The 57,671-nt window shown below is 54.0% G+C and carries 48 protein-coding genes and 2 tRNA genes (2 of these 50 only partly in view); 27 read left to right on the top strand and 23 right to left on the bottom strand.

The features are described from left to right. From BLT38_RS11740 to BLT38_RS11755, 4 genes are all read right to left on the bottom strand, one after another. Window positions 1-520, bottom strand: partial view of an HAD family hydrolase gene (locus BLT38_RS11740; protein ID WP_083345346.1) — the 5' portion only. 482 nt of this gene lie to the left of the window's left edge; the window shows 520 of its 1,002 coding nt (coding positions 1-520); the start codon lies at window positions 518-520; its stop codon lies beyond the left edge, outside the window. 21 nt (window positions 521-541) lie between these two features. Continuing rightward, window positions 542-1,840, bottom strand: coding sequence for a formylglycine-generating enzyme family protein (locus BLT38_RS11745; protein WP_083347061.1), 1,299 nt, complete (start codon window positions 1,838-1,840; stop codon window positions 542-544). 137 nt (window positions 1,841-1,977) lie between these two features. After that, complete coding sequence (locus BLT38_RS11750) at window positions 1,978-4,509, bottom strand: fused MFS/spermidine synthase (RefSeq protein ID WP_231966442.1); 2,532 nt, start codon at window positions 4,507-4,509, stop codon at window positions 1,978-1,980. 99 nt (window positions 4,510-4,608) lie between these two features. Further along, complete coding sequence (locus BLT38_RS11755) at window positions 4,609-6,192, bottom strand: arylsulfatase (protein WP_083345347.1); 1,584 nt, start codon at window positions 6,190-6,192, stop codon at window positions 4,609-4,611. A 252-nt stretch (window positions 6,193-6,444) separates the two neighbouring features. Between BLT38_RS11755 and BLT38_RS11760 the strand changes: the two genes are divergently transcribed. From BLT38_RS11760 to BLT38_RS11800, 9 genes are all read left to right on the top strand, one after another. Next, on the top strand, window positions 6,445-7,428 hold the full coding sequence (locus BLT38_RS11760; protein ID WP_083345348.1) for an AAA family ATPase: 984 nt from the start codon (window positions 6,445-6,447) through the stop codon (window positions 7,426-7,428). Between the two features lie 9 nt (window positions 7,429-7,437). Further along, window positions 7,438-8,367 carry a DUF58 domain-containing protein gene (locus BLT38_RS11765; RefSeq protein ID WP_083345349.1) on the top strand — a complete coding sequence of 310 codons (930 nt, stop codon included), beginning with the start codon at window positions 7,438-7,440 and terminating at the stop codon, window positions 8,365-8,367. Beyond that, window positions 8,364-8,834, top strand: a complete 471-nt coding sequence (locus BLT38_RS11770) for a DUF4381 domain-containing protein (RefSeq protein WP_083345350.1) — start codon at window positions 8,364-8,366, stop codon at window positions 8,832-8,834. The genes BLT38_RS11765 and BLT38_RS11770 overlap by 4 nt, the downstream gene beginning before the upstream one ends. Beyond that, entirely contained in the window at window positions 8,821-9,870 is a 1,050-nt protein-coding gene (locus tag BLT38_RS11775) for a vWA domain-containing protein (protein ID WP_083345351.1), read from the top strand. The genes BLT38_RS11770 and BLT38_RS11775 overlap by 14 nt, the downstream gene beginning before the upstream one ends. Next, entirely contained in the window at window positions 9,867-11,498 is a 1,632-nt protein-coding gene (locus BLT38_RS11780) for a VWA domain-containing protein (RefSeq protein WP_083345352.1), read from the top strand. The genes BLT38_RS11775 and BLT38_RS11780 overlap by 4 nt, the downstream gene beginning before the upstream one ends. Then, a complete protein-coding gene (locus tag BLT38_RS11785; RefSeq protein ID WP_083345353.1) occupies window positions 11,495-12,829 on the top strand; it encodes a BatD family protein in 1,335 nt (444 codons plus the stop codon). The genes BLT38_RS11780 and BLT38_RS11785 overlap by 4 nt, the downstream gene beginning before the upstream one ends. A 153-nt stretch (window positions 12,830-12,982) precedes the next feature. Then, window positions 12,983-14,254: a DUF3300 domain-containing protein gene (locus BLT38_RS21045; protein ID WP_172838252.1), complete on the top strand. Its 1,272-nt coding sequence runs from the start codon at window positions 12,983-12,985 to the stop codon at window positions 14,252-14,254. A gap of 50 nt (window positions 14,255-14,304) precedes the next feature. After that, window positions 14,305-15,198 carry a DUF2950 domain-containing protein gene (locus BLT38_RS11795; RefSeq protein ID WP_172838253.1) on the top strand — a complete coding sequence of 298 codons (894 nt, stop codon included), beginning with the start codon at window positions 14,305-14,307 and terminating at the stop codon, window positions 15,196-15,198. A 28-nt stretch (window positions 15,199-15,226) separates the two neighbouring features. Continuing rightward, window positions 15,227-15,736 carry a DUF4136 domain-containing protein gene (locus BLT38_RS11800; protein WP_172838254.1) on the top strand — a complete coding sequence of 170 codons (510 nt, stop codon included), beginning with the start codon at window positions 15,227-15,229 and terminating at the stop codon, window positions 15,734-15,736. Window positions 15,737-15,866: 130 nt separating this feature from the next. Here the strand turns inward: BLT38_RS11800 and BLT38_RS11805 are convergent, their stop codons facing one another. The 5 genes from BLT38_RS11805 to BLT38_RS11825 form a co-directional block, all read right to left on the bottom strand. After that, entirely contained in the window at window positions 15,867-17,285 is a 1,419-nt protein-coding gene (locus BLT38_RS11805; RefSeq protein WP_172838255.1) for an ATP-binding protein, read from the bottom strand. A 483-nt stretch (window positions 17,286-17,768) separates the two neighbouring features. Continuing rightward, complete coding sequence (locus tag BLT38_RS11810; protein WP_156785110.1) at window positions 17,769-18,161, bottom strand: response regulator; 393 nt, start codon at window positions 18,159-18,161, stop codon at window positions 17,769-17,771. Between the two features lie 159 nt (window positions 18,162-18,320). Next, complete coding sequence (locus BLT38_RS11815) at window positions 18,321-19,304, bottom strand: DUF4436 family protein (protein ID WP_172838256.1); 984 nt, start codon at window positions 19,302-19,304, stop codon at window positions 18,321-18,323. 65 nt (window positions 19,305-19,369) lie between these two features. Further along, a complete protein-coding gene (locus BLT38_RS11820) occupies window positions 19,370-20,593 on the bottom strand; it encodes a BamA/TamA family outer membrane protein (protein ID WP_083345360.1) in 1,224 nt (407 codons plus the stop codon). A gap of 152 nt (window positions 20,594-20,745) precedes the next feature. After that, window positions 20,746-21,855 (bottom strand): DUF481 domain-containing protein, encoded by a 1,110-nt coding sequence (locus BLT38_RS11825; protein ID WP_231966443.1) that lies wholly within the window; start codon window positions 21,853-21,855, stop codon window positions 20,746-20,748. Window positions 21,856-22,167: 312 nt separating this feature from the next. Between BLT38_RS11825 and BLT38_RS11830 the strand changes: the two genes are divergently transcribed. The 10 genes from BLT38_RS11830 (at window position 22,168) to BLT38_RS11875 (ending at window position 31,597) form a co-directional block, all read left to right on the top strand. Further along, window positions 22,168-22,818 carry a response regulator gene (locus BLT38_RS11830; RefSeq protein ID WP_083345362.1) on the top strand — a complete coding sequence of 217 codons (651 nt, stop codon included), beginning with the start codon at window positions 22,168-22,170 and terminating at the stop codon, window positions 22,816-22,818. Between the two features lie 155 nt (window positions 22,819-22,973). Continuing rightward, window positions 22,974-23,657, top strand: a complete 684-nt coding sequence (locus BLT38_RS11835; protein ID WP_083345363.1) for a lipid-binding SYLF domain-containing protein — start codon at window positions 22,974-22,976, stop codon at window positions 23,655-23,657. Between the two features lie 209 nt (window positions 23,658-23,866). After that, window positions 23,867-23,953 (top strand) — tRNA-Leu (locus tag BLT38_RS11840). A 140-nt stretch (window positions 23,954-24,093) separates the two neighbouring features. Beyond that, window positions 24,094-24,516 (top strand): hypothetical protein, encoded by a 423-nt coding sequence (locus BLT38_RS11845; protein WP_083345364.1) that lies wholly within the window; start codon window positions 24,094-24,096, stop codon window positions 24,514-24,516. Then, entirely contained in the window at window positions 24,513-25,220 is a 708-nt protein-coding gene (locus BLT38_RS11850) for an ATP-binding domain-containing protein (RefSeq protein WP_156785111.1), read from the top strand. The genes BLT38_RS11845 and BLT38_RS11850 overlap by 4 nt, the downstream gene beginning before the upstream one ends. A 580-nt stretch (window positions 25,221-25,800) precedes the next feature. After that, window positions 25,801-26,670: an ArdC-like ssDNA-binding domain-containing protein gene (locus tag BLT38_RS11855; protein WP_083345366.1), complete on the top strand. Its 870-nt coding sequence runs from the start codon at window positions 25,801-25,803 to the stop codon at window positions 26,668-26,670. Continuing rightward, on the top strand, window positions 26,631-27,893 hold the full coding sequence (locus tag BLT38_RS11860; RefSeq protein WP_231966445.1) for a ParB/RepB/Spo0J family partition protein: 1,263 nt from the start codon (window positions 26,631-26,633) through the stop codon (window positions 27,891-27,893). Before BLT38_RS11855 ends, BLT38_RS11860 begins: the two co-directional genes overlap by 40 nt. Window positions 27,894-28,197: 304 nt before the next feature. After that, a complete protein-coding gene (locus tag BLT38_RS11865; protein ID WP_083345367.1) occupies window positions 28,198-28,962 on the top strand; it encodes a hypothetical protein in 765 nt (254 codons plus the stop codon). A 10-nt stretch (window positions 28,963-28,972) separates the two neighbouring features. Next, a complete protein-coding gene (locus BLT38_RS11870) occupies window positions 28,973-30,502 on the top strand; it encodes a DUF4831 family protein (RefSeq protein ID WP_083345368.1) in 1,530 nt (509 codons plus the stop codon). Between the two features lie 303 nt (window positions 30,503-30,805). Further along, complete coding sequence (locus BLT38_RS11875) at window positions 30,806-31,597, top strand: hypothetical protein (RefSeq protein ID WP_156785112.1); 792 nt, start codon at window positions 30,806-30,808, stop codon at window positions 31,595-31,597. A 75-nt stretch (window positions 31,598-31,672) separates the two neighbouring features. On the opposite strand, the gene BLT38_RS11880 is transcribed toward BLT38_RS11875, so the two are convergent. The 8 genes from BLT38_RS11880 to BLT38_RS11925 all read right to left on the bottom strand — a co-directional run bounded on the left by BLT38_RS11880 (window position 31,673) and on the right by BLT38_RS11925 (window position 41,041). Continuing rightward, window positions 31,673-31,894 (bottom strand): helix-turn-helix domain-containing protein, encoded by a 222-nt coding sequence (locus BLT38_RS11880; RefSeq protein WP_083345370.1) that lies wholly within the window; start codon window positions 31,892-31,894, stop codon window positions 31,673-31,675. 529 nt (window positions 31,895-32,423) lie between these two features. Further along, window positions 32,424-33,188 carry an SDR family oxidoreductase gene (locus BLT38_RS11890; protein WP_197674884.1) on the bottom strand — a complete coding sequence of 255 codons (765 nt, stop codon included), beginning with the start codon at window positions 33,186-33,188 and terminating at the stop codon, window positions 32,424-32,426. 417 nt (window positions 33,189-33,605) lie between these two features. Then, window positions 33,606-34,427, bottom strand: coding sequence for an MFS transporter (locus BLT38_RS20790; RefSeq protein WP_269456816.1), 822 nt, complete (start codon window positions 34,425-34,427; stop codon window positions 33,606-33,608). Window positions 34,428-34,475: 48 nt separating this feature from the next. After that, window positions 34,476-35,303: a helix-turn-helix domain-containing protein gene (locus BLT38_RS11900; protein WP_083345372.1), complete on the bottom strand. Its 828-nt coding sequence runs from the start codon at window positions 35,301-35,303 to the stop codon at window positions 34,476-34,478. Between the two features lie 1,303 nt (window positions 35,304-36,606). Continuing rightward, window positions 36,607-36,750, bottom strand: coding sequence for a tyrosine-type recombinase/integrase (locus tag BLT38_RS21190; RefSeq protein WP_197674886.1), 144 nt, complete (start codon window positions 36,748-36,750; stop codon window positions 36,607-36,609). A gap of 238 nt (window positions 36,751-36,988) precedes the next feature. After that, window positions 36,989-37,876, bottom strand: a complete 888-nt coding sequence (locus tag BLT38_RS11915) for a M12 family metallopeptidase (RefSeq protein ID WP_083345374.1) — start codon at window positions 37,874-37,876, stop codon at window positions 36,989-36,991. A gap of 15 nt (window positions 37,877-37,891) precedes the next feature. Continuing rightward, complete coding sequence (locus BLT38_RS11920) at window positions 37,892-39,283, bottom strand: hypothetical protein (protein ID WP_083345375.1); 1,392 nt, start codon at window positions 39,281-39,283, stop codon at window positions 37,892-37,894. 3 nt (window positions 39,284-39,286) lie between these two features. Then, entirely contained in the window at window positions 39,287-41,041 is a 1,755-nt protein-coding gene (locus BLT38_RS11925; RefSeq protein WP_083345376.1) for a hypothetical protein, read from the bottom strand. A gap of 225 nt (window positions 41,042-41,266) precedes the next feature. Here BLT38_RS11925 and BLT38_RS11930 point away from each other — a divergent pair, with 225 nt between their 5' ends. Then, window positions 41,267-42,370 carry a hypothetical protein gene (locus tag BLT38_RS11930; RefSeq protein ID WP_083345377.1) on the top strand — a complete coding sequence of 368 codons (1,104 nt, stop codon included), beginning with the start codon at window positions 41,267-41,269 and terminating at the stop codon, window positions 42,368-42,370. A 12-nt stretch (window positions 42,371-42,382) separates the two neighbouring features. On the opposite strand, the gene BLT38_RS11935 is transcribed toward BLT38_RS11930, so the two are convergent. From BLT38_RS11935 to BLT38_RS11950, 4 genes are all read right to left on the bottom strand, one after another. Then, entirely contained in the window at window positions 42,383-43,729 is a 1,347-nt protein-coding gene (locus BLT38_RS11935) for a chloride channel protein (RefSeq protein WP_231966446.1), read from the bottom strand. Beyond that, window positions 43,726-44,133 carry a MarR family transcriptional regulator gene (locus tag BLT38_RS11940; RefSeq protein WP_231966448.1) on the bottom strand — a complete coding sequence of 136 codons (408 nt, stop codon included), beginning with the start codon at window positions 44,131-44,133 and terminating at the stop codon, window positions 43,726-43,728. Before BLT38_RS11940 ends, BLT38_RS11935 begins: the two co-directional genes overlap by 4 nt. Window positions 44,134-44,216: 83 nt before the next feature. Further along, window positions 44,217-45,182, bottom strand: coding sequence for a magnesium transporter CorA family protein (locus BLT38_RS11945; RefSeq protein ID WP_083345380.1), 966 nt, complete (start codon window positions 45,180-45,182; stop codon window positions 44,217-44,219). Beyond that, window positions 45,176-45,892, bottom strand: coding sequence for a queuosine precursor transporter (locus BLT38_RS11950; protein ID WP_083345381.1), 717 nt, complete (start codon window positions 45,890-45,892; stop codon window positions 45,176-45,178). Before BLT38_RS11950 ends, BLT38_RS11945 begins: the two co-directional genes overlap by 7 nt. Window positions 45,893-46,015: 123 nt before the next feature. On the opposite strand from BLT38_RS11950, the gene BLT38_RS11955 reads away from it, so the two are divergent. Next, window positions 46,016-46,091, top strand: a tRNA-Glu gene (locus tag BLT38_RS11955). 126 nt (window positions 46,092-46,217) lie between these two features. On the opposite strand, the gene BLT38_RS11960 is transcribed toward BLT38_RS11955, so the two are convergent. Continuing rightward, entirely contained in the window at window positions 46,218-47,540 is a 1,323-nt protein-coding gene (locus BLT38_RS11960; RefSeq protein ID WP_156785114.1) for a hypothetical protein, read from the bottom strand. Between the two features lie 291 nt (window positions 47,541-47,831). Between BLT38_RS11960 and BLT38_RS11965 the strand changes: the two genes are divergently transcribed. The 4 genes from BLT38_RS11965 to BLT38_RS11980 all read left to right on the top strand — a co-directional run bounded on the left by BLT38_RS11965 (window position 47,832) and on the right by BLT38_RS11980 (window position 54,616). Beyond that, a complete protein-coding gene (locus BLT38_RS11965; RefSeq protein ID WP_083347064.1) occupies window positions 47,832-49,337 on the top strand; it encodes a sulfatase-like hydrolase/transferase in 1,506 nt (501 codons plus the stop codon). Window positions 49,338-49,396: 59 nt separating this feature from the next. Continuing rightward, window positions 49,397-52,696: a TonB-dependent receptor gene (locus BLT38_RS11970; RefSeq protein ID WP_231966449.1), complete on the top strand. Its 3,300-nt coding sequence runs from the start codon at window positions 49,397-49,399 to the stop codon at window positions 52,694-52,696. Between the two features lie 91 nt (window positions 52,697-52,787). Continuing rightward, window positions 52,788-53,660 carry a peptidylprolyl isomerase gene (locus BLT38_RS11975; protein WP_083345383.1) on the top strand — a complete coding sequence of 291 codons (873 nt, stop codon included), beginning with the start codon at window positions 52,788-52,790 and terminating at the stop codon, window positions 53,658-53,660. Next, window positions 53,657-54,616: a formylglycine-generating enzyme family protein gene (locus tag BLT38_RS11980; protein ID WP_083345384.1), complete on the top strand. Its 960-nt coding sequence runs from the start codon at window positions 53,657-53,659 to the stop codon at window positions 54,614-54,616. The genes BLT38_RS11975 and BLT38_RS11980 overlap by 4 nt, the downstream gene beginning before the upstream one ends. A 90-nt stretch (window positions 54,617-54,706) precedes the next feature. Here BLT38_RS11980 and BLT38_RS11985 read toward each other — a convergent pair whose 3' ends face one another. Continuing rightward, a complete protein-coding gene (locus BLT38_RS11985) occupies window positions 54,707-56,494 on the bottom strand; it encodes a capsule assembly Wzi family protein (RefSeq protein WP_083345385.1) in 1,788 nt (595 codons plus the stop codon). Between the two features lie 278 nt (window positions 56,495-56,772). On the opposite strand from BLT38_RS11985, the gene BLT38_RS11990 reads away from it, so the two are divergent. Beyond that, window positions 56,773-57,156 (top strand): BlaI/MecI/CopY family transcriptional regulator, encoded by a 384-nt coding sequence (locus BLT38_RS11990; RefSeq protein ID WP_083347066.1) that lies wholly within the window; start codon window positions 56,773-56,775, stop codon window positions 57,154-57,156. A gap of 14 nt (window positions 57,157-57,170) precedes the next feature. After that, window positions 57,171-57,671 carry the beginning of a M56 family metallopeptidase gene (locus tag BLT38_RS11995; RefSeq protein WP_083345386.1) on the top strand. Its footprint extends 1,512 nt past the window's final position, so only the first 501 of its 2,013 coding nucleotides appear in the window; it begins with the start codon at window positions 57,171-57,173; its stop codon lies off the right edge, out of view.

Raw genomic sequence — 57,671 nt, forward strand, 5'->3', positions numbered from 1 at the left:
GCTCCACCATGGGTTGATAGATGCATTCTGTAAACGGACGTTGGAAGCGAGGATGTTTCGCCGTCGCCATCCAACTCGTCACAATCCCATCAAACTGCTCGTCGCTCATACCAGTGTGAGTAACGGCAAGCAGTTCGGCGGTTCCCTTTTCTCCGCTGACAGCGAGCGCCTTTGCGTCATGATTCAACACGGCGGCAAACGGCTGCTTCTTTTTCCAATCCGGATGGTCTGCGGCCATCTGCTGAACGCGAGCCTCGGTGAAGATCACCTCGGTATAGATCGGTTGCTCAACCCAAAGCGTTCCATCATTGTCGAAGGTGGCAATTCTATCCTCCACCGGGACGAAGTTAGGCCCCTTGGCTGTTACCTGTCCCACGAAATCGACGATGGCCTTTTTTGCTGGCCCGTCGTTCCATGACGGCAGAGGATCAACACTTGCAGTCTTTACGTCTGGCGAATTCTGACATCCTGATAGAACCAAGCTGCACGCCAGAACGAGAGTCGAAACTCGTATCAACATGATGCTCTCACCACACCTGACTTAAGATTTGGGGGACGTTTGTTTTTCGGAGTCTTTCGCGGCCACCATGGACGAGTTCGGTCTCACGTCCTTCACGCAGCGAAATCCAAGATGATTTGTTCCGGTATCCGCATCGCCTTTGCCACGAGTGCCCAGCATGTAGCGCGAACAGTATTGGTCTGTGCATAGGTACGATCCGCCGCGATGGACCTTCTTCTCGTGTCCGGGTTCAGAGGGATCCCATGATGATTCAGGCCCTTGCGGATTGCGGGTTACCTCACCCTGCGCGCTTAGCTGCTTGTAGTAGTCGGGGCGATACCAATCCGACGTCCACTGCCAGACATTGCCCGCCATGTCGTACAACCCATAGTTGTTCGGGGCGAAGTGTTTCACTGGAGAGGTTCCAACATAACCGTCTTCACCAGTATTCGTATCGGGAAAGTGTCCTTCGTGGGTGTTCGCCATCCAGTGCTGATGAGGACGAAACTCATCACCCCACACATAGGGTTTCCCTGTAAGTCCACCGCGTGCTGCAAACTCCCACTCTGCTTCTGTTGGCAAACGCTTTCCTGCCCACTTTGCGTAGGCCTGCGCATCCTCGTAGGCAATCTGGACCACGGGATAGTCGCCTTTGCCATCAATGCTTGAGGCTGGTCCCTGTGGATGCTTCCAATCTGCACCCGGCACATAACGCCACCACTGGAAATAGTTATCAAGTGCAACTGGGTGATCAGGTGGTGTAAATACAACAGAACCCGCAACGAGATTTTCCGGCGGTGCGCCAGGATAATCCTCTGCGCGCGGCTTTCGTTCGGCGACTGTAACGTAACCCGTTGCCTTAACGAATCTGGAGAATTCCGCGTTGGTCACATCCGTCTTATCCATGTAGAAGCCATCAACGTAAACCCTATGAATGGGACGGGAATCATACGTTGCCCTCATGCCGACGTCGTTGGTTCCAGGCGGTGCCTGTGCTCCCATCGAGAACTCGCCACCGGGAATCCACGACATGCCTTCCGGGATTACACTAGATGGCTTTGCTGTATTCAACACCGTCGGCTGAAAGGATGATTCGCTCTGACTCATCGGGCCATCGTGCTTCATCGCATCGGGCTCTTGGTTGTCGGCCTTCGCGTTTTCGATGGGGCTAGCATCGTGCTTGTCATCGGAAACAGCAGGTAAGGCTATAGCTGCGTGAACTGGCTTTCGAATCACAATCGCAACTGCGACAGCAGCAATCAACAACACTCCGACAAGAATGTACGGTACCGGCGTCCTGCTGAATTGTTTTTTAGACGCCGACTTTTTTGAAGTCTTCATGGGGTACCCCATTCCGTAGACCTTGCAGAGGGAGTGCAAAGTCACTCGTGCTTCAGGTATCGCAAATCGGGAGGGAACGACCTACTGTCACAACTGACAGGTCGATATGTCGTACGAGCGTAAAGAGATGTTCCTGCTTATTCCCTTCCGATGATCCACTGATAGTAGGCGTTTTCAGGGTCAGTCGTCACGACGCTTCGAATCGCCTGCTCCCATCGATTACGATCCCCAGCATAGGCAGCGAGCCCCGCGGCGTAAAAGTCGAAGAGCGCCGCCTGCTTTCGATGAATCTCGGCGGTTAGTTCACCATCCACACCGCTTGCAGGAACTTCTGTTTTCAGGTCAAGCAAATCAGGTAACACGCGCGTGATCTCGTCCTGACGCACCCAGGGCCCGTATTCGATGCGTGGGTGATCATCCGTCACCGGGCGTGCATCGCTTGCAAAATGTTCCAGGCCAGCTCGATCTGTAATCCATGTGGCAAGTACGGCAGCAGGAGAATCGATGCCGACGCCCTTCATGCTGGCTACAACGCTTTCTGGTGCGAAACGTTCCTGCAATGTGCGGACGTCTATGCGAATTGGCTGCGGCGAACCTACGAGCAACATCTCATGCAGTTCTGTCGTCCAGAGTGTTGCATAAGGGAATGCATTCAGAAAGCTGCGCACCAGTTCACGCGTCTGTTGCTCGTTCTGTGTGGCGATGGGAAGCCACTGTGCAAGGATTCCATTCTGATTGAGCCGGGTCTTTGCTAACTCATAAAACTCAAATGAGTAGAGATTAGCCACTCCCTGTGCAGAGGGTGGCGGCGGCTCTAGCGTGATCACGTCGTAAGACTGATCGCTACGGATCAATTCCTGACGGCCGTCGCGCACGCGGATACTCAGTCTGTTATCGTCCGACGCGTTGTAGTTCTCTGGGAACATCTTTCCAGCACGCACTATGGATGGTAAAAGCTCGGCACACACGCGCGTCGTCAGGCCGGGGTAGCGCAGTGTTTCTCCTGCCGTAATGCCCGTGCCAAATCCTACGACCATGATCGACTTCGGTTCGCCACTGTGGATTAACAGTGGAATCATGGTCTGCAAACGCATGTAGCGCATAGATGGCATAGCATCGCCGGAGTTCGATACGCCCTGCACAAACAGACGTCGGAATACATTGTCTTTTGAGCGCTGTTGGGCAACTGCAACCGTAGCGCCGCGTCCCTCTTCATAGAAGATCAGGGCACCGCCGCCTCTCGTAACGAGGAGCAAATTCGCGAGGCGGTCGGCGGGCGTCATGGCGGCTGCGAACATTGTCGATAGAGCGGTAACGACGACAAACAACTTCATCCAACGATGCGTTGCAAAAACTGTTGCGGCAACACCAATTGCTCCAGCACCGATCGTAAGGAGAGCAAGGGTTCTCACAATGCCCAGTGTCGGAATCATCACGAAGCCCGTGATCATGGTTCCTACGATTCCCGCCGCGGTGTTTGCGCTCAACGCATTGCCCACGGACCGGCCCTCACCGAACCTTCCGGCGACTAGTCGTAATGCGACGGGAAACGCTGCTCCCAACAATAGAGTGGGAAGAAACACCAGTCCGATGCCTGCAGTGGCGAAGCTTGTGTACATGCGTAAGGCATCGCTTCCCGTGCCTTTCAGGACAACCTCACCAATCCACATCTGTGTAGATACTGTCCACCGGCCCATCATGGAAAACTCCAACATGGAGATCAGGCCTGCGCCACTTATGAGCAGACCGAACATTCCCCATGAATCCATCCCACGCTTCACCAAACGAGAGCCGAACCATGCACCAAGTGCAAGGCCTGAAAGATACACCGCGAGCACAATGGAAAAGGCAAATGCACGCGTACTGACGAATTGTCCAATGGCCTGTGACCAGACAACTTCATACCCGAGTGCGACCGCGCCTGCGAGTGCGTACAAGGCGAGCGGAAGGTGCGATGCGATGCCAGAGGGAACATGGCGTTTTTCCGCCACAGATGTTTTCTCGTCCTCATGCTCAATTTGCGTTCGTTGTTGCCACATCACTGCACACGCAATGAGATTGAGAAGCGCCGCGACGAGTGCAGTTCCCCGAATGCCGATCCAAGGAATAAGAACGAAACTTGCGATCAGAACGCCGACGATACCGCCTGCGGTGTTGGCGGTATAGAGGAAACCACCATCCACAGCGACACGATGAGACTGCGGTTTCAATGCACGTACAGCGACAGGGAGTGTTCCTCCCATGAGCAATGCCGGAATACTCACAACGATAAAGGGAAAAACAAGTGCCAGTAGTCCCACATGGTCCTGCAGCTTCGCATACATCACGGACATTGACGGCAATAGAAGAGTGACGGCTACTGCAGTTACAGCTATGCCAGTTTCGAGGATTGCATAAAGGCGAGCAGGAGAAACAACACGATCGACAATGCGTCCAAAGAGCGCGCTTCCACCTGCGATGCCTGCGAAGAACGCCGAAATCGCAAGTGTGATCGCATAGACTTCGACGCCAACCACCAAAGAAAGTTCCCGTGCCCACAGAATTTGAAAGATGAGTGCAGAGACGCCAGAGAACGTGAGTGCGACGATGAGCCTGGCGCGCCTCGAATGGAGTGCTGAAATCGAGTTCGTTGTTTCTTCTTGTTTAGCAATCATCGTTGCAGCCGGCATGTACTCTCCCTGTGAAAAAATTGGCCGGACAAACCGACGATTGCGATTTATCCGGCCATGAAGAGGACCACGTACTATGTAGCGTTTATTACTTGCAGACTATTTCTTCTGCGCTGCAGCCTGCCTGGCGGCCTTCACAATGATTTCGGGATCAATTGTGAAGCTGGCTGGAGGCTGGCTTGGCGGATACTCTTTGAAAGTTTCCACAAACTCGCCCGCAGCCATTTGTCCCTGAATTGCGAGATAAGCATTGTGGACTTGCCAATCGTTGTATTGGTCCGAAGACATATCCGCGCGTTCGTAAGGATCCATACGTAGGTTGTAAATTTTAGGAATGCGAAGACAGACAAGCGGGTTTGACCACACCTCATATCCGCCTGGCCTTCTCTGTTCACAGAACACGTACTTCCAGTTGTTCACGCGCACGCCTACTAGGACGCCATCGTCATCGAAATAGAAGAAGTTTTTGCGAGGCGAGTGCTCTTCTTTTCCTTCGAGGTACGGGAGGATGTTGTAACCATCCAGATGGACCTTGTGGGCCATACCGCCCGGGCCAGTTCCTTTTAGCAACTGCTGCGTGATATTGGGATTTCCTGCGGCCGCGACCAGGGTTGGGAACCAATCGAGGCCAGAGACAATCTCGTTTGACCACTGATCTGCCTTGATGTGTCCAGGCCAGCGAATAACGGCCGGAACACGGAATGCCCCTTCATAGTTGGAATCTTTCTCATTGCGGAAGGGTGTCATGGCAGCGTCGGGCCATGTAAACATATTCGGACCGTTATCGGTGGTAAACAGAACAATGGTGTTGTCTTTGATGCCAAGATCATCCACCTTCTTCAACAACTTGCCGACGTTCTGATCCATCTCCCACATACCATCGGCATATTCGTAGCCTTTCCCAAGGCCCGCTTTGCCGATATATTCCGGGCGCACATGCGTGAAGATGTGCATGCGTGTGAAGTTCATCCATGTGAAGAACGGCTTGCCCGCCTTCACTTGCTTATCCATGAAGTCCATCGCAGAGCCCGTTGTTTCATCATCGATGGTTTCCATGCGCTTAATGTTCAGCGGACCGGTGTCTTCGACTTTTCCGTCTGCGTAGCTGTGTAGAACACCGCGCGGGTTATATACCTTCAAGAAGGTCGGATCATCCGTTGGCCAATAAGGCATCTCCGGTTCCTGTTCGGCGTTCAAGTGATAGAGATTGCCGAAGAATTCGTCGAAACCGTGGTTGGTGGGAAGATACTCATCGCGATCGCCGAGGTGGTTCTTTCCGAACTGTCCTGTAGCGTAGCCAAGAGGTTTCAAGGCTTCTGCAATGGTGATGTCGCGTTTCTGGATACCTACAGGTGCGCCCGGGACACCCACCTTTGAAAGACCCGTGCGGACCGGGGATTGCCCTGTGATGAAAGAAGAACGGCCGGCGGTGCAGCTATTCTCGGCGTAGTAATCAGTGAACGTCATGCCCTGCTCACCAATACTGTCTATGTTTGGCGTCTTGTAACCCATCACACCATGCGTATAGCGACTAACGTTCGCCTGCCCTACGTCATCGCCAAAGATGACAAGGATGTTCGGCTTACTGGCTTCCGCACTGGCATCCCTAGCCCAGCCCCCGACCAGCGCCACCATCCCGAGCATGCCGCACGTCCACCGCAGCATTTTCGTCTTTGAAAGCATCGCACGTCTCCTTTTCACGAGTTCCACTCTGCACACGCGAATCGCTGGGCAGCGACCGGGAGCGCACTGTGCGGCAATCATAGGAGTGAGCACAACGCCAATCACACTGTCAGTTCGGACAGTGGGCACCACATGCTCTTACACGCACAATGAGGAACCATGAAGCGCTTCTAACAGAAAGCTTCAAGAGAGGCTTCTCTCTCATGGAAAGTAACTGCACTGGCCGAGGAATACTCGGGATTGGAGAGTATTTTGTCTCCTCATGACACCATTATTGGTCTCAGCAAGGATATCGGCCGGACCGTACTTGGCCAGGAAGCCATGATCGAACGGCTCTTGATTGGGCTGCTGGCGAACGGCAACCTTTTAGTGGAAGGCCTTCCCGGCCTCGCAAAGACACGCGCTATCAAGAAGCTCTCCACATTTCTTGATGCTGGTCTATCTCGTATCCAGTTCACACCTGATCTATTGCCTTCAGATATCACGGGGTCAGAGATCTATTACACAGCAGAAGGCAAAGGTGAATTTCGTTTTCAATCCGGCCCTGTCTTCAACAACCTTGTACTCGCAGACGAAATCAATCGAGCTCCCGCAAAGGTTCAGGCTGCGCTTCTGGAAGCGATGGAAGAGCGCCAGGTGACTGTTGCGGGAACAACGCATCCATTACCTCTCCTATTTCTCGTCATGGCGACGCAGAATCCCATCGAACAGGAGGGCACTTATCCGCTACCGGAAGCGCAACTCGATCGCTTTCTGATGCATGTGTATGTGGATTATCCGGCAGAAGCATCGGAACGGGACATAATGCGTCTGGTACGTGATGAAGAACAGATGGACAGCAGTGCCGTACATACAACTGCTGCTGAGCAGCAGAAAGTGGCTCAACAAACTATCTTCGACGCGCGGCGCGAAATTCACGCGATCCATATGGCAGACGCCGTGGAGAACTACATTGTGAGCCTTGTGCAAGCCACGCGAACGCCCGAACGTTATGACAAAGATCTGCGCAAATGGATACAGATAGGTGCCAGTCCTCGAGGAACGATCGGATTGGACAAATGTTCTCGTGCCTATGCGTGGCTTAAGGGACACGATTACGTTCGCCCCGATGACGTGCAAGCCATTGCACATGATGTTCTGCGTCATCGCATTCTTCTGAGCTATGACGCGCAAGCAGAAGGCATCACTGCCAATGTGGTCATCGACAAAGTAGTGCAACTAGTAGCGGTTGCTTAAGAGACGTGTATGGGCGCATATGCGGAACTCGACTCCCTCATCGCGTTAGAGTTTCGCGCGCGCGGCTTCTCATTGCGTCACAACCAGCCCGTTCGCAGTCTTCTTTTCGGCCGTCGCACATCGCATATTCGCGGGCGTGGCCTGGATTTTGAAGAGCTTCGTAACTACGTACCTGGCGACGATGTTCGCTCGATCGACTGGCACGTCACCGCACGTACACAGAAACCCTATGTTCGGGTGTATTCCGAAGAGCGGGATCGTCCCACACTGGTTCTGGTGGATCAACGCATCAATATGTTCTTTGGCAGTAGCCGAAGCATGAAGTCTGTTGTGGCCGCAGAAGTGGCTGCGCTGCTTGCATGGCGTGTCTTCTCACAGGGCGATCGGATCGGTGCGTATGTTTTCAACGACTCAGTAAGCGAGCAGATTCCCATGCGACGCAGTCGGGCCACAGTGCTCCGCATACTGGATCGCGTTGTCGACCTCAACCAGAAACTGCACAGTACCCAGACCCAACCAGCTGCGCCCCAGAAGCTGAATGAGATGTTGGAGAAGACGGCGCGGCTACGACCTCGTGATGCATTAATTCTCATTGCCAGCGACTTCGATGGTGCGGACGCAAAGACGCGCGAGCTCCTGCTTCACCTCTCTCAATCGAACGATGTGGTCTGCTGCCTCGTCTACGATCCGCTGTCGCTCGCTCCAACAATTCATAGCCGCTTCGTTGTTTCGAATGCAACGCTGCAAATCGAACTCCACCTGGAGAAGCAGAACGTCCGAGATGACCTGCATAGGGCACTGGAAGGCCGTTTAAATGAAGTCTTGTCCTGGCAGCATGAGTTGAATATTCCGGTTCTCCCACTATCCACGAGCGAAGATGTGTCACAACAAATCTGTCATCTGTTGGGAAATGTTGAGATACACCGGAGGCGCCTATGAGCGCACCGCTGGAACAACTGCATGACTTTTATCAACCACCGCCGCCGTCGTGGCACCCGCAAACAGCGGGTTCTTACGTAAGTCTTTCCATCATGGTGGTTCTTCTGGTCGCCCTGATTGCATTCTTCTGGCATCGCTGGACAAGAAATCGTTATCGCCGCGAAGCGCTGCGCGAACTTCCACATACAGATGTCCACCACATCTCGGAACTGCTGAAACGTACCGCGCTCTCCGCATGGCCTCGCACAGACGTTGCATCGTTGACCGGACCGGCATGGCTGGCCTTTCTGAATTCGTCTGCGAAGCAAACACTTTTCGATACTGCAGACGCAAAACAGCTTGAAACGATGGCATTCTCCGACGCTGAACCTTCTTGTGAGAATGAATCCGCCTTGAGGAGTGCCGCTTCCGTGTGGATCAAACACCACGCTGCGATGCGAAAGGAGGAAAAGCATGTACAGGCTTGAGCATCCGTGGCTGCTTGCGATCCTTCCTCTTCCTCTTGTTTTGTATTGGTTACTTCCGCCTTACCGTGAAGAGCAGGACTCGTTACGGATCACCTTCTTTGATTTCGTGACTTCTTCTCTCGGGTTGACACCGCAACATCAAGCGGTGATCTTACGGACCAACTGGCTGGAAAAGATTGTTAGCGTGCTTAGTTGGAGCTTGATCGTTGTAGCCCTTGCTCGACCACAGTACATTGAGCCGCCGATTCAAAAGATCGAACCTGGCCGCGATCTGATGCTCGCGCTTGATATCTCACAGTCGATGGAGACACGCGACTTCCGTACCGCGGACGGAAAGCGTATGCGCCGAGTGGACGCCGTGAAACAAGTGGTAGCTGACTTCATTCGCCGCAGAAAGCATGACCAGATTGGGTTAATCGTCTTCGGGCAGACGGCGTACCCAGTCGCTCCTTTCACTCTGGATCATGAAGCTTGCCAACAGATGCTGGCACAGATTGATGCAGGAATGGCGGGACCGCAAACCATGATTGGTGATGCGATTGGCCTTGCCATCAAACAGTTCAACGCAAGTGATGCGAAGCAACGCGTTTTAATTCTGCTGACCGACGGAAACGATACGGGGAGCCGCATGCCGCCGCGGCGTGCGGCCGAGATTGCTAAAGAGAATCATATTGTGATCCATGCTGTTGGCCTCGGCGATCCACATGCAACCGGCGAAGACAAGATGGATTATGCCGCGTTGGAACAGATAGCGAACTCGACCGGCGGCAAGGTATTTCATGGTGAAAACCGGACGGAGTTAGAGAGTGCTTATCGCGAACTGGATAAGATCACTCCGCAAAATTTCAAGACGCTAAGCTATCAACCGCGCCGTGAACTGGCCATGATTCCGATCGGTGCAGCTCTCCTACTCACTGTGGGATACAACCTGCTGATGCTTCTCATCGGGATGGGAATGAGTCTGTGGAATCGGCAGGCGAAGAAAGCAACGGACACGCAGACACCTGAGATCGCTATGTTGAAGGTGCGACTATGAGTCTGCGTGAATGGTGGCAGTTGCTTCATTTCTTAAGGCCGCATTGGCTGTGGATGATACTGGCCATCCCTGTCTTCTATGCTTCGCTCTTCGTTCGAGAGAACGCGCGTCGACCGTGGCAGGGGTTGATTGAGCCGGCGCTCCTGGATCATCTGATGGTTCCACGCAAGCATCGCTGGCGCTTTCGTCCGGTGCATCTGCTCTCACTGCTGATTGCTCTTGGATCGATTGCTGCCGCAGGCCCGACATGGCGACGCGAACAACCTCCTTTCGCAGAGGACAAGGCACCACTCGTAATTGCACTTGACCTATCAACGACGATGAATGCTGTTGATCTGAGCCCTACACGGCTGGAACGCGTAAAGCTGAAGCTACGCGATCTAATTCATCGGCGCGATGGAGGTCGTACTGCATTGTTCGTTTATGCGGAAAACGCATACATGGTACTTCCCTTCACCACGGATGAATCCTTGTTTGACGTTTATCTGGACACGCTCAGGACAAATCTGATGCCTCATGAAGGCAAGGATTCAGTCAAGGCGTTGCAAACGATGGAGGGCTTTCTGAAAGACGAAACCGTACCTGGCACAATTCTCTTTGTTACAGATGGGATCGAACCAAGCGCATTGCCGTCCTTTCAACGGTTCACAGCTAAACAAGACCAATCCGATGAAATCCTGGTTCTTGGCGTGGGTACATCCGAAGGTGGGCCTGTTCAGGATGGCCCTTCACATTTTCTGGAAGATCGCAGTGGGCGACGTGTGTTCTCGAAGCTGGATGTCGCTGCTCTGCGTGCGCTAAGTCACGATGGCATCGATGCAAGTACCCTGACACCTGACGACGATGACATCAAGTGGATTCAACATCACACGCAGCATCACATGGAGTTGCTGGAAAACAGAGACACGCGAACACGATGGATCGACGAAGGATATCTGGTTGCCATACCCCTTGCTGTTCTTAGTGCTTTCTGGTTTCGCAAGGGGTGGACGATCCGGTGGACCGCAGCACTGCTTGCGTTTGGTCTACTGCTGCCACCTTCTGGTTTTGCTATGGAAGGAGCCGATAGATCGTCACATTTTTCGTGGATGGATATCTGGATGACGCCCAACCAACAGGGGCGCTATTACTTCCAGAAGAAGGAATACAAGAAAGCCGCGGAGCGATTCGAAGACCCCATGTGGCGTGGCCTTGCACTCGCGCGTATGGGAGATTACGACGCAGCACTGAATGCGTTTGCGCTCAGTGATAGTGCAGAGGCCTGGTTCAACCAGGGAGACGCGCTAGCGCACAGTGGCAAATACCCAGCATCTGTTGAAGCGTTTCGCCAGGCATTGTTGCGACGTCCAGATTGGAAGGAAGCGGAAGATAATCTGATCTTTATACAGTCGCTGATTCCAAAACCCAAAGAGCAAAAGAAAGAAAAGAAGGAACAGACGGAGGAGTCTCCCAATTTACCTCCGGATCAGGTCCGCTTTGACGATAAGGGAAAAGAAGGAAAGAAGGCGCGGACCAACATCAAGCCGGTCACTACAGCAGACATATGGATGCGCAATATTCAGACGTCGCCCGCTAATTTCCTGCGTAGACGGTTTGCCATGCAGGACGCAAGGGAGCGCCGCCCATGAAACGGCTCCTCTATATCCTCTTCATGCTTTCGACATTGCATGGAGCAGCGCAATCGCCTGTGGTGCGTGCTCACTTCGAGCCTTCGCAAAATATTATGGTCGGACAGCCGGTGAAGTTAATCGTTTCTGTTTTCGTTCCGAATTACTTCACCGGATCCCCGGATTTTCCCGAATTTGAAATGGAGAATGCGGTAGTGGTCATGCCGCAGGATCGGCCAGAGAATTCAAACACACAGATCGGCGATGCAAAGTATTTTGGAATCACCCAAACGTATGTGGTCTATCCGCAACAGGCGGGCGATTTCCATCTTCCCATCATCAAGCTATCTGTGCCCTACGCGAAAACGCCGCCTCAGACCACGAAGGCACAGGTTACGGTTCCTACGCTCAGTTTTCATGCAGATGTCCCTTCTGCTGCTCGTGGCCTCGCTTACTTTCTACCTACTACGCAATTGACCATCACGGAGAAGTGGTCTCCTTCTCTGAAGAAGGTTCAGGCTGGCGACACGATTGAGCGCACCGTTACGATCACCGCGAGCAAGATGCAGGCCATGTTGATTCCTCCGCTGCAGCTTGGTGCACCAGATGGTCTTCGCATTTACAGCAGCGAACCTATCGTGCACGATCAGAAAACGCCGCGTGGTGATTTTATCTATGGTCAACGCGTTGAAACAGCCAAATACTACGTTGAGAAAGCAGGCGCATACACGCTGCCCTCGATCGAGTTGCAATGGTGGAATCTCAATACACATCGTCTTGCAACTGCATCGTTACCGTCGATATCCTTCCAGGCGGCGGCTAATCCCGCGCTGACCGCAGAGCTTCCACCGCCGCAGCCAAATGAGCAGACCACACAAACGCCAAAGAAGAAGACCAGCATCCATTGGCGCCGCATTGCGTTGGTCAGTTTGCAAGCAATCCTCTGCTTGGCCGTTATTTACTTCTTTTACCAAATGGTTCGCGCCATGCGACCTCGCGCTGACGCCGCTTGGAAGAAACGGCAACAATCCGAGGCAGCTTTCTTTCGCCGGTTAGTCCACGCGGCAAAGAAAGGCGACGCGCTATTGAGCTACACGTATCTCTTACAGTGGTTCGCTCGCGTGTATCCTGGCCAGTCTGTCAGCGACATTGTGAACCTACGTGCTCAACCAAATCTACAGGCGCAGATTTCAGACCTTACTGATTTTCTGTACGCACAGATAGGTTCGCGCCAATGGACTGGTCGGACATTTGTGAAAGAACTTGAACATTTTCGGATGACGAACGTTCTCAGAAAGACGCGAGCGCGGAGACATGATGGCTCTCTCGTTGAGCTGAATCCCTACAGTTGAACAGCCGTTAGTCGGCTCACTGATATGAAAACCTCGGCATGCGGAAAGCCGCTCGACCTGTACGTTATGACAGTGTTTGCGCATGGCGGTACGGCTTTATCGTCACTCTCTACAGGGCGCGGAGGTTTCGTTACGTCCGCGTGGAGGATAAGTATGCGACACGCCGGCTTTGTGGTTCCGCCGCTGATCGTTTCACTTTGCGCGCTTCAGACCATGGCTGCGGTAGCACCAACTCTTTCTTATGCTCAGACGGCCGCCGCACCGGCGCAAACTCAAACGACAACGATGCCGACACAGGATCAGTTGAACAAGCTGATGTCGCCCATAGCGTTGTATCCCGATCAGTTGCTTTCGCAAATCTGCAACGCCGCCAGTGACCCCCAGCAGATCGTCAACGTGGACAACTGGATTCATCAGCAAAAAGGTTTGACAGGTGAAGCACTGAGCAACGCAGCGCAACAGCAGAATTTTGATCCCGCGTTTATCGCTCTTGTTAACTTTCCACAGGTACTTGATCAAATGGCGCAGCATGTTAATGACTACGCGCAGATCGGGTATGCCTACCAAGCCAATCAGAAGATGGTTCAGGACACCATTCAGTCTCTTCGCAAACAGGCACAAAAGGCCGGCAACTTAAAGACGAACGCGCAACAGAAGGTCGAGGTTCAAACCACATCTGGACAACAGACAATCGTCATTGAACCTGCTAATCCGCAGGTAGTGTATGTCCCGCAATACAATCCCACGGTTGTCTACGCGGCGCCTCCTCCGGGTCCCAGCACAGGAGCGGTCGTTGCCACTGCGGTCATTAGTTTTGGCGCTGGAATCGCTCTTGGCGCATGGATGAACAACAGCTATCCGTGGGGATGGGGAGGTTGGGGTTGGTCTTGGGGACATCCACCACCGCCACCACCTTTCCGTCCACCTCCGCCACATTGGGGGCCTCCCGGCCCCGGACCTGGACCACGTCCTTACGGCCCTGGTGGCGGTGGATACGGTCCTCGTCTCAACGGAGGTGGCGGCTATCGACCACCGCCGCCGAATGGTGGTGGCGGACATAATGGCGGTGGACCTCCTCCCAATGGTGGAGGTGGACACAATGGTGGCGGGCCTCCGCCCAACGGTGGTGGCGGTCATAATGGTGGACCACCGAATGGAAATGGTGGTCGTGCAACTCCTCCTAATGGCGGAGGACAGAACCGATACGGGGCGTTACAAAGTCCACAACGTACTGGTTCTGCGCCTCAGGCCATGTCTCACTCGGGCTATCAACAACCTCGCAACGATATGGGCGGGGCATTCCATCCTGGAAATGGCGGTACTACACGTCAGGCACAGTCTCGCGGAGCGCGAAGCTTCGGTGGATTCCACGGTGGCGGCGGACGTGGTGGCGGTGGCGGACGACGCGGTGGGGGTCGCAGATGAACATGCATTGCAAAACTTTCTTAGTCTCGCGGATCGCCAAGGTTGCCATCATGACAACTTTGGCTTCTCCACTCTCCATGCTGGCGCAAGATCACGAAAAAACCTTCCCATCGCCACAAGCCGCTACCGATGCGATCGTCCTTGCTTTAAGAACCAACAACACGAAATCACTCACGGAACTGCTTGGTCCAGAGGGACGCAGTCTACTGAACTCGGGTGATGCGGGATCAGACAAGGCCGATATACAGGCCTTTCTGGATGCTTATGACAACCATCACGGAATCATGGAAGGACCGGGTGGCATCCGGATTCTCGTCGTTGGTCCCACGCAATGGCCAGCTCCCATTCCTCTTCGCAAAAGCGCTTCAGGATGGTATTTCGACTCGGCAGCCGGCAAGCAGAACTTGCTGTTTCGTCGTGTGGGACGCAATGAATTCGACGCCATGAAGGCCTCTCAACAACTCGTGAAGCTGCAGCGTACCTATGCCCTGACGGCGCATGATGGAGTACCAGCCGGAACCTATGCTGCACACTTTTGGAGCCGGCCAGGCTTCCATGACGGTCTCTACTGGAACGCCAAGGGGGATGACACCGAAAGCCCTGCAGGGCCGCTACTCGCTGCTGCGTCCGATCAGGGTTACGGCATCGTTCGACCGACCGGATCGAAGCCAACACCCTATGGTGGCTACTACTACAAAATCCTCACTACGCAAGGACCACATGCTACGGGTGGCGCGCGTAATTACTTCACGAACGGCGCGTTAACCAAGGGATTCGCAATCCTAGCTTATCCGGCAGGATACAAGTCCAGCGGCGTGATGACGTTCATGACGGATTCTCACGGTCGCGTTTATGAAAAGGATCTTGGGCCAGATACCTCTAAGATTGCTCCTTCACTTACAAGCTTTGACCCGGATCCTTCGTGGAACCTGGTGCAACCATAACCGAACCTTCACTTCAAGGATGATTTCCATGAAGACCATGCTCGCGCGTACCCTGTTGCTGTTTGCACTCTCCTCCACGGTTGCTGCTTCTGCGCAGAAAACCAGCGTGGATTACGATCATTCCACCAACTTCAGTTCCTATCACACCTACAGCTGGGGACAAGTCAAGACCGTCGACTCCATCTGGGCTGACCGCATAAAGAATTCCGTCGATCAACAACTCCAGGCAAAAGGCTGGACAAAGGTTGCTGACGGTGGTGACGTTGCCGTTGCCGCGCTCGGACAGGCGCGCAATCAACAGGAGGAACAGACGTTCTACTCTGGTGGCGGATGGGGCTGGGGTCCGGGCGTTGCCACAACGTCCACCTACAACACACGGCAGGGGACGCTAGTTATAGCGATGTTTGATACCAAGACAAAGAAACTTATCTGGCGCGGTGTAAGTGATGGTGATCTATCAGGAAAGCCCGAGAAAAACATCGATAAGTTGAATAAGTCAATCGCCAAGTTCTTCAAAGTATTTCCACCTTCAAAGTAACCGCGATCTGCGGCTTATCGTCTCCCTCTAATAGCCAACGGACAAGCAGCGCTCTTCATGCTCTGCTTGTCCGTTTTCGCGTTGAATCTCAGACAGGTAACCTTAAGCGGCTTCCAATCGCCTTAAGAAGCTACACCATTGCGCCGAGTTCCATCTTCGAATGAAGCCCCTCGGGAATGGAAGCCCATATCTCTGTGCCGCGGCCTTTCATGGAATGAATTCGAAATTCTCCATTCAGCAGCTTGACTCTCTCCGTCATGCTGATCAAGCCAAGTCCAGCCTTAGCCACTCCAGTATCAAATCCACTCCCCGTATCCTGAATGGACATGTAATAGGTTGCACCCAGCTTGGTGACGATGACGCATACTTTGTCTGCGTTGGCGTGATGGAGAGCATTGTTCAGTGCCTCTTGAGCTACGCGATAGAGACAGAGAGCAATGTCTTCCGCTACTGGATCGGCAAACTCATCGATATGTAGATCCACATGAAATGAGGGACGCCCGAAGTCTCTGCACATTGCCTTCATCGCTGGTACCAAACCAAGGTGCTGCAACTTGTAGGAATGAAGATTGTGCGACATCTCGTGCAGATCCGTGCAGAGAGTGTCTAGTTCATCGTGAATGTGTTTTAACTGCCCTGAGCAAGTATCCGACAGTGCTTGCAGAGGGTCGTCCGACAGCGAAGCAATCTGACTGGTTACAAGGGAAAGCCGCTGCCCGATGTCATCATGTAGTTCGCGCGACAGACGTTTCCGTTCATCTTCTTGGGAACGCAGCAACTGTGCTGTAAGTACGCGAATCTCGCCCTTACGTTGCTCGAGCTCTCTTTCCCCACCCTCTACTGCCGAAATTGTCTTCAACGCAACAAGCTGACGGCTACCAAGTCCTTCCATCGTCGTAACAACAACATTTGCTAGCAGCGTTGATCCGTCTTTGCGCATTAACATTTGGTCGTGCGGAGAACCAACTTGGATATCGCTCTTCTTCTTACGAACTACTCCCGCGCGATGCCCTGCAAATAGGTCGTCGTACTGCATCGCCCATAACTCTTGCAACGAATATCCAAGTACATTTTCAAAATGTGAATTTGCAGAAATAAACCGCCCAGAGGCATTCAGCATGGCGAGAGGAAATGGAACCGAGGACAGAAGCAGTTCTGCTGCATAAGTTGAGGAATGAGCCATCTCAGCCAACCGACGAGCCTGCTCCCCGTGAACCATGAGGTCAAGCAAAAGCTTGGCCTGAGCAGCGAAATCTGCAGACCAAACAATCTCTTCATGGTGGGAAGCAAGGATAAGAACGGTCTGACCGAATCCATCCTGGCTGTGAGGGAAGACCATCATTGAGTTGATTGCAGAGGCCGGAACACATTCGCCGGAGTCAATAGCCGGAATGGCATGTTTACGTTGCCAGAATGCTGGCATTCCCGAGCCAGCCTTCTCCAGAAGGCTATGCAGATCGTTGGAACTTCCATTTAAGAAACGTAACAAGACAGACTTCGACGAGGACGGATATACCGGCGCTAGGCGGCCGCCATCCAGAAGATACATCCATGCCACGTATTCACAGTTGTGGAGGCGGGCGAAAGCATCAATGCCCTTTCGGACGGGGTCATATGCATCCTGACTGTAAGCCTGTGAGTGATTGGTTAACTTATGTAACCCATGGCTTGTTTGCTTCGGTGACCATGGAACAAATGACCTATGGCTGGAATATACCTTTGCAGACTTGTCCATAAATCCTCGATTCGTGTACACGCCAAATAGGCGTGTAACCCCGGAGGGCTTCACTGGGAGGACATCAGACCATCAGAGTTTCAATGCTTGACAAGAATATGGAGCTGCCGAATCGCATATTGGGAATCGGACACTTCTAATCGTTCCGCGTTTCCATACATATGCTTTCGCGAATAGCCTACATGAAAGTGCTTCCAGTTGCGTATGAAATTAGAGTACGAACGCCTGTCAAATCTAACAGGTGAGTGATATATCAGAATGTCACGGAAAACGGTGAGATATCAGGAGTTATTCGTTCTATATAGAACAATAAAATTCGCCGCTGGCAGCAGATTCTAGTGCTTGAACTAAGTCGCTGGCGAGTTTCTTCTTCAGAACATATCCATTTCCAATTTGCTTTGCGATGGCTATGTAATCGTCATCCTGAATTAGTGTCAGAAAGATAACTTTTGTTGGAGAGTCGGCTTTTCGCATTTGCCGAGCCACCGTCAAGCCATCCATCCGCGGCATGGAGATATCCAGGATGGCAAAATCGGGACGCAGCTGAAGAGCGTGTTCCAGAGCCTCAGCACCATCGCCTGCCGTTGCCACGATGTCGTAGGTGTCTGACAGCATGGCGCGTACGCGCGCGGTCACGCTCGCGTCATCGTCCGCACATAGCAACGTCGCTCGATGCAAAGATTCTTGCACGCTGTTCCTGCCTCCGCATTCCCATCCTGCTTTGATGAACGACCATGTGTAACTGTGCACAAAGACAGTACGCACACTGCGAATCGCGCAGATTGTACAAATGCGAGAAATTTTTGGATGCACTGAAGCATAACCGACTCTAGCGTCGTCGCGAAAGCGTTAGTTTCGATCTCGAATTTCCGGGGCGCTTTCGGTGTCTGGGCGGGTTTTCCCATCCGAGGTGCGTTGAGGGGTCTTGAAGATCCAGGCCCAGGCCAGAGCAATGGCCGAGAGCGAAACCAGAAGCGACGCCCATATGAATGACACGTAATCACCCAGAACTCCCACGCCTGGCACACCGGGCTGCGTGTTGCGAAGCGCCGGAAGCCCGAAAATGAGGGAGATGGACAGCGAAAGAGGCAGCAGATCAAACTGCGCCCCGGGACGCGTCGCTTTAATGGCCATGGCTGTAATGCTGACAGCCAACCCCATCATGGTGACCATAATCACAACAGACGAAAAGATGACACTGTTGGCCCGCCTCGCAGCGATGTGAGTCTGTGTGAGCTTTTTCACATCGTCATGCGTTACGGTTCCCTTGAACTTGAATTGTGGGATGGAGGCGTCCACCCTCTCTCGAACAGGCAAAGGGACGCTCTGCTCCAGATCGCCAGCGCCAACCACGAGGCCGCCCGGCTCGGTGGGATCCACGAGAGGCTCAGGCCCAACAAAGGGCACTCCCAGGGGTGCACGCGCTACCTTCTTACTAACCAGAACGTCCAGATCTGCACGGTATATGTCTAAGGGATATTTGTTGTTATCCCCGACAAGATTAACCGCAGCATCAACCGGCTCGATTCGCTCTCCCTTTGCAAAGTGGATTGTCTGTTGCCCTGCCACGGAATTTAACAACAACGTCAAATCCTCCGCTGGCCGGTTGCGGTCGATGGCCAACGTTCCTCTCGGGCTCAGACGGATGCGTTCATAAAGCAACGCCTTCACTGGATCGATACCTGTAATACGGATGTCTAACTGGACATAATCATCGGCCGACGCTGCCTCTGTGAGAGCCAGCGCCCTCCTACTCTCCTCCGTCTGGCTGAACCAGAGCGAAATGAAATACATGGTGGCGATTCCCAGCAGAATCAAAGCTCGAACAGTCATACTCAGCCAATAGCGGGGCGTTTTCTTTGCTCTCGGCGCAGCGGGTATTGGAGCGCTCTCCAGCATTAGAACGCCTCACCAAGGCTGACGTAGGCAGCGTGGCTGCTATCGCCCCATGCGTAATCGAAGCGAAGATTGATGTGATTCCGCTTAGCCAGGATGAATCGCAGTCCGAGGCCCCCACCGGGCTCTGCCTCCGAATTGCTGAACCCGCCCCAGTCATGTGCCACTGCTCCAGCCCCCGCGAATGCTGTGGCTCCGATTCTCCAGAACAGCTCTCTACGGAACTCCATCTGTCCGACCAGCATGCGATCGTCACGGAACTGACCCACCTGATATCCGCGAATATCCTTCGACATGCCAAGTTCGCACACATCATAGAAAGGCGCACCATCGGTCACCATGCAGGAAGAAGCATGAATCGCAAGAACGTTCTTTTTTCCCAAAGAAAGATACTTGTTATACGCCAGTGTCAAATTCTGATAGGTCCGTTTACCACCCAACTGCGGTGCATAGAAATCAGCGAGCGTATCGAAGAGCGATCCCTTCGTTGGATAAAACGAACTATCGCTGGAGTCTCGTTGCAACCTGATTCCCAACGCTGCCGTACGAAGATCGATCGTGGACGGCAGCGGAACCGGAAGCTTGCTGGGATCCAATTTGGTCGAATTCAAACCAGCTGTACTGCCGATGATGTGATAACGCGGCCCCAGATACCAATCTCGATAGACACGCATTTTGGGTTCTATCAGGAACGCCTTCGACGTTTGTGAAAGCGGTATGCTTTGACCACCACTGCTGGTACCAACCCCAAAGTAGTTGTAGTTAAACTTGCCCCCACCGCCGCCGACAGTGATTCGGTATTTATCGTCGCGCAGATGGATCTGGCCACCCAAGCCTGCTGACCAACTTCCGGTCGCAGTAATAAAACCTGCTGCTCCTAATGAAGATGGTTCTGACTCTGGACCTCCATCAAGACGGACGGCATAGAGACCCCCCAGGCCTCCCCCATTTCCGATGGAAGGGTTCACCATAGGGATCGGTGCAATCGCGAACTCGCCATGATGTTTCTTCTTTTTCTGATCCTTCTTCTTCGAATCGTAAGAACCCAACCCAAGACTCGCTCCTTTGCTCTTGCTTCCTTGATCGATGTCCACATTCGTTCCGAACAAAATCGGAGCTTTATCACTTTGGGATTGAGGAGAGGCCGCAGGAGTGGCGTTTTGAGCGCTCAGCGAAGACGGCAATAGGGCGACTACAAACATCAGGCAGCTACGAATTCCTGTCATAGAGGGCGTCCCCTTTCTCACGGATCGCAGCAGTTGTTTATACGAGTGACAACCGGGGGCTGCTTTCTGCCACTCCACGCTGTCAACCTACCGGCACATGCAATCACGTGCCACTGGCAGATTTGCCAGACCTCCATCCACCGCTCTTCCCTTTAACGGAATGACCAGCCCACTGTGAATGAAGTACCCACGTTGTTCGCAGGCGCCGACACCACGGGACGATTGTCGTAGTTGTCGTAGAAGCTGCCTCGAACATAGAAGTCTTTGTAGAACTTGAAATAGACATCTTGATTCAGCGTCATTCTCACGCGACCGCCATCTGAGATGCTGGGATAAACCCACACTGTGGTATCGAAGTCGGTGGAGTCGAAACGAAATGTTGAATATTGCACAGCGAATGCCGAATCGACAGTGTTGGAGCGTGGCGATGTGGCTGCTGAGGAATCATTTTCAGTGGTGTAGGCAATGCCGCCAATCAAGGTTAGGTCTGTCTTGTTACTGATGATCGGGCGCATAGCAATCGCTGCACCAAGAGACGTTCTCAGATTGATCTTCTGCGCAGAACTAGAGAGAAAGTTCGCGATCCCGCCTTCAGCCCACCGTGTTCGTCGAAGCTGCACGAAGTATTCCGTTTTGATATCCGTCTCGCGTGTGTTGCTGGTCTCCAACTGGCTCGTAAATTGAGTGCTTGCAGTGATCCCTATGACGCGTTTTACCGTTTGTGAGAACAGATCTCCCTGCAGCGTTACCTGCTTCTGAGAGTTTGATTGGGCAAAGCTCATGCCTAAATCAATATCGCCGCGCCAACTGCGAAAAAATCTTGTATCGGTTTCCTGAATGTTTACGACCAATCCGTGTGGAATTGAAATGGACGTAACACCTTCCACAGTAAGCATGGAATCAGCAGCATCTTGATGCATCGTTCCACTAAATGTCTTACCGTTGTTATCGGTTATCACAAATAGTTGCTTTGAGCGAACCGTTGCAATACTTTTCCAATCCAAAACTACTGTCGAACTTGCGTTCGGTTGCTTGACAGTCAATTGTCCCTTCTCGAGGGAACGGATCTCGCAGGTGATGATGTCACCATTCTTCAAAGTAATGACGTCGTCCTTTTGCCTGTTCGAAGCAAAAGCGAAGGACGGCATCAACGTACAAACGAAGATAGTTATCCAAATCCAGCAGGCCGCACACGGTCGCCTATTAGCCCTTGGTTCAACACAACACATAGGCCTGCCGTGTCTGACAACATTGACGGCCACTGCTCCCTCCTACTAGATACGGCGACCTTGGGACCGCGTTGAACATACGAGCGCAGCAACATCACATTGCAATTTGGCCTTAGTCACTACTGCCAGTTCTTACAGGTGCAACTCCTTACGTGAGTGCTATGCTCAGTGGTCAAGTAACAGGCAGTCCAAACATGGAAGCCGAAGAACGAGAGCGCCGCTCGTATAGACGATCTCTGTTTCGTTTCCAACACATGTCGGCTGACAATCCGCCGTTTTCTCTGACGCGGTCATGCAGGCAAGAGCGAATGCGAATGATTTCGAGGTGGGAGAAAGGGGTACACCGTGGATCGGCCAGGAGTTCTGATTGCGGACGACCATATCCTCATCGCAGAAGCCTTACGAGCGCTTCTCGAACCGGACTACAAAGTTCTGGACCTTGTCCATGATGGCAAGAAACTGCTGTCACGTGCCGTGGAACTGAAACCGGAAATTGTGATTCTTGACCTTGGTATGCCGCTTCTAAATGGCATCGATGCTGGTCAACAACTGAAAAAGATGCTGCCGCGAACAAAGTTTGTTGTCGTCACCATGAATGAAGATCCGGACGTGGCCTCGGTGGCGCTGCACAACTGGGCTTCTGGCTATCTTCTGAAAAAGTCTGCAGGCACAGAATTGAAGCGCGCATTGGGTACCATACTTCGTGGAAAAACCTATGTCACACCTTCCATCGCACAACCACTGATGGATGAATTCATTCGCAATCCGAAACCGACTAAGGATAAAGAACTGACGCCGCGCCAACGTGAGGTGCTACAGCTTTTGGCCGAAGGGCGCTCCATGAAAGAGGCTGCGGCCATTCTCGATGTTGCGGTGCGCACGATTGCATTTCACAAATACAAGATCATGGAAGAGTTTGGTCTGAAGAGTAACGCGGAGCTAGTGCGTTTCGCGCTTCATGAACGCCTGGTTGCTGAAGATCCACGGTTTTCTTGAGCTACTTATAGATAGGAACAAGGGCATCGCGCCCATTTGTACGTTTCATATGCCCACTGCATCTTTTACCAGTATTGCTGTGAAGGACTCTCTCGATAGTGTGGGTGCACAAGAGGAGTTCGCTTCCGAGGAAGCAAATGGAGAGAGGCTCGTACATGAAAACAAATCGCGCACTTTTGCTACTTATTCTTGGCACCGTGCTTCCCGCGTTTGCCCAAAACAAAATCGATGATCGTCTTGGTACCTCAGCCGAAGTGCTGCGCCAGATGATCGCTCACCCGGATTCCATCCCGAAGACCTATCTGGATAAAGCCGTGTGCGTACTTGTCTTTCCAGCCGTGAAAAAAGTAGGCGTGGGTCTTGGCGTTACTTACGGTCGTGGAGTGCTCGTCTGCAGAACCGGAACAGACATGACCGGGGCCTGGTCGGCTCCTGCCATGTACAAGCTCGATGTAGGCAGTCTCGGCCTGCAACTGGGCCGCTCCGAGACGGACTACGTCATGCTTCTTGAAAATAAGAAGAGCGCTCTCAAGCTGCTTTCCGGCAAGCTGAAGCTGGGCGCCGACGCAAGCGCAGTCGCAGGCCCCAGCGGTGCTAAGGCCGTGGGAGCAAACGATACAAACTTCGACGTTCTGACATACACCCGCGCCAAGGGCGGCCTCTTCGCCGGAGCCTCTCTCGGTAGCGCATCGATGGCGACCGACGACGATGCGAACAAAGCCGTGTACGGCAAGGACATTTCTGCAACAGAAATCGTCCGCGAAGGCGGTGTAACTGTCACACCCGCTGGCAAGCCCATCGTCAAAGTCCTGAACACGGCTTCACCCAGTAGCCGATAACCTCACCACTCATGCAGCGCCAGTAGATTGGAGCCGATGCTCCAGCTGCTGGCGCTTTCCTCATTGCCGACAGCTCTGGCACTTTCCGTATGCCCTGCAGGCAAACATCAGGCTTCTGCGTGATTCCAGCCATGCGCCTATGCGGGTTTGCAACACCATTCCCTTTGATGCGATACTTGAACTCTCGCCCACAGACCAAAGTAGCGAGCGCCGGGATGGCGGAACTGGCAGACGCAGCGGACTCAAAATCCGCCGAGGGCAACCTCGTGGGGGTTCGACCCCCCCTCCCGGCACCAAGATAAGCTTCACAAAATGAATAGGTTGCGAATACCAAAGCCTCTCAGCCAGAGAGGCTTTTTCATGCTCAAAAACCGCTGGTGCCGGTTTTGGTGCCGGTTCGTACCTGATTTGCTACTTTGAATTAGGAGATGCCGAGATGCCCAGAAGAACGACCAAGAAGGAGCGCGGAGTCTTCGAAAAAGACCCCGGTTCGGAGATTTGGTGGATTCGGTACACCATCGACGGGCGCGAGCGCCGAGAGAAGGTGGGTCGGAAGAAGGACGCGAGCGACCTCTACAAGATTCGCAATGCGGATGCGCTGCGCGGGGTGAAGCTGCCCAGCAACATGAAGAGCCGAGGCGTGAAGTTCGAGGCGCTCGGGAAACACGCTCTTGAGTGGTACATCGAGCATGGCCGGAAGGACATTAAGAACTTTCGCATTCGGATGAACATCATCCTTAAAGATTTTGGTGAGCGTGTCGCAGACGAGATCAAACCCTCCGAGATCGACGCGTGGCTCAAGGAGCACGACTGGTCTCCCGCGACGAAGAACCGCTACAAGAACGTCTTTGGGACATGACGGGCGCAGACCGAGCTTGGGCAGCGCGCTACCAGGCAGGCGACATCCTTCACTACGTTCGTGGCAGTAAGGACAACGGAATCGAACCTGGCAGCTACGCGAAGGTGGTCAAGACCGAGCCTAAAGAGAACCTTATTACGGTTCAAAGGCGAGATGGAGTGGAGGTGACCTACGACCCTGAGCGGTTACGAGGCATCTCCGCCTACCGTGAGATTGACCGTGAGTTTTCCATTGCGGATAGGGTTCAACTCACAGCGCCGAGCCGCGACTTGCAGGTGGCTAATCGTGACCTCGGAACAATCAAGACCTTCGAGCCTGACGGGCGAATCACTCTGCGGATGGACAGTGGTAAAGATGTTACGTTCGACCCTAAAGAGATGAGGCATTTCGATCATGGGTATGCGGTCACCTCGCATAGTTCCCAAGGGCTCACATCTCAGCGCGTGTTGGTCAACATGGATACCGAAGCTCACCCCGAGCTCATCAACGCACGATTCGCCTATGTGTCCGTTTCACGCGCTTCCCACGACGCGCACGTGTTCACAAACGACGCCTCGAACTTGGCAGAGCGCCTAAGCGTAGACGTGTCCAAAACTTCTGCTCTGGAGTTCGGAAAACAAGCCGCACACGAATCGCTGATAGCTAGCCGTCAAAGAGACATTTCAAGCAAACCGGCCAGTCTGGGGCTCGGCCTGGGACGGTGAAAGCCGCGCCGACTCGTAGGCACGTCCACGGCCAGCTTGTTGTCGATCGCATCGAGTCGCCGTTGAATGTTGTTATCGACTTGTTTGGGCTGAACGCTTTGAACGTTTTGGGGGTGTGCCATTAGCGCACCACCAAAGACGATCCAAAACAAGAGAACTCGACTAAGCACCGTCCCTCCGCTTTCTTGGCACATGAGTGCCAACTCTCCAATGGCATCAATTCTAGCGACTTCTCCACCGACATTTGAGGAGGAGGCCTCCTCCCTAGCTTCAGACGCTTTTGGTCTTCCGCTACCCACCTCCAGCGGGACGTTCCTTCCCGCAACCCCCTCCCTGCATGTCCGTGCGCTGAGGCGCACCAATAAGGAAGACAGACCTCGCTAAGGGGCTCTGCCCCGATCGCGCTCTCCAAGGCCATTCGCCCTCCGGGTTTTGGCTCCCCCGCTACGCGGTCCCCCCAAAAAGCTGCGCTCGAAGACCTTTCCGTTTGCTACCCCCGCCTTCGCCAGGTGGCGTTCGGCATGTACATGCCGCGTTTCAACGCGGACGTGCAAAAGCCAAACCCCAAGGAGCAGACGCCATGAGCAGTAGAGCCACCACCGACAATATCACCGCCATCGACAGCAAGAAGCCCCTCACCAAACAGGAACTCATCGCCCAGAACATCAAGCTCTTGATTGAGCAGCTCGAGGCCGGAAAGTCCGACGCCCTCACTAATTACCTCACGGCCATGAGCCGCTTTCATAACTACAGCTTTGGGAATGTGCTGGAGATTGCGAGGCAGATGCCCACCGCAACCCGTGTTGCTGGTTTCTGGACGTGGAAGAACATGGGGCGCAGCGTCAACGCAGGAGCCAAAGGCATCCGCATCCTTGCTCCCATCGTCGGCGTTCGACGCAAGAAGCAGGAAGAGGCTGAGAAGGACATCACCAAGCAGAACACCCGCGTATTGCTTGGCTTCCGCAACGCTTACGTTTTCGACATTTCGCAGACCAACGGCGTAGACCTGCCCAACCTCCACGAAGTCAGCGGCGATCCCGGCGAGAACATCAACCGCTTGGCCGCGTTCGTCAAAGGCCGAGGCATCACGCTTGTTTATAACCCCAACATCGCTCCCGCCCTTGGCATGAGCTACGGCGGACGGATTGCCATTCTCCCCGGCCAATCGAAAGCCGAGGAGTTCTCAACCCTCGTTCACGAGACGGCGCACGAACTGCTGCACAAGGCAGAGCGGCGCACCGCAACCACTAAGACCATCCGCGAACTGGAGGCCGAGGCCGTGGCCTTCGTGGTCGGTAAGGCCGTTGGGTTAGTGAACGAAACCGCGTCAGCCGACTACATCCAGCTTTATCAGGGCAATGCCTCTCTACTGGCCGAGAGCTTGGAAGTCATTCAGCAGACGGCCACCCAATGGAAGAAGCCGAAGGATATAAGCGCCTTCTCCTGTTGACCGAGCCGACCGATACCGTCGAGCAGATCGCCGCCAAGGTGGGCAAGAACCCCGCGTACATCACCGCTCGTCTGAAACTGACCGAGTTGTGCGATGAAGTGACTGCGGCCTTCTATCAGAACCATATCGGCGTTGGTCATGCGCTGTTGCTGGCTAAGCTACCCGCCGACCAGCAGCGGGCCGGACTCACAGCCTGCTTCAAGGAGGTGTACACCGGAGGCGGCGACAAGCCCGCTCGCCTCCTGCTGCCCGTCCGCAATCTCCGCTTCTGGATTGAATCGAACGTTCTCCTGTTACTCAAGGACGCACCGTTCAACAAGCGGGACGCGCAGCTTGTGCCCACCGCTGGCAGTTGCGCCGACTGCCCCAAGCGCACCGGACACAACAAGCTGCTGTTCGGCGATGACCTCGGCAGACAGGGCGACCAATGCACCGACCCGACCTGCTACCAGTCCAAGGTGGACGCGCACATTGCCAAGAGCCTTGCTGCCAAACCGGAGCTAGTGCAGATCAGCACGGCATTCGGCGCACAGAAGGAAGGCAGTCCGGTATTGCCGCGTGGCAAATACACGGCGATTCGGGACGACCGCCCCAAGTCGAAGGACGAGGCCAAGCGTCCTGAGTTCAAGGAGTGTAAGTTCACCACCGAGGCCATCATTACCGATGGCACCGACATCGGCACTATCCACAAAGTGTGTGCCAACGCCTCTTGCCCGGTTCACCATCCCAAACAGGTCACGAAGAATGACGATGCCAAATGGAAAGCCGATCAGGAGAAGCAGCGCAGGGAACAGGCCATCGCTAACACCGTTGGTCTACGCGTCCTCACGGCGATCGGTTCTGCTGTTCCGGTGCGCCTGATGAAGCGCGACCTGCTTTCGATCATGGAGCGACTGTTGCTGCTTATGGATGAGAGCCGCGTCGAGATGCTGGCGCGGCAGCACGGCATCCGGCAGAAGCGCGACGATGGAGGCGTGAAGAAGACACTCAGTGCTTTCGTGCGCCGCGCCGATGAAGGAACGCTCTCCCGGATGTTGGTCGAAGCCAGCATTTTGCTGGCGGTGACAAGGGGCAATCCAACCGTCATCCTCAAGGAAGCGGCCACGGTCTACAAAGTGGATGCCGAAGCCATCACCACCAAGGTCAAGCAGGAGTTCGCTGCAAAGGAGAAGGCGAAGAAGACACCACAACCCGCGACGAAGGCCGTCAAGAAAGCGGCCTAGCACTCAATCAGCGATGGGCGGCAAAGCTGCCGCCCATCGTTTTCGTTTGCACTCCAAATCGGGCAGGAAGACACCGCTTCGGTTTCTTCCTGCCGCTATCTTCCCACGTTGCATTCCTTCTAAAGGAAGCGATCGGGGGAGCTCGAAATGCTCGTGCATGTCCAATTCGAAATTAATCTCTGGCGTACCCACTAAATTAAGGTATCTTTGCTTTCGTCCCAAAAGTTCAATTTCGCACGCGCATTTGTCCAGGCGCCTATCGTTCTCGAATCAGAGTTCTGCTCGTCAGGGTGGTAAGAATCGCATGGCGATGTCGCCCGCAACCGGATATAGGCTTCGTGAACCGGCATCGGCGGTTTCTCCCGCCGCCGGACTCGCTCGTATGGCCGCCATTGCCCAGGACGCCGGTCACTATGAGATCAACACTCTCCCACGGACTAGGCCCGATCAAGGAAATCTACCCTGTTGCGTCTCCTGCGCCTTGGCTGGTGGCATGGAGGCCATTGATGCCTCCATAGCTTCATTCTCTGCAATGTTCCATTACCACGTGAGTCGATATGACAACGGGGCCGGTGACGGTGCTGGGTTCATAGGTATTGACGACGGCTTCAATACTCTGCGAGCTCAGGGAATCTGTAGCTCCATTCTTCATCCGGCTCCTTACACGATTGCCGGAACGCAGATGGTACCTTCCGCTGCTGCCTACACTGACGCATTCAATAGAGCGTGGATTCGGTCCGCACACTACGACTCGCCGAGCGGACCATCTCGCGCAGCCTGGGCTAGAGAAGAGCTAAAACAAGACCGTCCCATCGTACTTGGCTTCGAATTGCCCGCAGCTTATCCCAGTCATTTTCTGGACTTAAACCTTGAATGGCTGTCTCCTTCATCATCGCCGCCCGGTGGGACTGGTCACTGCGTTGTTGCCATCGGATACGACGACGTGCGTAGGTGCCTTCACATTCAGGATTGGCGTGGCGACAGTGCATTCGATGAGGGTCGCTGGTGGATGGGCTATTCGGTAGTAGACAGCAGCATTGTTCGCGAGATGTATTCACTATTTGCCTAGGAGGAGATTCATGCAGAGGTTATTCGGCGTCGCGTTGATAGTTCCCGCAGTGCTTCTTGCGGGCTGCAGCAAAGTTGTTGTTCAGCATTTGGATGCGAAAGCCAACGCTCCTGCCGCAAACGGAGTGATCTATGCGCTTCCTAAGACGGTCTTGCGGGTTCAAGCAAAAATCGATCGTACTGTCGCCAAGAATGCACCCTACAGCCAGTACGCATCGATCTTCGCTCCTGACTCGAAACCAGTTTGTCCAAAGAAATGCGCTGACGATGGGACGATCACTTACAGCGTCCAGGATGGGTCTACCTTTTCGAGCTTTGGGGAACCCGATCCGAAGCAGGTTTTTCTCGTCAAATTCTCTGGAGCGGGAGCAGTCGATCAGAGCTTGACAATGGCTTGGAACGATTCGGGCTTACTCTCCAGCGCGTCGGCAACGGTGACCAACCGCACTACGGACGTCATCGTGTCAGCGATCGGAGCTGCGACGACAATCGCTTCGAAGTCTCTCTTCGGAGCCCCCGATCCCAACAAGCAGGGCGCAACCCTCGCTCCGACATGCGAGGAGTTGAGTACAAAGGATACGACAGTCTTTACGGACATAGCGGCGGCCATTCCCAGCATCTCCAGCGACGTGCAGGCACAGCTTGTCAATAACTACTGTTCTATCGCGAAGACAGATAGAGATGGCTTGGACCTCACCAAGCTCCCGGCTGCTCTCCGCGCTTACAGTCGGAATGTGGCAAGCCTCGTGCAGCGTCGAAACAACTTGCTGGTGAACGCCGCCGTTGTCTTCGATCCAACCTCACTCATTGCGCGGCTGGATAGCGAAATTGCTACTAAACTAGCACCTCTGTTCATTGGCACGAAGACAACTACAACCTGGAATGCAACGATAGATACACGCAATATCCCTGATACCACTACCGATCCGATTCCCCCCGTGGCTCTTTTTGAGTTTGCGAGCAACGGTGTGGAAGTCCTCAAAGGCGAGATTCCGCCGGAAGGCGTACCCGAACCGGACGATTTCAAGAAACCGGTAACCAACAAGGAAGATGCGCGAGTATTGCAGCTTGAACTCTCGTATCGACCAGCGAAGACGGATCAACTATTTACGAAGGTTGTCGACGACACGCACGGCGACCGAAGCTTTCGGTATCGGATTCCAGCGTTAGTTAAGGTGAATCTTCAGGACGACAAGGCAAAGTCTTATGGCGGTGCGACCATTCCCATTGCGCAACTCGGAACCATCATTTCGTTGCCGGCTGATCGTCATAGCAAGTCACTGACCTACACCTTGGGAATGGTTGAAGCCACCGGTGCGCTCAAGACATTTGCTCTCAGCACGACTGGCGGACTTGACGCGGGTACGATGACTTCACTTGGTACGGCCACGGGAACTGTTCTCGACGCAAGGAATACTGCAGCAGCAGCCGTTGATCCAAACGCTGCCCTCACGAAGCAAGACACCTTATTGAAGCTGCAAGACGATATCTGCACGATCCAAGCGAAATACAATATCCCTTGCACTGTGCAGCCAAAGTGAGGTCACAGACGACCGATGGACGTGTCACAGACGAATTTGCCTCCCGACGCAGGACCTTCTAACGAGGGTTCTTTCGAGTCTACGCGACTCAGCTACGTAAGTTCCGCGCATCTCGCGGCAGCAATAGCTGGCGAGGTCGAAAAGACGACACGCGATAGAGAGGTCGTCATTGCGGGAGCTTCGCTCTTCACCGATCTAACTAATCTTGAGGCTGTTGACCTCGAATTGAGGCAACTGACCGCTGCATATTCCACCCTTGCGGACTCATGGAACGAGGCCGGACACTCTCGCCCAAAGAAGAATGTGGTTGCGAAGAATGCATCGATCGCTTCTGAAGAGGGAAAGGAAGCTTTGGTCGCTGCGCCTGCGGCGTTCACGGCGACCCATGCAGTGATCGATACTGGACTGGAACTAGTAAAGTTGTTTCAAAAAGATGTGTCCACACGTGGAGTCGACACAAAATTCGATCCTTTAGCTTTCCTGATCGAACTGGGGCAGGCGCTTTTGAACGTCGAGGCTAAAGCTAGCAAGGTCTGGATACTCGACCTGTTCGTGCCTGACGAGAATCGCGACGACGACAAATCAGTTTTGGGGTTGGTCAAAGCGCTTCAGCGGGCAAAGGCCGAGGCGTGGTCCACCATCGCTCCTGCGGTATCCGCGCTCACGGCTCTGGATGTTGCACTGGAAGATGCAATACGGGACGCAGACAAAGAGCGCACGAAGACTCTCACCCAGGAAATGCAACAACTTCGACGCGACCTCCAGCCGGTTTCCGGGCAGCTCACTCTAATCGATAAGCGCTTTGGAGCGCTCGAAAAGCGATGGATGGAAACTGACGCTGCCAGCGGCCTTTCCATTCTCGCTAGGCTCTTGCGCGTTGAATCGCTCAGAGCGAGAGATTGTCTCTTTCTGCATGCGGCCGTGGTCGCGAGTGGCGGTCAGATCAAAACAATCCGCAGCTTGTGGCGCTCTCTGTTCAGCGGTCAACAAATCGCTTTTCGTGGAGGAGCCGTCGTGCGTTGGGCGCTGTTAGGACATGACAAGAGCTTCATTGCTGGCGGCGTCAAGACGGGAACTACGGCATCTCGCCAGTGATGCAGTGGGTATCCATGCTAACGCGAATTGCATTCCGCTCCAAGAACGGAACTCTTCGAGAAGGCTTGCGTTCGCCTACGGCAGTGATTGGAAGAGATCGCGGCTTCTGACCGAAAGTGCCTTGGCCAGTTTTACGATATTATCCAGCGCGATATTCCGTTCACCACGTTCTACGCCGCCGACGTAGTTCCGGTGTAATCCAGCTCGCTCTGCGAGTTCCTCTTGCGAATAGCCGAGTTCTTCCCGTAACCTTCGTACGGTTTTTCCGAAGAGCGTCAGGTTGGACGAAGCAGGCACATCTCCATGCTTCGTTTCTGACCACTATGAGTCTACACACTATGCGTGTGATATCGTCGATTCACCAAACTAGGAAAGGGGGAAGCTGATGATCGAATGTACCGAGTTGAGAAATCGCATTGTGCGGTCTTTTAAGCTTTACGAGGACGGACCATACGGTCCTGAGATCTCCGTAGCTTTCGAGGACGAGACCGTCTTCACTGTCACCTTTCAACCAACATTCAATCTTCAAGGCAATCTCACGCGCGAGGAGCATGGAGCATCTTGCGTGTTGGCTACCTACCAGGCAGTGGTTCGACAGCCGTAAATGGATATCCCGTGTCTCTTGAGGGTAGTCTCCGACTTCAGCCGCTTTGTATCGTCCGTCGCCCTCTCCGCACACGCCTGTCCTGCTGCAATATCCACCACTTCTTCCGTTCGATCGTGCAGCGCTCGCAGGATTATCGACGCGAATGATGAATGACTGCAATGGCGTTCTCACCATTAATGGAGACTGTCAGGTAAGCGGCGCGGAGCGGGCCGACAATTCTTATTTTCCTCCTGTGACGTCGAGAAACGTTCCGGTAGTGAACGATGCTTCGGCGCTCGCGAGCCACAAGACCGCGTTTGCAACTTCCTGCGGTTTTCCGCCTCTGCCCATCGGGATCGTATCCTTCACTCGATCGACTCTGTCAGGTTCTCCTCCACTCGCATGCATCTCGGTATAGATGTGTCCCGGTCGAATGCAGTTCACGCGTATCCCTTCACGTGCCACTTCTTTCGCAAAGCCTGTGGTGAAGGTCTCAATAGCTCCCTTCGACGCGGCAGAATCAACGTATTCGTTCGGACTGCCGAGCCGGGCAGAGGCCGAAGAGATATTGATGACGACACCTCCCCGGCGCTGATGTCGGTGCGACATTCGTTTCGCGGCTTGTTGCGCGTAAAGCATTGGGCCAATGGTGTTGACCGCGAAGATACGTTGTATCCGCTCAAAGTTGAGGTCTTCGACACGGCAGTGATGTGCAATGATCGCAGCGTTGTTGACGAGTACATCGATACGACCAAACTCCCGGTCGATCGCGTCGTAGAGCTGCGAAATCTGATCCGGATCGGCGCTGTCCGCGCGTATTGCCAATGCCCGGCGTCCAAAAGCCTCTACATCTGCAGCGACTGCGAGGGCAGCGGATTCATTGGAAACATAACTCAAAACGACATCGTAGCCCTTTTCGCAGCCAGTCGTGCCGTCGCTGCTCCTACGCCACGACTGCCACCCGTAATCAGCATCAAAGGCGTCTTCGAATCGAAATTCATCCATGAACCTCCCGTTGTCTAAGTTGTGGAGCTAGAACCCATATCAGCGGTACGACGACCAAAGCAGTAACGGCGGTAGCGGCTGCTCCCCAGGCAATTCCGGCCAAATCACCGAGTCGTCCATAAACCACCGGAGCAAGTGCGCTCGATCCGAGGACGCCCGTATAAAACAATGCGAAGGCGCGCTCAATCCGAGGTTTTCTCACCAGTTCTGGGACGGTCCCGTAGAGCACAGAGGATGTGCCATTAAGCATGATCCCGAGGAGCGGGAGCAGGCACATGCTCGGTCTGAGAGGCAGGTAGAGCACTCCGAAGATGGCTGCCGCCGTCCCAACTTCTGTTGTCACCACAGTCGCCACCAAGCCAAGATGTTCTCCAAGCCATCCGCAGAGCGCTTTTCCGAAGGCTCCGCCGATGAAGACTAGAGAGAGAGAGAGAGACCGACTGTCGTTAGCCCAGCTCCCTTTGCTTTGAGCAGGAAAGGAAGAAACAGAAGAAATCCCATGCGGGTTGCCGTATCTAAGACCCCAATGACGAATAGCATCCAGAAACCACGCTCGCTCGAGTTTCCCTGATCGGAAGACGACATCGCATTGGGCTCAGTTTCTCCAGCAGGAACGGCTGGCATAAGGCACCGGAGTGCTACACACACCAGCAATCCCAATCCAGCGACTATCCATAAAGCCGCCCTCCAGCGCATCAGGGTCAGCAGCACGGAGACGAGCGGCGGTAGCAATGCTTTACCGAGGTCTCCGGCAAAGTTGTACGTTCCAAGCGGTCCCCGCGCCCTGCTTCCATAGGCCCGCGATACCGCAGCCGAGGCGAGTGGATGTTGCGTACTACCGCCAGCCCCAGCAAGTACGAGCGAGATACAGAGGCCGCCCACCCCACCGGAGATTCCAGCAAGCCCATAACCAGCAGAACTGAGTAGTGTGCCGAGCACGAGTAGGGTTCGGGCGTTCCATACTCTCGCTAGTTGCGATGAGGGGAGCTGGAGCGCCGCCAAAGTTCCTACATTTAGCCCTCGCAACAGAGCGAGTGCTACGTAGTCTAGCGAGAAGTCTGTCTGCCAAATGGGGAGCAGGACATAGGTCATATCCATGAAGCCGTCATGGAGCGCATGGGCGAGGCTCGCCAGGGCAAGCGTCCGTCTGGCATCTCGCGTTGACGCGAGAGGCTCACTCACTCTGTCGTTTGGCTGGTTGCTCTTCGCCGTATCCCACCTCAATGAACTGATGTCCATTGCAAGTGGACATCAGTTCAGCCTGGGTGTTCTAGAACGATCTTGCGGTCAACGCCGAGGAGAGATGACGCTTCGCCGGTACTGACTTGGTGTCATGGCATAAACACTTCTAAAGTGCCGTCCAAAATGGCTCTGGTCCGAGAACCCCAGAGACAGAGCGACATCGCTCAGGCTGTTTCCTTCTGAGATCAATGTCCTTGATTTCAGTAGTCGGGCCCGTGCGTGAAATGCCAGTGGCGAGAGACCAATGAACTTGGTGAATGTATGAGCAAGATGGTATGGACTGATACACGCTCGAGCGGAAAGTGAAGCCAGAGAGGGCACTCTATCAAGCGATTGCAGAAGGTAAGCTTTCATCTCAGTGACGAAAGATGGAGCACGCGATTGCTTTTCATCTTTCGCGGAGTCTGCCACTGCAAGCGTCGCTTGTATGTGTGAGAGGAGAGTTTCCTTGCCCTCGCCCATCTTGGCTTCCTGAAGAGATTGGTAGGTAGCGAGGAAATGGTCGAACAGGGTCAAGTCAGACAACTCGATCGGGATGCGTGTCAACCGCTCACTGAGGGGTAGAGCTGGAAACGTTGCGATCTTAAAGCTAGTCTTCTCATGTTTAATGCCGTTAGCCTTATGAACGAGATTGGGGGGCAGAAGCACCAGACGTCCCGGCTTGGCAACTACGGTTCCAGACTTGAACTGATAGCGTCGCTCACCTTGAGTCACCGCGACAAATTGCCAACCGTCGTGAAAGTGCCAGCCGGTGTCAAACTTGTCCACAAGTGTGCCATCGTAGAGTTCGGCTCCGTCGATCACTCCACTTCGCGAGAGCTTGAGCGGCTTAGAGCCCCGGTCCACCTCGCACATGTTGCCGCCCAAGTTCATAGTTCGATTCTATCGACGAAACAGTACGCATTGCTGTTGGTGCCGGGAAGCCTTCTATTGCAGTCATCGCCTATGCGACGTTGAAAGTTCCTGGGGAGTTATTCGTCTTGATCCTTGAGATAGACCGGTGGAATTTCCAGCCCATCGCGCTCTCGGTCCCACGAGACCTGCACAATGTACCAGCGCGATCCGCTGCGGAATAACTCAAAGGACTTGACTCCACGCACAAAGGGATGAGGTGCGGTCGGTATCTGTCTCTCGCGTCTTCCTGATGGACTGGAAGAATATGCAAGCCAGACGAGGAACGCGACTAGAGGCAAGGATAAAAGTATCCTCTTCATCACCAACGATCGGACTGGACCCGCAAGTTTTTTCACAGTGCTGTCAGCAATCGCCTCAATAAACAGCTTCGATTATCGGCATTTTCGACTGCTGACTCCAGGCCAATGTACTTATCGAGCAAGGACTTGAGCCGACATCGGCGCTAAACGGATCCTCTGGTTGTTAGGAGTCAAAAGAAGCTCGATTTGCCCGGAATTCTCGAATTGATGGTATGAATTGCGATAAACGGCACAGGGGATTTTTTCGGCACCAAAATGTCGCGTGTTTTTGATGGAGTGCACCCGCTGCTATGCCTCCGCAAAACCGGCACCAAAACTGGCACCGAGGTTCTCTCGTATCGTTCTTATTCCAGGAGGGATATGAGGACGCGTTAGATCAAGATAAGGAAATTTGTGATTGAAAAGCAGCGCTATAAGATCATGTAGTTACTTAAAACGGTACCTGAAGTCCTCCGATCTTTCTGGTGCCGGTTTTGGTGCCGGTTTGTACCGGAATTTGGTGCGATTTGGTGCGATTCAGTGCAACAGGTCATGGCCGCTCAAACCCGCATGAATACTGGCGATTTGCGATTTCTTTCGACCTCATGCGAGGGTGTGCAAAACGACAAAAAACGGACTCAAAATCCGCCGAGGGCAACCTCGTGGGGGTTCGCCCCCCCTCCCGGCACCAAGATTTTAAAAGACTTATAGCGGCTGCTCTGGTGGCTGCTCGTTTCTACGAAGTGGCCGAATTGCTGTTTGGGAGCGCTATGATCTGCAATGTCTTGCGGAGAGTGACATTCCCCGAATTTCCGGAGCTTAGCCGAGGTCGGATCGGCGTCAAGGCCGCGCATCCGCGCGCCGCTTCGCGGTCGCAGAGCCTTGACGCCGACTCCTGAACCTCGGCAGATCATCTCAACATCCGGGGAATATCATTACGGAGCAACTGCCTACTTCGCGCCAGACGCGATCCGCTCCACCACCTACAGCCGGTGTGCCGGAGACAGATGGCTATAGCGGGCCGACACCGTGATCGTCTTATGACCGGCTGCTTCCTGGATCTCCTTAATGCTTGTCCCTGCCATGGCGAGCCAGGAGCAAAACGTGTGGCGATTGGAATGCCACACGTTTCGCTTATTCCAGCATCCTCCAGGCTAGGTTGAAACCACGAGCGAGTGTCGAACCGCCCCTTGCTGTCCTCACGAGAGAACACGGGATCAGAGGCATGCTGCCTCAGGCGCTTGAGTGATTCGAGAGCCGCAGTTGCATCGGAATGGCGTTCAGGTCGTCCGAGGAGAACCTGTCGCAGTACGCTCCATCCACTGACCTTGTGCAAGGGTCAGTTCCCTGTTGACTCCAGCTACTTCAAGGCTTCTTCGTGGTTTTCTTTGCTGCCTTCTTAGTAGTCTTCTTTGCAACTTTCTTTGTGGTTTTCTTCGCTGCTTTCTTTGACGTGGTCTTTGGTGATGAGCTAGACGGCTTCGATTTCGGATAGATCAGAGCCGCGAATTTGTAGTCAGTCTCGTCGATGTCGAGACCGCCGATAATGGGCCGGCCATCCTTGGTAATGCTGCCTGGAAGTTGATAACACATAATTGACTTCGCATCGGCAGCGGTGCCGCGAAGTGTGGACTCGTTGATCGGCGTCAGAACCTGTGCACGAATCTCATCTTCGCTCCAGCCCTGCGTGCGTTCGAAGTAGGCGATGGTCTTCGCAACGTCTAGCTTAGCCACCAACGCCTTGCGCATATGTTCGTGTGGAAAGCCGAGGGTGTGGCCCGTTTCATGACGTACGACGCGATGAAACTCTGACTCAGGCATCTTCATTGTGAAGCCTTCGAGATTCATCGTCTGCTGACTCTTTGCGATATGCAGAATATCGGTGCCCAGATAAGACCAGTAGCCGCCATTGTCTCCGCCCGTTCTAGCGATGCGGACCTGCGGATCCGTGGAGGCCTCGACAAAAGTTACGTTGGCCGTTTTAGCCCAGGCATTCATGTGCAGCAGTAATCTCTTCCTCAGAGCTGTCTCCGGATTATCCAGAAATCCAACGGTGAGTTTGACTCCCTGCAATCCCCAATATTTCGTTGTGACCACGGCAATGCGTTCTGGTGTTGGTGCAAATCCCGGCACCAAGCGAGTAAGCCGCTCAAGAGGCGCATGGTTTAACGGATTAATAGTGGAAGCTGTCTTTGCCGCCGCAACCAATTTTGAGGCGGGCAAGCTCTTGGGTGTGCAGGTTAAGTACTCCATTGTGCAATCCTCCCTCTAATTCTTCTTTGTTCTGGTTGCTGTTTTTCGCGCAGACGATTTCTTGCTTGTTGCGCGGGCTTTTCCAACTTCTAGGGTTGTGATGTGGACGATCCCATCGGACGCTTTCAGATCATCTGTGGAAACGAATTCACTTTCTGCCTCAAGCTCAGCAACGAGCAATTGCCGCGGCACTTCTGTGCCGGATTTCGTGCTGCCAAATTTTCCCGATTTTGTGGAGCAGAGTGTATCCAGCCGATTGTGTGTTCCCTCTCCACCCTTGCGAGCGAACATCTTCCATAGAGACTTCGGCGTGGCGTTCAGACTTCCATGATGCCCAACCTTGTAAAGAGAAACGTCCTTTAGAAGATTTTTCCATTCGGGATTTTGTAGAGCGAAAGACCAGTTTTCAATCTGCGCATCTCCAGGGAACAACAACTTCTGATCACCTGTCTCGAATAGAAGAATGACACTGGTGTTGTTCATCACACTATCCAGGTCGCGCACAAGGTCAAGCGACTGGCCAGCATGGATCTTCTGCGATTGCGCAATGAACCATCGCATGTTGGGTGAGCGGGATGCCTTGGGAAGTGTCTTGTGTTGGATGAACCACTTTGACCCCTGCTTCGCGCCGTTTGCTGAAGTTCCAGCGGCTCGTTGCGATGCCCAGAAGCTGCGAAACTGCCAAAATTCATCGGGATCTTGCGAACGTTCTTTGCGAATTGCTTCACTCTGCTCAAGAGTTGGGGGCCCGAGCACTGTGATTTTCACGCCAGGGATCAACCCGTCAAGAGACATCCCGGCATTGACGTAATGCGCTTTCGTCTTCTTGCCCATTGCCATGAGATTCTTCACTGCTGATAGATTGGCAAGGTTATTTTCTCCAACGAAGCTGAGCTGCCGCAGCGTTTCCGATCCGGCGACCAAATGCTGGCTGCCAATGCGATCCACGATCGTACTGGCAACACTATGCATGTCATTCAGCGAAGCGACAAAGTGAGCAGTACGATCCGCCTTAGAGAGATCTGCAGGCGGTGTCGTAGCCTTCTTCGCGTCCGTTGCAGCGTCAGGGTCTTCGGTCCAGGGCTGAATCACATGGACAGGATTCAATGCTGCTATCACACGACCCGTCGCGGAATCGTCCGTCGCGAAACCACTGATGTGATCACGATGACGATGGGTGGCGACAAGAATATCGAGGCTTCCTTTACAAACCTCCGCGATGTCTTTCGCAATCGCGGACATGTAATCGCTCTTAATTCTTTTAGAGCCTGGAGCTGCTGTGCTGCCATAGTCAATCAGCACGTGGGTATCTTTTTGCGCATGAAATGTAAGTAGAAAGCAGTCGCCGAAACCCACGTTATACATGCGGACGGTGATGGAAGAAGGCGCCTGGGGATCATTGACCATCGTCTATTCCTCCTCTTCGTTTGCAATGTTGGCGGATCGATACCACCCTGTGCTCCTCAGACGATGCATGCTTGCAAACGCCCGCATCTTGGAAGCCCCCGGACTGAATGCACCATTCTCCCAGAGGTACTTCAGACGGGAAGACTGACGAGTCTGGTGTCTGTCGGAAGATGAAAGCACACTGTTGCCGATGTTGTATTTCACGTGACCGTACTCATCGAAGACCACGGCATTGCCACCGTAAAGCGTTACTTCTGTACTGTCTGGCATGCCCACCGGTTTCTGCACGCCAAGCTTCGCTAACTCGCGCGCGAATACCTTGAGCTGTTGGTGGTATTCGACAACCGTTTCACGAAGGGTGAACCCATCGCGCCCCGTTCGCACGCAGGGCCTGACTGAGAGCACACGAGTCAGAGCCTGCTCATTCAGTCGAAACGCCTTTCTGTTCACCCAGAGGAAACGGAAAAGTTCGTCGGGATCAGCCTTCATCGATTCAAAATGCGTACGGTCATATTTGAACGGGATCTTGGCGGGCGGGACCTCCCAAGTTCCTGGCTCGTGGCCTATTGCGCCTTTGGAACTCGGCTTGATTCCGAACTCTGCAAACCATTTCCGCAAAGCGGAACGCATCTTGTACTTATCATCTTTGGGGTTAAGCTCCCAATCGGCGGTGAGAACACCGCTGGCGAAGTCACTGAACTGCAGATCAGTAGGTGGGCAGTAATCGATTGCACGGATGAAAACCGTGAGCATGCGATCTGCGATTTCTGCGCCCTCTTCTGAAGCGCGATCGCGATCTACCTTGGACTCACTTCCGACCGCGGTGAGACGTTCGATCCAGATCTCAAGAAATGCATTCAACACTGCGGCGACCAACACTTCACCGCACATGTGAGGTTCCTGGTACAGCGACGAAGAAAGATAGTCGGGACTTGGCGGAAGAGAAACAGAGCGTCGCAATGCCTGACCGTGAATACCGGATAATTCCGCACCCATCTCAGAGGCAAGTCCAAAGAGAGCCGACTGTCGCAGCTTGTCTGGTGTGAGATTCATACGATCGATGCTGACGTTATCGATATTCTTCATGCCCAGATCGACTAACTTGGCGACGACGGATTGTGCGGAGAAAACTGATAGCAACGCAACGATGTCTGCAAATGCTTCGTGGAAGCCCGCCTGCTGCGGAGAAGATGGATCCATGTAGCGTTCGCGTAGCCCATCCAGCAATGCATGCGTGGTCTCATGCGCAACGATTTCGTGTGACAGGCAGGTGAAGACAGTACGGCGCGTGTTGAAGCTAGGGAAATATCCGAAAAAGAGCCCCTGCGCTTGATCAGAGTAAAAAGCATTTGCATCGGAGAAAGCGTGGGGTGAAACCTGTATCTGGTGGCCACCGAAGCTCCACGATGCCCTACGACCCAACGCGAGTTCGAAACGTGCGAGGGTCTTCATAATCACGGTGTAGGTCATCCACGCATGAAAATCGAGGCTTTTCAGTAGCTCGGTATCAGAGGTGTTGGCCCAGGGATCTTCGGGAAGCTGATCGTCGCAGTTCGTCGCTACACGCATGCGACCGCATGGATAGAGAACATCACGTGTCGCGTCGTAGTCGATCACGTGGACGCGACAACCGCGCGGTCCTCGGTCCAACACTTCATTCGGAATTTCAACCTGCGTCCGCAAGAGCTTCCCATCGCTTCCCTTCACGCTGGGATCAAGGGCGAGGATGGTCACCTTACGGGTCGGGTAGTAGGACATGCCGACCGCCTGTCTTACAGCAATATGCGCGGGTAATAAACAAAAACAACTCTCATCCAGACCCTGGGCAAAGTCAACACCTTTGATAAGTGAACAAGCCGTGACAACGACATCGAATCTAAGTCAACAAATCTTTTCTTGACATGGCAAGAAGCCGACCGTAGTTTCGCTCCAGTCAGGTAAACAAGCTCAGACGTATCGCAAGTCTTTATCTGGAGAGTCGTCATGGCAAAAGCCGCAAAGAAAGCATCCGCAAAAAAGACAACGGCGAAGAAGGCTTCGGCCAAAAAGGCACCGGCCAAAAAAGCGGCGAAGAAGGTAACAACGGCGAAGCATGGCAGAGCTACGAGAGAGTCGTCTATTCAAAAAGCAGCGATACTGCAGGCCGATCAGATTCTTGCGCGGAGACAGGTTTCACGTAAAACGCGCGCCGCAGCTCTGAAGATTCACGTAGAGCGCGTTGAGGCACAGATGAAGTCCCCTGGTCGGGCTCGTGCCGGGATGCCGGTGGCTGAACGTGCTCCGATCGCCGCAGCGGCAGCTCTGCAGTCCGCGGGCTATCTCCTGGCAGTGGGTGACTCCTGGTTTGATTATCCCATTCACGATGTACTTACTAAGTTGGAAGACAACTACGCCTACAATGTCGAGTCCTCCGCACATAAGGGCGACCCGATTGAAGCGATGGTTTCTCACGTGGGGCAGATGGACAAATTTGCGCGATTGATGGACAAGATCGTCGCGCTGGGTGTGATGCCCAAAGCCATCCTCGTCTCCGGTGGTGGCGACGATATTGCTGGGGATGCATTCGGCATGCTGATCAACAATATCGATCTGCCAATTGCAGGCTGGAATGAAGAAGTGGTGGCGGGCGTGATCGACACTCGCATTGCAACGGCGTATCGCAAGATGTTTACGCTGCTAAATGTGTTGTGTCAGAGTGACCTCAAGCGCACTCTACCGATCCTGGTTCATGGATACGATTATCCCGTTCCGGATGGCCGCGGTTTCCTGGGAGGATGGGGCCCTCTGCCAGGACCATGGTTGAAACCAGGATTCGACGAAAAGCTGTTCATGGATCTGACGCAAACGACGTCTATGATCGCCAAGCTGATCGATCGCTTCAACACGATGCTACAAAAGCTTGTGAAGGAACCAGGCTTTGAGAATGTTCGTTACGTCGACCTGCGTGGCACGCTCTCAAATGGTTCGGATTACAAGAAATACTGGGCGAATGAGTTGCATCCGACAGGAGGCGGCATCGGAGGGGGAAACGACGGCTTTGGCGCGGTAGCTGCGAAATTCCAAGAGGCTCTGCTCAAGTATTCATAAATGGGTTGTATCTTAAGCCGCCGATTCCCGCGAATGGACATGTTGTGCTGGCGATACGGATGCGTCGCCAGAGATCACATACGCAATCGCTGCACCTACGAGGGCAGGAATCAAGAATCCGTGGCCACCAGTTGTTTCAGCCATAAACACCACAGCCGCTAGCGGAGCTTTGTAAGCTGCGGAGATGAAGGATGTCATTCCAACAGCCTCATACAGCCCTAAGGTCTGTGTGTGAACGACGCTTTGACCGAATGCTGCTCCAAGACTTCCACCACTTAAGAACAACGGAACAAACATTGCGCTAACTCCGCCCACTCCCAGCGTGCACGCGGTTGCTGCAAGCTTCATCAATGTGAACAACAGTAGCTCTGGCGTTGAGTGATTCTGACCAATGATCATTCGCACTGCCTCGTAATTTGGGCCGAGCGGAACAAGGATTCCGGGATAGAAATGCAGGAATATCAGGCCGCAGAGAGCCGTTCCCAGCCCACCGATTCCCATCTTGATCCAGTGCGGCACCGGCGACTGGACCACTGCTCGGCGCAACCTGCGGAATGAAATGACAAAGGTCATGGCGATAAGACCAATCAACATCCCCAATACTGCGCACCAGACAAGGTCTTTGGGTGTGTACGAGGGCGACGCGGTGAATGCAAACAACGGCTCGCTGCCGAAGAAGACACCGAGTGTCATATAGGAAACAACCGACGCGATCAGAGACGGCACAAGAGCCTCATGCGCCATGTCGTCTTTGTATGGCATTTCCAACGCAAAGACGATACCGGTGAGAGGCGCGCGAAAGACTGCGGACATGCCTGCCGCAGCGCCACACAATAACAAGATGCGGCGATGGCGCGGGGTAAGCCCGAGCGCTGAGATTTTGGACAACCGCGACCAAACCCATGTGCCAATAGCTGCTCCGCCATAAATTGCGGGACCTTCAAGCGCTGCGCTTCCGCCAGACCCCACAGTAGTGATAGCTGCGATCAACTTCACAGGTGTCGAGCGCAAATCGATCTTTCCATCGTTCTCGTGATACATCTCGATCACTTCTTCCGTGGAATGCAGATTCGGATCGGGCGTTCCAAATTGCATGAGAAGACCAGTGACGATACCGCCGAGTGTTAAGCCTGGAATGATGATCCAATGATGCTCAAGATACAGTGCCAGCACACTTGGCCAGACGTAACGCAGCAGAACGGTTGCAACGGCAGTAATTCCCAAGCCTGCAGTAATGCCAACAACAGGAGCGACGATCAGCCAGCGATGAAGATTGCGTTCGTAAGTGCTGGAAAGATCCTCATGCACTAACGGAAGAGAACGGCTTAACCAACCTCCTCTGGGCTTCTCAATCGTCACTCTACTTCTCCTTCGAATTCGCCATCGAACATAGCTATCTTGTTGAGCGAGGCGATCAGTTCAGGCGCCCACTGGCGCAGTTCGCGGGCGTGATCTCTGGAGAGTCGCCCCAACATCTTCTTGCCAGCGGGTGTCAGCTGCAGAATCACGTAGCGCCGATTTTCTTTGAGCTTGTCGCGCACAAGAAAACCAGCGGCTTCGCATCGCTTGCAGAGTTCCACGGCACTGTTATGTTGCAACTGAAGCCGCTCAGCAATATACGCAACGGTGACAAGCGTATCTGCAGGTGCACCGGCGACCTGTAACAAAAGCTGATGTTGTTGTGGAAGAAGTCCCGCCTTCTCTGCCGCCAGTTCACTGTAATGAAGAAAGCGGCGCAGATCCGCACGAAAGGCTGCCAGCACGACCGTCAGTTGCCTATCTGTCGAAGTCGACTTCACACATATATCGTAACACGATATATGTGTGAAGTCGAGGCTCCGGCTTTCTAGAACCAGCGACGCATGCGAAAAAACGCCAGGGGAAGCACCACGGACAACAGCATTAAGCCCAAGGCGTACGGATAGCCATGGACCCAGTGCAATTCCGGCATGTGCTCGAAGTTCATTCCATAAATGGAGCCAATCAGCGTGGGCGGAAGGAAAATAACCGCGGCTACGCTAAGCGTCTTCATAATCGCGTTCTGTTGAATCGAGATAAGGCCGATATTGGAATCAAGCAGGAATTGAATCTGTGTCTGAAGAAAGTTGTCGTGTTCTAACAGCGACTGCACATCCAACGTGAGCGTTTTCAGCCTCGTGTCGAGAGCAGCATAATTTTCAATCTCAAGCTTCAAGAATGGGAGAGCACGGCCAATACTATGGAGGCTTTGACGTACGCGCGCCGCGAGTTCACCCGCATTGCCGATGCGCGTCAATACCTGACTTAAATCCTTTGCTGCGATGCTTTCCATGGACGTGGAGGTATCGCGCGAAAATATCTCAAGCGAGATGGGATCCAGTGCATCACCTATCTCTTCCAGTATGTCGGCGTTGCGGTCAACGATGGTCTCCAGCAAACAGAGCAGCAGCGACTGTGAAGACGGAAAGGCTTGTTCCGGCTTGTGTGTACGTGCAAGAAACTGGGAAAAGGATTTTGGTTCTGAGTAACGCAGCGTGATGAATTGTTGCCGCACCAGGACCAGCGTGAAGCTTGTCAGTCCGGGCTCTCCCCTGCTTCCCCGCTCCACCGCACGCACGGTGATATACGTGGCATTTCCTTCGTGGTAAAGCGCGCTGCTGCTCTCCACTTCACGCATTTCTTCCCGCGTTGGAATGGTGATACTTAGTTCCGCTTCAACGCGTTGTTCTTCTTCGGAGGAGGGCGCATACAAATCGATCCATGCAGCGTCTTTCAGATCGCCTTCTGCACCAACTTCCAACTGCCCGCCGCGGTCATAGTATGTCGTTAACATTCTGAGGAGGAAGCAGCCTTTCTCTCGGTAAATCGAAATGGATTGAAAGACGTGTGCCGGTCAAAACTTTCGCCGCCTTCGATTCGCTTCAGAGCATAGATGACCGCATACGTTAGCGGTGTTGCCAGCACTTCATAGCCAACCTTCAATGCATAGCTGCTAAGAATCATGAAGAACATTGTTCTTGCCGGGACGATGCCACCGAAAGTCAGGACAACCACCAGAGTTGTATCGATCGCTTGTCCGACGACGGTGGAACCCACGGTGCGTGTCCAGAGCCAACGTCCGTTTGTCAGCAGCTTCAACCTGGCCATGACATAGCTGTTGGCAAATTCTCCAAACCAGAAGGCGGCAAGACTTGCAGCGAGGATGCGAGGGATAAATCCAAAGACGGCTGAGAAAGCCTCCTGATTATGCCAAGAGGGATCGGCTGGAAGCTTAATCGCCAATGCTGCCGCAACATAGAGCAAGGCCGTGGCAAAGAAGCCAAGCCAGATGGCACGACGCGAAGCAGCATACCCATACACTTCGGTGAAAACATCTCCAAAAATGTATGTGATGGGAAAGAGCAAAATCGCTGCCGAAACGGGCAGCCCGCCGATAAGGCATATCTTCTGCGCCAGGAGGTTTGACACCAGCAGAATGACGACAAAGGCTACCTGCAGTACATCCAACAAACGGCGAGTGGGCTGGTTGTGCGTCTGAGTCATGATTGCGTTCCACTGGAGACTAGCACCCTTCTCCAGAGCCGCGTTTCGCAATTTTGACATCGAGCGCAGATACGACTAATCTTGGAAATGGCACAGCGTGATCCCACGCTTGAGTGCAGGTGCGTCCCCGTCGTCCAGTGGCCCAGGACACCGCCCTTTCACGGCGGTAACACGGGTTCGAATCCCGTCGGGGACGCCATTTAAATCCCTCAAAATCTTGCGAGCGCGCTCCACCGCATAGGGCATTTCTTTTCCGTGCCTTAAAGCTGGAATTCCAGTCGAGGTGCAGTTGCGTATCGAAGCTCGCAAGGTATCTCGTTCCCGGTTAGTGGACGTGGAAAGCGACTACCTTTGAGTTGCCGACGCCACCGTGAATGAAGTCGCCGCTTAACAGCACCTCAAAGTCGTGGAGACGGCCAGAGCTGTCTGTGGCCTGGCGGAGAATGGGGCCATAGAGCCACTCGCTGGTGAGGAAGTTTACAGCGCCGTACGTGGTCCCCATGGATGTGCCTTCCACGATCAGAACGCGCCCCTGCCCTTGGGAATTGGCTAACAACGCAATATGGGTGAAGTTTTTGAGGTTAGGTTTTACGCGTCGATAGATATAAGACGCCTGCTCTCCGGCCCGGGGAGATTTGTTCTGAATCGTGTACACATCTGAGACGTAGTCGTAGTGAGCGACGAAATCCATCTCCGGCTGATACAGCGTGACCCACGGATCAAAGCTTTCTGGTCCGATGAGAATCAGATTGTTGTCGTGCGTGTCTGCGACGACAACGTCGCGCGCATATCGAATCTCAATATTCTTTTCCAGTTCCGGCGCTCCCATATGTTCGGGTCCGCGAACTAGATCAGCAACGAGTGCTAGGTCAGCCATGGGTGTAACAGATCGCGTGGCCAAAGGAACATCTGTGTGCGACGGAGGGACGCTCGCCTTTGATTCCCTGTCGTAAGTGTGGGTGGCGTACCAGTCCAACGGCACCGACTTCTGCTCCCACACTGTGAACATGTCGAGTGCGGCATCTCCTGGCACAATCAAAGTCTTCCGGTCAGAGGTGAACAGCGCCTGCCAGAGAGCAATTGGCCCTTTCCGCACGACCGGAACGGAAGCGGCACGACGCTGTTGAATGCAGATCACCCCCAGAACCAGAACCGCGAGCCCCAGCAACGCAATGGCGAAGACATATGGTTTTCTGCTTGGAGGTGGTGGCACAGAAACCGACGCGACTGGAGCAGATGGAGGCGGCGAAACCAGAGGAGTAATTGCCGGAGCTTCCGAGACCTTCCTTACCGCCTGCTTTTCTACTGCGGCAATGTAGCCGCCCTTTGGAATATCGATCCGGAATTCGTTCCCTGCCCCTTCAGACGAGTAGTAGAGATCCAATCGCTGACGCAGTTGCCGCACCGTCACGCGGACAATCGTGTCTTCAGAAGAGTTGTAGCCGGGGACGCGTCCGAAGACCTGAATACCGATCTGTTGCTCCGTCAGGTCTCCATGAGAGCCTCGAAGCGAGTGCGTTACTATGAACCCAAGGAGGGAACAGAGGCGCGGAGACTTGGCGAAAGAATGACTGGTTAGGACACGTTCCAGTTCCAGCAATTCTGCCGAACTTTCGGTATTTGCCACAGTCTCAGGCGTTATAGACACGTCATGCTTCTATCACCTTCCTCTTTCCAGTCACAAGTGCAACCCAAGCCTTGTGCGGCCGTGCGCGCAATTTCGCAGCGTATTCCGGCCTTTTGTTGTTGTCGATAATCCTCACAAAATAAAGGAATAGCTGGGATTTCACGTGTGAATCACACGTGAGACACCGTGAATCTCCTGCTAACCCTTGCCAGTGGTATGCGCTGCCCTTCAGGGTTGCACTGTTTCCATACCTCCATGTCCTTTGACCGCCTTCCTGTGAATGACGAAGGCCTTTTCCCTCTTGAGATGACGATGAACAGACGTGAATTTGTTGGCCTTTCCTCTGCCGCTCTTGCCGCCACACAAGCACGAGCCGCTATGGCATCCACACCGCAACCCTCTAACAACCGGCCCAACTTTCTCTTCTTCATTGCGGACGATCTGATGTTCCGCACGATTAACTCCATCAACAACCCCGAGGTCCACACCCCGAACATCGACCGGCTGGTTCGCGATGGCATCCACTTCACGCATTGTTTCCACTCCGGATCATGGACTGGCGCAGTCTGCATCGCCAGCCGGACGATGCTGAACACTGGCCTCTCCCCCTTCAAAGCGCAGAAGGCGCTCGTGGACAACCAGTCGGGGATGATTCCGGTATGGGGTCAGACTCTGCGCAATGCGGGGTACCGAACCTTCCAGACTGGCAAGTGGCACCTGGACGCTGTTTCCCTGCAGCGTTCGTTCAGCGATCTAAAGACGACCGGACCTGGCTATCTGGATTCGACCCACGACCCCAAGGACCCGGCCCACAACATGTACCTGCGGCCTGCTCCTGGCAACGTATGGAGCCCAACGGACCGCTCCTTAAAAGGACATTGGCTGGACAAGCATCTCTGGCTCGATGGTCCTGAGGGTGAGACAAAGCATTCTTCTGAGGTCTATGCAGATTCTGCCATCGACTTCCTGAATGGGCAGCGCGGCAAGCAGGAGAAGCCTTTCTTCATGTACGTGGGCTTCAACGCTCCGCATGATCCTCGACAGGCTCCCGAGGAATACCAGGCGATGTATCCAGTGGAGAAGATCGCGCTTCCGCCGAACTATCTCCCGCAGCACCCCTTTGATCAGGGCGACTTCCATACACGCGACGAACAGCTTGCTCCCTTCCCGCGGACCGAGTTCGACGTGAAGACGCACCGCAAGGAGTACTACGCCATCATCACGCACATGGATGCGCAGATTGGCCGCGTGCTGGATGCGCTGGAAAAGAGCGGACAGGCTAAGAACACCTACGTGATCCTCACCGCAGACCATGGCCTTGCCGTTGGAGAGCACGGTCTGATGGGCAAGCAGAACCAGTACGAGTGCTCCATGCGTATGCCACTCATCATGCGCGGCCCCGGGATCAAGGCCGGAACGCATGTGGACGAGATGGTCTACCAGCACAGCATGTACGCCACCACCTGTGAACTGGCGGGCGTTGCTGTTCCGAAGCATGTGGAGTTCCCCAGCCTGAAACCGATGGTTCTGGGACAGTCCACTGCACCTCTCCACGATGCAATGTTCGGCTGGTTGAATGTCATCCAGCGTTCCATCCGCACGAAGAAGCACAAGCTGATCTTCTACGTGCCCATCAAGCGCTATCAACTCTTCGATCTTGAGAACGATCCCTGGGAGATGCACGACCTCATCAACGATCCGCAATACGCGTCGGTGAAGACGGACATGATCGCGAAGCTCAAGGCCGAACAAAAACGGTTGGGCGACCCGCTGGACATTGATGCGCCGCCAGCCGTGAAAACCGGCAATTCGTACTAAGCCGGAACGAACCACAGCAACACCATTTCAGGAGGCCACGGCCCTAGTCGTGGATAAAAATGACATACCGATTAAGACACCTTCTTGCCTACACGCCACTCCCGGCTCTGTTTCTCTCAGCCACGATGCTGCATGCGCAGAACTCCACTGGCGCTATCAGCATCACCGTGTTCGACGCGGGTGGCGCCGCTGTGCCAAATGCTCAGGTAGTGGTCACGGGGACGGACACAGGCGTGCAACTACGTACGCTCACCACAAATGATCACGGTATTGCAGAAGTACCGCTGGTCCCGCCGGGCAACTACAACGTCAGCATCACTGCGTCCGGCTTCAAGACCTACCAACAGCAATCGGTCAACGTGCAGGTGGGCGCCACCGTCACGTTGCGTCCTGCACTGGAACTTGGTGCAGCCAGCGACGCCGTCACTGTGACCGCACAGGCGCCACTGATTGAAGATAAATCTCAGACCGTGCAACAGGTCATCGAAAACAAGGAACTCACCGACATTCCTTTGAACGGCCGTAACTATATCCAGGCCGCCAACTTCATTCCCGGTGTTGTGCCACAGAACTCAGGTCGCGATAACTCCTTCGTTGCGTACGGCAATGACGGCTTGCAGAACTCGTTCCTACTCGATGGCGCGCGCAACGTGAACTACATCCGAGGTCTGGACAACGGTCAACGAGACATGGTGCGACCGCCTCTCGATGCATTGCAGGAATTCACCGTGCAGACATCGAACTACTCTGCAGAATTTGGCGCCGGTGCAGGCGCAATTCTTAACGCTATTACCAAAAGCGGAAGTAATAAGTGGCATGGATCTGCTTACGACTTCATTCGTAACAAGGTGCTGGATGCCCGCCCCTATAACTTCACCACCACTCCGGTAAACAAACAGCAGTTGGTTCAGAACCAATACGGCGGCAGCTTCGGTGGACGCATCATTCGGGACAAGGTCTTCTTTTTTGGTGCCTATGAGGGCCGTCATACTAAGTCGTCGTCACAGAACAACGGCGCTGTACCCACGGCACTGGAGCGTTCGGGCGACTTCTCGCAATCGAAGTACATCATCTATGACCCGACGACCACTCGCTTGGTGAACGGTTCGTATGTGCGTACGCCCTTTGCAGGAAACAAGATTCCTACCTCCCAGCTGAACTCCATTGGACAGCAGCTTGCCGCTCTGTATCCATTGCCTAATGCCACGAGCGCTACTGATCCATACACCCACTACTACACGTCGTTTATTCCGAGCAAGACTGACGTGAAGAACGGCATTGGACGTGTGGACTACACCATCAGCAGCAAAGACAGTATCTTTGCCCGCTACGGCGAAACGCTGAGCAATGCGTTCACAGGTGTTGGTCTCCCCGGTGCACAGGACCCTGGCAACAGCCGTGTGGATTCCAAGGGCCTTGGCGCTGGATACACACGCATCATCACGCAATCTCTTTTAAACGAGCTGCGCTTCTCCTGGACCTCACTCGCAGATGATGGATTGGGTACTATTGCACGCAAAGAATTCATCCCTGGCTTGCTCGATCCAAACCTTACGGAAGGCTGGCCAACGTTCGCTGTCACCAGTCTTGGCACCATTGGTTCCGAAGCAGTTGGAAACTCGCCGCTGCACAAGACCTCTGGCGTGTGGGACTGGGCAGACAATGTCTCTTGGTCGCACGGTAAGCACCTAACCAAGTTCGGTGGCGAAATGATGTGGATTCGTCCGAATACGCAAGCTGCATCCAACGGACGCGGTGGCCTTGGCTTCACGGGTGCATTTACCCAATCTCCCACAGCACGTTCCACGAGCGGTTACGGCGTGGCCGATCTGCTGCTGGGCTATGCCAACAGTGTCAACACGGGCACCGTTCTGAAAAGCGAAGAGCGTGGCTGGTACTACGGCGGTTATGCCAATGACCAATGGACCATTTCACCTAACCTGACCATCAACTACGGCGCTCGTTATGAAATCTTCATGCCGTTCTACGATGTGAACAACGGCGAAGCGAACTTCATCACCGATCCAGATAGCCCGCTATATCTCCAATACATCAAGGCAGGCATCGACAAGCGCTTGCCCCGCGCACTGGTCTACGCGGACAAGAACAACATTGCGCCGCGCGTCGGCTTTGCCTATCGTGTTCCCAATGTAAAAGACATGACGCTGCGTGGTTCGTTCGGCATGTTCTACTCGCAGGATCAGGGTCTGGGTATCACAAGCCGCTTATCCACGAACCCGCCTTATAACAACTACGGAGCCATCTCGCAGAACAGCGATCAGCTCAACACCAGCACGTCGTTCCAGCTATCGCCAAACCAATCCATTCCGCGCTCTCCGGCAGTCGATCCAGCAACTTTTACTCTTGACCCGACCTATACCGGCACCATCACCAGTTGGGTAGAACACATGCAGTACGGTTATGTGTCGCAGTGGAGTTTGTCTGCGCAGAAGCAGCTTCCTTGGGGCTTGCTTGCGGAAGTGAATTACGTGGGCAACCATGGCGTTCATCTGCTGGGCCGCTCAAACTTGAATCAGCCCAAGGTGTTGAACAGCACGTCCGTCGCATCGCGACGTCCGTTCCTTGGCTACACCGCAGCCGCAACGCTTAACCAGATTGGCGATTGGAATGCCTCTCAATATGAAGGCCTCTCCGCCAAGGTGGAGAAACGCTTCGCACAGGGTGTCCAGTTCCGTAACTCCATCACTTATGGTCGTACCTTCAGTTTGCTCAGCCAGGCGTTGGACGTTAACGACAATTCAACCGCAGGCGACACGTTACAGGATGCGTACAACCATGCAATCAATTGGGGTCCTGCGGATTTCGACATCCCGTTCCGCGAAGTATTGACTGGCATGTTTGCCGCTCCCAGTGGCAGCCACGCCATATTCAACAGCCGGATCGCATCGGCCGTCCTTGGTGGGTGGGCTGCATCTCCCGTGTGGGTGTGGCAGTCTGGTCAGCCGCTCACGCCAACGACCAGCTCTGATAATGCCAACTCCGGCGCCACAAACCGTCCGAACCAACTATGCTCCGCGGTACACACAGCGCCCAACACCAGGCAGCAGTGGTTCAACACAAGCTGCTTTGGCACGAATGCTCTGTACACCTACGGCAACGCGGGTAAGGGATCCATCCGGTCACCAGGACAAAATCGCGTGGATCTGAGCCTGCAACGTAACTTTGGCGTTCCTAAGTGGGAAGGTGCAAACCTGAACTTCCGAATTGAAGGGTTCAATGTTCTGAACCATCGCATGTGGGGCAGCCCCAATACCACGCTTGGAAACACGCAGTTTGGCCAGATCACCAGCGCACAGGCTATGCGTACCGTACAGATTGCGGGACGTATCACCTTCTAGTTCAATCCACCCCAAAGGGCACAGCCTCGTGCTGTGCCCTTTTCCTTTTGGACAACACACAGCAAAACAATACGAGAAGTACACTGTTGGCATGGCAGTTCGCGTAAATGGAGAGATCATCAGCGACGAGCGATTTCATCGCGAATTCGTCGAGATTTCCGGTGGCCGCACGCCGCAGCAGGTGCAAGAACAAGCTCCCATGGAGTACCACCGCCTACTTCAGACGGCAGAGCGCAACACACTTCGCGCGATCCTGTTGCATCAGCTTGCAGTTTCAGAAGGGATAACTGCCACCGATGAAGAAGCGGGAGAGGAACGTCGCTCTACGTGGGGCAGTGCTGCGAATCAGTCATGCGGTATCGGCATCACCACCGACATGATGTCGCGCCTGATGGTGAAAAAAGCAGAGCAGTATCTAACGCGGCATGTGCAACGTCCTGACCGTCGCGAAGTGGAGTCTGTCTATCGCAATAACTCAGCCGCGTTCACACTTCCAGAGCGCTGGCTGGTTTCCCAGATCGTTCAGATCGCAGAGACAGAGACAGAACGTGCTAAAGCAATGGACGTTTTGACACAGGCTGAAAGCGAACTCAAACGTGGCAAGTCATTCGCTGCTGTTGCGGATCGCTATTCCGATTGCAAAGGCAACGGAGGTTCGCTTGGATGGGTTAGCCGGGGCATGATGGTTCCTGAATTCGAAGCAAAAGTCTTCACACTGGAACGTCGCAAACTCAGCGACATTTTTGAATCGACATTCGGTCTTCATCTCGCCATGGTGCACGATTGGAAACCCGCAGGCGTGCAGCCGTTGGATGAAATCAGACCCGATCTTGCGCGACACATTTTTGAAGAGCGCAAACAGGTGTTACTGAACCAAATCACAGAAGACCTAATGCGTCGCGCAGAGATTGAAATGCTGCCAGAACCCGAACGCAGTATCGCTGCCGGAGAGAAAGTGCAATGAAGAAGAATCCGTCTCCCTGCTGCGTTCCCAGCAAACAACACGCAGACGTATGGCAAGCTTCGCAGCAGGACTCCTCCACACGTACACGCGCTGTAACCGGTAGCACCGACGAAATGATCCTGCTGCCTGGTGGACCGTTTCTCATGGGTTCCGAATCAGCAGACACTTTTCCGAATGATGGCGAAGGCCCAGTACGACGAGTGACCATCGATCCTTTCTGGATGGATCAGTATTCCGTCCGTAATCGCGACTTCATGAAGTTTGTGCAGGAGACCCAATACGTCACCGAAGCAGAACGCATTGGATGGTCTTTTGTCTTTGCAGGTGACCTCCCCGAAGAATCCACTGGCACACAGTCGGTTCATGGAACGGAATGGTGGCGCGTTGTCGAAGGCGCTACCTGGCTCCATCCGGAAGGTCCTGGATCGAACGTTGCCAACCGAACGGACCATCCAGTCGTACAGGTTTCATGGAATGATGCGGTGGCCTATGCCACCTGGGCAGGCAAGCGTCTTCCAACGGAAGCCGAATGGGAGTTCGCCGCACGCGGTGGTCTTGAGCAGCACACCTACCCTTGGGGCAATGAGCTCACTCCTAACGGAAAGCATCTTTGCAACATCTGGCAGGGAGTGTTCCCTGTCTCAAACACAGCAGAGGATGGTTATAGTTCAACCTGTCCTGTGGACGCATTTCCACCAAACGGTTACGGCCTGTTCGGGATCACAGGCAACACGTGGGAGTGGATCTCAGATTGGTTTCATCCCACCTATCATCAGCTAGCAACTCGCCACAATCCGACTGGACCGCCACAAGGGGCCGCACGCATGCTCAAAGGCGGTTCCTATCTTTGCCACCGCTCGTACTGCAATCGTTACCGCGTCGCAGCTCGCAGTTCCAACACGCCGGATAGCGCGACAACGAACATCGGCTTTCGTTGCGTCCGTGACGTGGCTTAGCGATCTAGCCATCACACAAACAAATGCGCTGGGATATATCCTCCAGCGCATTTGTTTGTGCTCTTGCTAAGGTCGTTCCCAAGTACGTTCTTATTTCTCTTTTCCAATCCTGCGCAACACTGAGTTCTGCGGCGTCCACATAACTTGTATCCAACCACTGCCATTGTGTTGTGGTGTCGGTTGCAGCACCGGAAGCAACCACCGCTCGTATTGGACAAAGGCTTTCACGGACCACTCTTTGCCGATTCCTGCAGTCACATTGCCAAAGACGTCAGAGATCGTGCTCCCACCCGGCAGCATGTTCCCGCCCTTCGTTTGGCGGAATCCCCCACCGAATGTTGTGTTCGCCGATTTCCAATACGTTACCCGACCTTCGATTGCCCTCGCATCACGGCCAACCGCGTTCCCCAGCATAAAACCTTTGTTCGTATTCCCATCCCGGTACTGATTGTTGAGGAAATTGCGAACTCGTCCTTCGTCCTGACTCAACTCTTCAGAGCTGGCCATTTCTACCCGAAGATCTGTATGGGGAATCAAAGGCAAACGAGGAAAGTAAACTCCGGGAGCCCAAACCGCACGCCTCGGCGCGTTGAGCGGACTCACGTCGTCATCAGCATAGGAGTCACTGTAAAGGGTGACGTATTTCCGCAGTCCAGGAACGTGCAGCCGGAAATCAAATCCAGCTTTGCGATCTCCCGGATCGCTTCGATCTCCATACGCAAAATTAGTGCCAGTAGAAGCATGGCTCGTGAGATTACGCCAAAGGCTTCCGATCGTCATGGGGTGTCCGACACCCCACAAAATCGACCACCGAGTGAAGCCTAATTCCAGCGTGTCAAAGAAAGTGAACTCGGCCTTCTGTCCGTTGTAATAAGGCCGCGCCGGGAAATGGTGGCCGGATAGCTTTCCGAAATTGAGATCGAAGCGATACGTCACATGTCCTTCGGTGAATGGAACCGGATGCGGACGTGTGGACAACAGCCTCAGGTTATAAGTGGGCTCTGCATTGATTGAAAAGGACAGAGGCCCCATTGTTGTGGGTCCCCAATAGATCACTTGCTTTCCAAAAGAGAGCTGGTTTCCGGCAAACGCCACTCCGGCATACAACTCGATCGGCCGCTGGCGCACACCTGCCGTTGTGTTCGGAGTTATAGGAGCATAGCCGGGAACGCTAGAAGACTCGTCCAGATAGGTGATCAAACTAGAAAGTTGTGGCGTCGTACCTTGAATCGTTGGGTATTGCTGCAACTCCTGCCGATCATAAAAAAAGAAGCGACCGCGGTTCGCGCGCACGGAATAGCCAAGAATAGCGCTGTTACCGCGCCCAAGCGGCCTTCCGTAGTCGTTCCACCATGTCTGGCCAAAATGGTAACCATCCGTCAACGCCGGCCCTGCAATGGTTCCTTCACGAAAGTAAATAGATTCAACGGCCGCTTCCGGACTACCCGACGAAATATTGAACTCCCGCAAAAGATCGGAAAGCAGACGTTCAGCTTCACCGTCCGCATGTCCCGCGACTTCGCCTTTCAAATAATTGTCGCGTGCTTCGATTAGCTGGCGCAGGCATTCCTTACGCGTCCATGGGCGAATCGACACGCTCTGTGAACCGATGAATCCAAGGTTGGCGAGACGTTCCAGTGCCGGATATACCCAACTATCCATCGGAACGTTCACCGAACCAAAATGATCGGTCTTTGAGGAATCCTCATCGCTAGAGGAAGGGGTAGTTGCGATCTTGCTGTCTTGCTGCCCGAAGGCGCAGACCGCCGGTGCCATGATGAGCCCCAGACTGAAAAGCCCTACGGCTCGCCGTATGACTGCCTTCTGAGGAAGAAATCCCGTTCCATTGCGCGTCTTGTTCAAGCTCACGTCTTCCATGCGACGCTCGCGTGCAGCGCGCCGTTACTGGTCTTCGATAAGTTTAGCCACCGGTAAATCCGGGTTAGGCACGGAGGAAAGTTTTTGGAACTGTTCGAGCGTTTCGCTCTCGCTATATTTTATCGGCATTGCGGACTCGCAGACGAAAAACATACTCCGTCACAAAACGACTTCTACGCCCCTTCATCCCATGCAATCAAAAGATTTAGACCCTCCGACTTCTATCGTACGAAGATTTTCGTTGACATCTACGAAGACCTTCGGATATGTTCCTTTCCATGAAGATTACGAAGCAAATACCAAAGCCGACAGAGGGTGAGCTCGAACTCCTGACCATCCTGTGGGACCGAGGCGAAGCAACCGTCCGCGACGTGTTCGAGGCCGTGAATGAACGCCGCCCTGTGGTGTACACGGGCGTGCAAAAACTCATGCAGATCATGCTGGACAAAGGTCTGGTGGAACGCGATGCCACGGAACGCGCTCACGTTTATCGTGCCGCCATCGCAAAGGGAGATACGGAGCGTCGCTTTATGCGCGAGTTGAGCGACCGCTTCTTCGCAGGTTCAGCAGCACAGTTGGCGCTGCGTGCGTTGGAGATGGAACCTGCCAGCGAAGAGGATCTCCGCGAGATCCGCAGACTCATAGCAACAAAGCTGTCCTGAAAGGAGCCGAGAGGATGAGCGCTTATCTTGGGGTACACACCGGAGAAGTAGTTGCACTGGGATGGACGCTGCTGCACTTCTGTTGGCAGAGTGCAGGGATAGCGTTGTTGTACGCGTTGGTGGATCGATGCACGCGGAATGCGTCTGCCTCAGTCCGGAACGGCATTGCTGTGACCGCGCTCGCGCTCATGCCGCTTGCTGCTATCGCAACCTTCGTGGAACAGGAACGGCTTGTGGTTCCGGTACAGCACACCGTGCAACCGTCCACACAGGTCGAGCAACAACTCCCCGTGATTGCATCGCGCCTGGGCACTATGCACACGGCGATTCTGAATGAGGTTCCCTCGGCCGCACCAATAGTCAGTGGAGGTGAACTCTGGATCGCAGAACACGCCGGCGTTCTGTTGCCCTGCATGGATGTCCTGTGGCTTCTGGGCGTCTTGTTACTGACAGTGAGAGCTGCGGGCGGATGGTGGCAGTTACGCGGTTTGAAATTGCGAGCAAGCGCTGCTGTA

This window comes from Terriglobus roseus, assembly GCF_900102185.1.
GTDB lineage: Bacteria > Acidobacteriota > Terriglobia > Terriglobales > Acidobacteriaceae > Terriglobus > Terriglobus roseus_A.

Excerpts from the sequence above, each read along its gene's own strand:
- BLT38_RS11820 (WP_083345360.1), bottom strand. The coding sequence starts at position 20,593 with ATGACAGGAATTCGTAGCTGCCTGATGTTTGTAGTCGCCCTATTGCCG.
- BLT38_RS11835 (WP_083345363.1), top strand. The coding sequence starts at position 22,974 with ATGAAAACAAATCGCGCACTTTTGCTACTTATTCTTGGCACCGTGCTT.
- BLT38_RS11865 (WP_083345367.1), top strand. The coding sequence starts at position 28,198 with ATGGCGATGTCGCCCGCAACCGGATATAGGCTTCGTGAACCGGCATCG.
- BLT38_RS11860 (WP_231966445.1), top strand. The coding sequence starts at position 26,631 with ATGGAAGAAGCCGAAGGATATAAGCGCCTTCTCCTGTTGACCGAGCCG.
- BLT38_RS11965 (WP_083347064.1), top strand. The coding sequence starts at position 47,832 with ATGAACAGACGTGAATTTGTTGGCCTTTCCTCTGCCGCTCTTGCCGCC.
- BLT38_RS11800 (WP_172838254.1), top strand. The coding sequence starts at position 15,227 with ATGAAGACCATGCTCGCGCGTACCCTGTTGCTGTTTGCACTCTCCTCC.
- BLT38_RS21045 (WP_172838252.1), top strand. The coding sequence starts at position 12,983 with ATGCGACACGCCGGCTTTGTGGTTCCGCCGCTGATCGTTTCACTTTGC.
- BLT38_RS11805 (WP_172838255.1), bottom strand. The coding sequence starts at position 17,285 with ATGTATCTTCTGGATGGCGGCCGCCTAGCGCCGGTATATCCGTCCTCG.
- BLT38_RS11750 (WP_231966442.1), bottom strand. The coding sequence starts at position 4,509 with ATGCCGGCTGCAACGATGATTGCTAAACAAGAAGAAACAACGAACTCG.
- BLT38_RS11915 (WP_083345374.1), bottom strand. The coding sequence starts at position 37,876 with ATGGAGTACTTAACCTGCACACCCAAGAGCTTGCCCGCCTCAAAATTG.
- BLT38_RS11900 (WP_083345372.1), bottom strand. The coding sequence starts at position 35,303 with ATGAACTTGGGCGGCAACATGTGCGAGGTGGACCGGGGCTCTAAGCCG.
- BLT38_RS11845 (WP_083345364.1), top strand. The coding sequence starts at position 24,094 with ATGCCCAGAAGAACGACCAAGAAGGAGCGCGGAGTCTTCGAAAAAGAC.
- BLT38_RS11855 (WP_083345366.1), top strand. The coding sequence starts at position 25,801 with ATGAGCAGTAGAGCCACCACCGACAATATCACCGCCATCGACAGCAAG.
- BLT38_RS11975 (WP_083345383.1), top strand. The coding sequence starts at position 52,788 with ATGGCAGTTCGCGTAAATGGAGAGATCATCAGCGACGAGCGATTTCAT.
- BLT38_RS11925 (WP_083345376.1), bottom strand. The coding sequence starts at position 41,041 with ATGTCCTACTACCCGACCCGTAAGGTGACCATCCTCGCCCTTGATCCC.
- BLT38_RS11770 (WP_083345350.1), top strand. The coding sequence starts at position 8,364 with ATGAGCGCACCGCTGGAACAACTGCATGACTTTTATCAACCACCGCCG.
- BLT38_RS11920 (WP_083345375.1), bottom strand. The coding sequence starts at position 39,283 with ATGGTCAATGATCCCCAGGCGCCTTCTTCCATCACCGTCCGCATGTAT.
- BLT38_RS11990 (WP_083347066.1), top strand. The coding sequence starts at position 56,773 with ATGAAGATTACGAAGCAAATACCAAAGCCGACAGAGGGTGAGCTCGAA.
- BLT38_RS11980 (WP_083345384.1), top strand. The coding sequence starts at position 53,657 with ATGAAGAAGAATCCGTCTCCCTGCTGCGTTCCCAGCAAACAACACGCA.
- BLT38_RS11850 (WP_156785111.1), top strand. The coding sequence starts at position 24,513 with ATGACGGGCGCAGACCGAGCTTGGGCAGCGCGCTACCAGGCAGGCGAC.
- BLT38_RS11765 (WP_083345349.1), top strand. The coding sequence starts at position 7,438 with ATGGGCGCATATGCGGAACTCGACTCCCTCATCGCGTTAGAGTTTCGC.
- BLT38_RS11755 (WP_083345347.1), bottom strand. The coding sequence starts at position 6,192 with ATGCTTTCAAAGACGAAAATGCTGCGGTGGACGTGCGGCATGCTCGGG.
- BLT38_RS11945 (WP_083345380.1), bottom strand. The coding sequence starts at position 45,182 with ATGTTAACGACATACTATGACCGCGGCGGGCAGTTGGAAGTTGGTGCA.
- BLT38_RS11795 (WP_172838253.1), top strand. The coding sequence starts at position 14,305 with ATGACAACTTTGGCTTCTCCACTCTCCATGCTGGCGCAAGATCACGAA.
- BLT38_RS11930 (WP_083345377.1), top strand. The coding sequence starts at position 41,267 with ATGGCAAAAGCCGCAAAGAAAGCATCCGCAAAAAAGACAACGGCGAAG.
- BLT38_RS11950 (WP_083345381.1), bottom strand. The coding sequence starts at position 45,892 with ATGACTCAGACGCACAACCAGCCCACTCGCCGTTTGTTGGATGTACTG.
- BLT38_RS11890 (WP_197674884.1), bottom strand. The coding sequence starts at position 33,188 with ATGGATGAATTTCGATTCGAAGACGCCTTTGATGCTGATTACGGGTGG.
- BLT38_RS11745 (WP_083347061.1), bottom strand. The coding sequence starts at position 1,840 with ATGAAGACTTCAAAAAAGTCGGCGTCTAAAAAACAATTCAGCAGGACG.
- BLT38_RS11780 (WP_083345352.1), top strand. The coding sequence starts at position 9,867 with ATGAGTCTGCGTGAATGGTGGCAGTTGCTTCATTTCTTAAGGCCGCAT.
- BLT38_RS11785 (WP_083345353.1), top strand. The coding sequence starts at position 11,495 with ATGAAACGGCTCCTCTATATCCTCTTCATGCTTTCGACATTGCATGGA.
- BLT38_RS11870 (WP_083345368.1), top strand. The coding sequence starts at position 28,973 with ATGCAGAGGTTATTCGGCGTCGCGTTGATAGTTCCCGCAGTGCTTCTT.
- BLT38_RS11775 (WP_083345351.1), top strand. The coding sequence starts at position 8,821 with ATGTACAGGCTTGAGCATCCGTGGCTGCTTGCGATCCTTCCTCTTCCT.
- BLT38_RS11970 (WP_231966449.1), top strand. The coding sequence starts at position 49,397 with ATGACATACCGATTAAGACACCTTCTTGCCTACACGCCACTCCCGGCT.
- BLT38_RS11985 (WP_083345385.1), bottom strand. The coding sequence starts at position 56,494 with ATGGAAGACGTGAGCTTGAACAAGACGCGCAATGGAACGGGATTTCTT.
- BLT38_RS11815 (WP_172838256.1), bottom strand. The coding sequence starts at position 19,304 with ATGACTGTTCGAGCTTTGATTCTGCTGGGAATCGCCACCATGTATTTC.
- BLT38_RS20790 (WP_269456816.1), bottom strand. The coding sequence starts at position 34,427 with ATGGACATCAGTTCATTGAGGTGGGATACGGCGAAGAGCAACCAGCCA.